Consider the following 46,176-nt stretch of genomic DNA (forward strand, 5'->3'; position numbering starts at 1 on the left):
ATGGCAGCGCCCGTGCCGCACCCCGTCCGCCAGGCGAAGCACCGCGCCGACCGCCAGCGCGTCCTCGCCGCTCAGCGTGAGGCCGACCTCCAGTCCGGCGCCGCCTGATCGCGGCCCGCGCCGCCTCCTCCTCCCGCCTCGAAAGGACCACCATGCCCTCGCCTCGCGCTGCCATCTTCGACCTCGACGGCGTCATCGTCGACACCGCGCCACTGCACTTCGACGCCTGGCGGCAGACCGCGCGCGAGCTCGGGTTCGACCTCGATGAGTCGCACGAGGCCTCCCTGCGCGGCGTCGGTCGCCTGGACGCGCTGCACCTCGTGCTCGAGGCCGGCGGCATCGATCCGTCGAGCGTCGACACCGAGGCTCTCGCGACCGCCAAGAACGCCCGCTACGTGGGATCGCTGACGTCGGTGTCGCCCGCCCACCTGCTTCCGGGGGCGAAGGACGAGCTGACGCGCCTGCGCGCCGCGGGCGTCCCGATCGCGCTGGGGTCCGCGAGCCGCAACGCCACCGGGCTGCTGGACCGCCTCGAGGTGCGCGAGCTGTTCGACGTCGTCGTGGACGGGAACGATCTCACGGCGTCGAAGCCGGACCCCCAGGTCTTCGCGCTCGCGGCGCAGCGCCTCGGCGTGCCCGCAGCCGAGTGCGTGGTCTTCGAGGACGCCCCCGCCGGAGTCCAGGCCGCGCGTGCGGCCGGAGCCCGGGTCGTCGGCATCGGCTCCGCCGCCGTGGTCGGCGGCGCCGATGCGGTGATCGGCTCGCTCGCCGAGGTGGGAGACCTCGCGGAGGACCTTCGACCGGGCTCGACGGTCGTGGCAGGCGTCGACCTCGCCGCCGCACCGTTCGGCCTCGACGCCGCTGCACGCGCCTGGGTCGCGACGACGCTCGCCTCGCTGAGCCCTGAGCGCAAGCTCGGTCAGCTGTTCTGCCTGCTCGCCGAGCCCGACACCGCCGAGCAGGCTGACGCCGACTTCGCGGTCGTGGAGCCCGGCGGCTACATGCGCCGCCCGTCCCTGTCGCACGACGTGGTGAGCTTCAACCGCTACGTCCAGGACAAGGCCGAGGTGCCGCTTCTCATCGCCGCCAACCTCGAGGCCGGCGCGAGCGGCGTCGCCTTCGACGCCACGAGCGTGGGCTCGCCGCTCCAGGCTGCGGCGACCGGCGACGCCGATGCCGCGCGCCGCATGGGAGAGGTATGCGCCGTCCAGGGACGCGCCATGGGCATCACGTGGGCCTTCTCCCCGATCGTCGACATCCAGCTCAACTGGCGCAACCCCATCGTCCTCACCCGCGGCTTCGGCGACGACACCTCCGTCGTCGCCGAGATGGGCGAGGCCTTCGTCCGGGGCCTCCAGGACCACGGCATGGCCGCCTCCGTCAAGCACTGGCCCGGCGATGGCGTCGACGACCGCGACCAGCACCTGCTCACCACCGTCAACTCGCTGAGCACCGAGGACTGGGACTCCACCTTCGGCACGGTGTACCGCCGGGCGATCGACGCGGGCGCGCTGACGATCATGGCGGCGCACATCGCGTTGCCGTCGTACTCGCGCGCCCTGCGCCCCGGCATCGCGGACGAGGACATCCTTCCGGCGAGCCTCGCACCCGAGATCACCACGGACCTGCTGCGCGATCGGCTGGGCTTCAACGGCCTCGTGGTCACGGACGCCTCGCTCATGGCCGGCATGCAGATGTCGATGCCGCGCGCTCAGGCGGTGCCTGCCTCGGTCGCCGCCGGCTGCGACATGTTCCTCTTCACGGAGGACTACGCCGCTGACCTCGCCCACATGCGTGCGGGCGTCGCCGCCGGCACCATCACCCCGGCGCGCCTCGACGAGGCCGTCACCCGTGTGCTCGCGGTGAAGGCCGCGCTCGGCCTGCATGCCGCGACGCTCGACGGCCTCGTGCCCGACGCTCTCGGTGCCGTCGACCGGGGCACCCACGAAGGCTGGGCCCACGAGCAGGCGTCGCGCGCGGTCACCCTCGTCAAGGAGGAGGAAGGCCTCCTTCCGCTGCGACCCGAGGCGACGCCGCGGGTGCTCGTGTACTCGCTGCGCGGAGGCGCGCTCCCCTCGACCGATCCCGCGCAGGCGCTCGTCGACGACCTCTCGGCGCGAGGCTTCGCGGCGACCCTGCACGAGGACCTGCCGCGTGAGGCGACGCTCTTCCAGCCCGTCGGCCGTGCCGGCGCGGTGACGGGCGCCGAGCTGCTCGACGGCTACGACGCCGTGATCTACGTCGCGGACGTGCCGCCGGCGTCGAACTTCCCGACCGCACGGCTCGAGTGGACCTTCTGGACGGCCGCCAACCTGCCGCGCTACACGCACTCGATCCCCACGATCTTCGTGTCGCTCGGCAGCCCCTTCCACCTCCAGGACGTGCCACGCGTCAAGACGTTCGTCAATGCCTACGCCAACAACGGGGCGACGATCGCGGCCGTCGCACGGGCACTCACCGGCGAGCAGCCGTTCACCGGCGTGTCGCCCGTGGACCCGTACTGCGACTACTGGGACGCCCGCCTCTGAGCGACGACGGCACCGGCGACTGACCGCTTGGTAGAACAGTTGCCGCGCCGACCCTAGGCTGGTGGGCATGAGCGATCTGATCCACCTGCGTGACGCCGGCGTCTCCCTCGTCCTCGACACCCGTGGGGGCCGCCTGCCCCGCATCGTCCACTGGGGCGCGGACCTGGGCGAGACCATGCCCGCCGACCTCGAGCAGCTGGCCATCGCCGACGACGAGCCCCGCGTCGGCGGCGGAGAGCTCGACGACCGGTACGGCGTGGCGATCCTGCCCGAGCACTCGTGGGGTTGGTTCGGCACGCCCGGCCTCGAGGGCCACCGCGAGGGCCGCGATCACGCGACGCGCTTCACGGTCACCGAGGTCGCGCGGTCCGTCGAGGGGGACGGGGACGCCCGGGTCCAGCGCGTGAGCGTCCGGGCGGCCGATGCGCTCGCCGACCTCGCGCTCGATCTCACCATCGAGCTCCTGGGCTCGGGTCTCGTGCGCGCCCGGGGCGCGCTCACCTCCACGGGCCACGGCTCCTCCGACACCGAGGCGCCCTACGTCGTGGACGCGCTGAGCCTGCTCCTGCCCGCCGCGCCCGAGGCCACCGAGATCCTCGACTTCTCCGGCCGGTGGATCCGCGAGCGCACTCCCCAGCGCCACGCGTGGGTGCACGGCACCCATCTGCGCGAGGGCCGCCGCGGCAAGCCCGGCCACGACACCCCCTTCCTGGTCGCGGCCGGCACGGCGGGCTTCGGCTTCCGGTCCGGCGAGGTCTGGGCGACGCATGTGGCCTGGTCGGGCAACACCCGCTGGCTCGCCGAGCGCGGCATGCACGGCAAGGGCCTCCTGGGCGGCGGCGAGCTGCCGTTTGCGGGCGAGATCCGCCTCGCCCCCGGCGAGACCTACGAGGGACCGTGGACCTACTGGGCGCACGGCACCGCCGGGCTCGACTCGGTCGCCGAGCGCTTCCACCGTCACCTGCGCTCCCTGCCGTCGCACCCCAGCACGCCGCGCCCCGTGACGGTCAACACGTGGGAGGCCGTCTACTTCGACCACGACCACGCCAAGCTGTACGCGCTCGCCGACGCCGCCGCCGCCGTGGGCGCCGAGCGATTCGTGCTCGACGACGGCTGGTTCAACCACCGACGCGCCGACAACGCGGGCCTGGGCGACTGGTTCGTCGACGCCGGCGTCTACCCCGACGGCCTAGCCCCCCTCGCCGACTACGTGCGCGCGCAGGGGCTCGAGTTCGGCCTGTGGTTCGAGCCCGAGATGATCAACCCCGACTCCGACCTCGCCCGCGAGCACCCCGAGTGGATCGCCCAGCCCGAGCTCGCCTCGCGGCGCGCGGAGGTCGGCGGCGAGCCCCGGCTGCCGCTCGAGGCCCGCCAGCAGCAGGTGCTCGACCTCACGCACCCCGAGGCGTACGCGTACATCGAGGAGCGCCTCCACGCCCTCATCGCCGAGGTTCGCCCCGCGTACCTCAAGTGGGACCACAACCGCGACCTGCTCGAGGCGGGCTCGAGCGCCACGGGCCGGGCCATCGGCCACGAGCAGACGCTCGCCTTCTACCGGCTGCTCGACGGCATCCACGCGGCGTTCCCCGGCATCGAGATCGAGACCTGCGCCGGCGGCGGCGGCCGCGTGGACCTCGAGGTGCTGTCGCGCACCCAGCGGATCTGGGCCTCCGACTGCAACGACCCGCTCGAGCGCCAGCGCATCCAGCAGTGGACCAGCCTGGTGGTGCCCCCCGAGATGATGGGCGCGCACATCGGCCCGCCGGAGGCGCACTCCACCGGCCGTGCCGCCGGGCTCGACTTCCGCGGCGGGACGGCGCTGTGGGGGCACCTCGGCATCGAGTGGAACGTCGCGAGCGCCGATGCGTCCGTGCCCGCCGTCCGCGCGGCGCTGACCGCGTGGGTCGCCCTGCACAAGGAGCACCGGGACCTGCTCCACTCGGGCACCGTCGTGCACTCGGACCTGCCCGAGCCCGGCCGCGTCCTCCACGGCGTGGTCGCGACAGACCTCTCGGAGGCGCTCTACGGCTTCGCGTCCGTCGACTCCGTCCACACCAATCCCGTGGGCGCGTTGAGGCTGCCGGGCCTCGATCCCGCCGCGCGCTACCGCGTGGTCGGCACCGGACCGGCCGACCCCAGCACGGGGGCGACCGGAGCGGCGACGGCCTGGTGGACGGACGGTGTCGAGCTGACCGGGCGCGCGCTCGCCGTGCACGGCGTCCAGGCGCCGGGCATCATCCCCGAGCAGGTGATCCTCATCCGCGTCACCCGGGTGGGCTGAGCCGGACATGGCGAAGGCCCGGCCGGCGGCCGGGCCTTGCTGATCAGCTCAGGTCAGTTGCTGCTGCGGTAGACGTCGCCCGCGCCCCAGTAGCCGGACTCGTAGATGCCCATCGCATCGGTGCCGGGCAGGTACTCCCAGTGCCACGGCTCCCACTTCGAGGACTTGGCCCAGCCGGGGTTGACCCAGCCCCACGTGCGGCCGTTCTCCTCGAGCCACGCCTTGGCGGCGCCGCGTGCGTCGGTGCGGCACAGGTCGATCGCGAGGCCCCAGCCGTGCACGGACTTGCCCGGCGTCGCGGCGAGCCAGCCCTGGCTCGCCTTGGTCGCGTACTGGCCGGACAGGGTGCGGTAGGTGTCGGACAGGCAGATGTCGCGCCCGAACTCCTCCTTGAAGCGGGCGTTGAGCTCCGCGAAGGCGACGGCGGCGTCGTTGCGCAGCTGCTCGCCTCCGCCGATCGAGCACAGCGAGTCCTTGGTGAGGCGGCCGTTGCGGCCCTCCCACCCGAGCGACGGGTCGCAGTCGGGGAGGTTGGCGCTGACGGTGAAGGTCTGCGCGGCGGCGAGCACGGCCGATGCGGAGTCTGGGTCGGGCAGCGGCAGCTCCGACTCGAGCAGCTGGGGGCCGTCGCCCAGCAGCGCGCGGGCGGTCGAGGGGGCCTCCGCCGAAGCGGTGCCGGTGACCTGCTCGACGGCGCCGGCGTACGGCGCGATGGTGCCCATGATCGGGTAGACCACCATCGCGAGGGCGAAGCCCGCGAGGACGCCGCTGCGGGTGAGGACCTTGCGGCGGCGGTGGGTCGAGCGGATCTGGATCTCTTGGGTCTTCTGCTGGCGGCGATGCTTGCGCGAGCGGTGCGCCTGAGCGGGCGCGAGCGCGTCAGCATCCGTGCTCACAGGGAGCCTCCAAGACCAATTCGATTGCCATCGTCATCGGGACCTCGGTCCCGACGTTGGGTGCGATTGTAACCAAATGGTAACGGTGGCCTCAACCCCGGCAGCGACGAGGTGTGTCGAACACCACAAAGCCGCGTGGGACCGGTCTCACTCGCGCGCCATCTCGTCGCGCACCTCTCCCACGAGCTCCTCGAGGATGTCCTCGAGGAACACGAGGCCCAGCGTGACGCCGTCGCGCTCGACGCCGGCGAGGTGCGCACCCGAGCCGCGCATGAGCGCGAGGACCGTCTCGATCTCCTCGTCCGGCCCGATCACGGGAAGGTCGCGCACCCGCCAGTCCTGAATGGGCTCCTCGCGCTCGCCGGGGCGGGCGAACAGCGCATCCTTGATGTGGAGGTAGCCCACGTAGCGGTCGCCTTGGCCCACCGGCAGCCGCGAGAAGCCCGAGGTCACGACCGCGCGCTCGAAGTCGTCGACGCTGATGCCGGACGGCACGCCGACGACCTCGGCGACAGGAACCATGACGTCTGCTGCCGTGTGGTCGGAGAACTCGATCGCGCCCGTCAGCAGCCCGGTCGGGTCGGACAGCGTGCCCTCCTCGCTCGAGCGCTCGACGATGGAGTGGACCTCGTCCGCCGTGAACGCGCTCGTGACCTCGTCGCGCGGCTCGATGCCCACGAGCCGCAGCAGCCCGTTCGCGATCCAGTTCAGCGCGCCGATGATGGGGCGCAGCACCCGCGCGATCCACACCAGCGGGGGCCCGAACACGAGGGCCGCCCGGTCCGGGCTCGACACGGCGGCGTTCTTGGGCACCATCTCGCCCACCACGACGTGGAGGCCGACGACGATGATCAGCGCGATCGCGACCGCCACCGCGTGCGAGGCGCCTTCCGGCAGCCCGAGCTCGTGCAGCGGACCCTCGAGCGCGTGCGCGATCGCAGGCTCGGCGACCACACCGAGCGACACCGAGCACACGGTGATGCCCAGCTGGGCGCAGGCGAGCATCAGCGACACGTTCTCCATCGCCCACAGCACCGTCGTGGCGGCGCGCGATCCCGCCTCCGCACGCGGCTCTATCGAGCTGCGGCGCGCGGAGATGACGGCGAACTCAGCGCCCACGAAGAAGGCGTTCGCGAGCAGCAGGCCCACGACCGCGAACACCATGCCCGCGCTCATCGCTCGGCCCCCTCGTCGTCGGGCAGCGGGGTGAGGCGCACCCGGTCGATGCGCCTGCCGTCCATGCGCTCGACCCTGATGACCGCATCGGCGCACGCGACCTCGTCGCCGACGCGGGCGACGCGGCCGAGCTGAGCCATGACGAACCCAGCGACCGTCTCGTAGGCGGGCGACTCCGGGATGGTCAGCCCGGCCACCTCGTCCACCTCGTCCGGACGCAGGTCTCCGGGCACCACCCAGGCCCCGCCCGGCGTGCGGTGGACACCTGCGCGGCGGCGGTCGTGCTCGTCGGCGACCTCGCCCACGAGCTCCTCCACGACGTCCTCGAGCGTGACGAGCCCCGCGGTGCCGCCGTACTCGTCGAGGACGATGGCGCACTGGGGACCCAGGGCGCGCAGCTCGACCAGCAGCGGGCGCATCTGCATCGTCTCGGGGATGCGCGGTGCCTCGACCATCAGCTCGGACACCGGGGTGGTCTCCCGCTCGTGGAACGGCACCGCCACCGCAGCGCGCAGGTGCACGATGCCCACCACGTCGTCGACGCCGTCGCCGAGGACGGGGAAGCGGGAGTGACCCGACGCCCGGGCGATCGCCAGGACGTCCGTCGCGACCGCGCCGCGCGCGAGCGTCTGCATGCGGGTGCGATCGGTCATGACGTCGATGGCGGTGAGCGCGTCGAGCTCGATCGTGTTCTTGAGCAGCAGCGCGGTCGAGGGCGCGAGGGTCCCGGCCTCGGCGCTGCGGCGGACCAGCGCGGCGAGCTCCTGGGGTGAGCGCCCGCCGGCGAGCTCCTCGCGCGGCTCGATGCCCATCACGCGCAGGATGCCGTTCGCGCTGCGGTTGAGGCCCGCGATGAGGGGCCGCAGCGCCGTCGTGAAGCTCAGCATCCACGGCGTCACGAGCCGCGCGGTGCGCTCGGGGTCCGCGAGCGCCGCGTTCTTGGGCACCAGCTCGCCGATGATCATCGAGAACGCGTTGACGAGCACGAGCGAGAGCGCTCCCGCGACGCCGGCCACCGCGCCGCGCGCGAGCGGCGTGCTCGACAGCGGGATCTCGAGCAGCTCGACCAGCGCCGGCTGCGCGGTGTAGCCCAGCAGGATGGTCGTGAGCGTGATCCCGACCTGGGCGCCCGACAGCTGCGTCGACAGGCGGCTCAGTGCGCGGCGCACGCGGCGGCCCTTGCGGTCGGAGTCGTCGACGTGGGCCGGGTCGAGCGCGACGAGGGAGAACTCGGCGGCGACGAAGACCGCGGTGCCCACGGTGAGGAGCACTCCGAGGCCTACCAGCAGCCACGCGGTGGTCATGACGTATGACTGTCAGAGTCCATGGTGTGGCCAGCATACCCAGCGCTGGATAGGGTCGCGGGGAGCGCACAGCGCCGCAGTCGACCAGCAGCAACGGAGGATCATGGAGCGTCGAGCGATCGAGGTCGCGTCCCTCACCAAGACCTACGGGACGGTGACCGCCGTCGACGACCTGTCGTTCTCGGCCGCGCCCGGCCGAGTGACCGGATTCCTCGGGCCCAACGGCGCAGGAAAGTCCACCACGCTGCGCATCCTCGTGGGGCTCGTCGCCGCCACGGCGGGCTCCGCGACCATCGGCGGCGCCGCGTACGCGCGCCACCCGCGGCCCGGAGCGGTGGTGGGCGCGCACTTCGAGGGCGCGTTCCACCCGGGCCGCACCGCGCGCGAGCACCTGCGGTCCTACGCCCCGCTCGTCGGCGTCGACGACGCCCGCTGCGACACCGTCCTCGCCGCGGTCGGCATGACCGACGCCGCGCACCGCCGCGTGGGCGGCTACTCGCTGGGCATGCGCCAGCGCCTCGGCCTCGCGACGGCGCTGCTGGGCGACCCGAGCGTGCTGGTCCTCGACGAGTCGGCCAACGGCCTCGACCCGGCCGGCATCAAGTGGCTGCGCTCGTTCCTGCGGTCGTTCGCCGACGACGGCGGCACGGTGCTGCTCAGCTCGCACCTGCTGAGCGAGGTCGAGCAGACGGTCGACGACGTGGTGGTCATCGCGAAGGGCGCGTTGCGCCATCAGTCCTCGCTCGACGAGCTGCGGGCGCTGGCCCAGCCGGCGGTCACCCTGCGCAGCCCGAACGTCGACGGGCTCGCGAGCTTCCTGCGCGACCGCTTCCCCCACAGCCACACCGCCACGCGGGTGGGCGAGGCCTCCATCTCCGGCGCGAGCGCCGCGCAGGTGGGCGCCGCGGCGTTCGCTGACGGCCTCGAGGTGCACGGCCTGGCGGACGGGGGCGAGACGCTCGAGTCCGTCTTCCTGCGCCTCACCGGCGAGGAGGTCGCGGCATGAGCGCGGCGGTGCTGTCCGAGGTCCGCAAGCTCACCTCGACCCGGCTGTGGTGGATCCTGCTCCTGTGCATGGCCGCGGGCGTGGCCTTCATGACCGGCTCGATCGCGTTCGCCGTCGCGTTCGCCGACGAGCTGGGTGGGGCCGATGCGCAGGCCGCCTCCCCCGACCCGCTCACCACGGTGCGCACCATCTACGGACTTCCGGTCTCGTTCGGCTACGTGTTCCCCGTGATCCTGGGAGCGCTCATGGTGACGAGCGAGTTCCGTCACCGCACCATCGACACCACGCTGCTGCTCGAGCCCCAGCGCGCCAAGGTCATCGGCGCGAAGTTCCTCGCCGTGCTGCCCTTCGCCGCGATCTACGCCGTGACCGGGATGGCCGTCGGCATCGGCGTCGGTGCGGGAGCGCTGGCGCTCGCTGGGGAGCCCACGCTGCTCGACTCGGGCGACGTGTGGGGCTCGATCGCGATGGGCACGCTCGCGCTGGTGGTGTGGGCGCTCGTCGGCGTCGGCTTCGGCTCGGCGATCACCAACCAGGTGGTCGTCATCGTCGCGCTGCTGTGCTGGACCCAGCTGGTCGAGCCGATCCTGCGCTTCGCCCTGTCCTTCGTCGAGCCGCTGCAGGGGGTCGCGAGGTTCCTCCCGGGAGCCGCTGGCGACGCGATGGCGGGCGGCAGCTTCTACACGACCACCGGCGGCGGTGACCTGCTCGCGCCGTGGGCCGGCCTGCTCGTGCTGCTCGGCTACGCCGCCGTCGCCGCCGCGATCGGCTGGCTCGTGACGTTCCGACGCGATATCTCATAACGATTTCCCCAAGTCGGGGGCACGAGGTACCGGACTCAGACGTTTAGGCTGGACAATGCCTAGCAGTACACCGTTGTCCCCCGACGCCATGAGCGCCAAGAAAGCGAGCGGCCCCAACGTGTCCACCGACACCAGCGCGCCAGACACTGACCGCACCACCGTCTCCAAGAGCGCCGGGGCCCCCTCCGTCGCCTCCCTCATCCTCGGCAACGGAGCCGCGGACTCCGCTCCCACGTCGGCGACACCCGCCGCCGCGAGCGCACCCGCGCCCGAGCCGAGCGCTGCCACCCCGGCCGCGAGCGCATCGGCGCCCAGCAGTGCCGCATCGCCCGCCCAGCCTGCCGCGCCTGCTCAGCCAGCGAGCACCCAGGCAGCGTCCGCGCAGGCCGCCTCGGCGCCCGCCGCGCCCACGCCGACCCCTGTCGCCGAGAGCCAGCCCGCCGCCTCCCAGCCGTCCGCGCCGGCGATGCCCGCCGCGACCGCATCGGCCCCCACCCCGCCCGTCGAGCCCGAGGCCGACGGCGAGTCCACGGCCACCCAGCCCATCGCGACCGCCCAGGCGCCCACCGCGGCGTACCTGCAGAGCCACGACCACCAGATGCTGTCCGCCAAGGACGTCAAGCATGGCGTCGAGCGCCTGCGCGGACCTGCGGCGCGCGTGGTCACCAACATGGAGGCCAGCCTCGCCGTCCCGACCGCGACGTCGGTCCGCACCATCCCCGCGAAGCTGCTCATGGACAACCGCACGGTGGTCAACAACCACCTCGCTCGCACCCGCGGCGGCAAGGTCAGCTTCACGCACCTCATCGGCTACGCGATCGTCGAGTCCCTCACCGAGCTGCCCGCGATGAACGTCGCGTACACGCAGGACGAGGGCAAGCCCGCGATCGTCACCCCGGAGCACGTCAACTTCGGCCTCGCGATCGACCTCGACAAGGGTGACGGCGTCCGCCAGCTGCTCGTGCCCAACGTCAAGGACGCGGACCGCATGGACTTCGCGAAGTTCTGGGCGGCCTACGAGGACATCGTCCGCAAGGCGCGCACCGGTGCGCTCCAGGCGGGCGACTTCCAGGGCACCACCATCACGCTGACCAACCCGGGCACCATCGGCACCGTGCACTCCGTGCCGCGCCTGATGGAGGGCCAGGGCGCGATCATCGGCGTCGGCTCGATGGACTACCCCGCCGAGTACCAGGGCGCCTCCGAGGAGACCGTGGCCCGGCTCGGCATCTCCAAGGTCATGACGCTCACCTCGACGTACGACCACCGCGTCATCCAGGGCGCCCAGTCGGGCGAGTTCCTCGCGCTCGTGCACAAGAAGCTGCTGGGCCTCGACGGATTCTGGGACCGCGTGTTCGTGGCCCTGCGCGTGCCCTACGAGCCCGTCCGATGGGTCCAGGACTCCGCCACCAACGAGGAGGCCGAGGCCGCGAAGCCCGCTCGCATCGCCGAGCTCATCCACGCCTACCGCTCGCGCGGCCACCTCATGGCCGACGTCGACCCGCTGTCGACCCGCCTGCGCAAGCACCCCGACCTCGACGTGCAGACCCACGGGCTGACCCTGTGGGACCTCGACCGTCACTACGCCACCGGCGGGTTCGGCGGCCAGGACCGCTGGAAGATGCGCGAGGTGCTCGGCCGCCTGCGTGACGCGTACTGCCGCACCGTGGGCGTCGAGTACATGCACATCGCGGACCGCGCCCAGCGCGCGTGGCTCCAGGAGCGGCTCGAGAAGGGCTACACCAAGCCCACCCGCGACGAGCACCTGCGCGTGCTGCGCCGCCTCAACGCCGCCGAGGCCTTCGAGGCGTTCCTGCAGACCAAGTACGTGGGCCAGAAGCGCTTCTCGCTCGAGGGCGGCGAGTCGCTGATCCCGCTCATGGACGCGATGATGGGCGCCGCCGCCGTGGCCGGCATCCAGGAGGTCTGCATCGGCATGGCCCACCGCGGCCGCCTCAACGTGCTCGCGAACCTCGCCGGCAAGTCCTACTCGCAGATCTTCTCCGAGTTCGACGGCACCGCCGTGCCCGGCTCCGTCCAGGGCTCCGGCGACGTGAAGTACCACCTCGGCACCGAGGGCACCTTCACCGCGGAGACCGGCGAGACCACCAACGTCTACCTCGCCGCGAACCCGTCGCACCTCGAGGCCGTCAACCCGGTGCTCGAGGGCATCGTGCGCGCCAAGCTCGACCAGCTGGGCGCGGACCCCGCGACCGACGGCTTCCCCGTGCTGCCCGTGCTCATCCACGGCGACGCCGCCTTCGCGGGCCAGGGCGTCGTCATGGAGACGCTCAACCTCGCCGGCCTGCGCGGCTACGCGACCGGCGGCACCGTGCACGTCATCATCAACAACCAGGTGGGCTTCACCACCGGCCCCGGCGACTCGCGCTCCACGCGCTACTGCACCGACCTCGCCAAGGGCTACCAGATCCCGATCTTCCACGTGAACGGCGACGACCCGGAGGCCTGCGTGCGCGCCGCGCGCCTGGCCTTCGAGTACCGCGAGGCCTTCGGACGCGACGTGATCGTCGACATGGTCTGCTACCGCCGCCGCGGGCACAACGAGGGCGACGACCCGTCGATGACGCAGCCGCGCATGTACGACCTCATCGAGGCCAAGCGCTCGGTCCGCCACCTGTACACCGAGGCGCTGATCCGCCGCGGCGACATCACCGAGGACGAGGCCGAGGCCGTCTCGCAGGACTACCTCGCCCAGCTCGAGCGCGTGTTCATCGAGACCCGCGAGGGCTTCACCGGCACCGACACCGAGTCGATCTCGGGCCTCGAGCTGCCGTCCTCGCAGTCCTCCGACGCCGGCGTCATGGTGGGCTGGCAGACGGCCGCCACCCCGGCGCACGTCGAGCGGGTGGGCCGCGCCCACACGCGCCCGCCGCAGGGCTTCGCCGTCCACCCCAAGCTCGAGAAGCTGCTCGAGCGGCGCGACGCGATGACGCGCGACGGCGGCATCGACTGGGGCTACGGCGAGGTGCTCGCGTTCGGCACCCTGCTCCAGGAGGGCGTGCCGATCCGCATGTCCGGCCAGGACTCGCGCCGCGGCACGTTCGTGCAGCGCCACGCGGTGTTCCACGACCGCGCCACCGGCGCCGAGTGGGCGCCGCTGCGCTACCTCAGCGCTGACCAGGCTCCCCTGCACATCTACGACTCCTCGCTGTCGGAGTACGCGGTGCTGGGCTTCGAGTACGGCTACTCGGTCGAGCGCCCCGACGCGCTGACCCTGTGGGAGGCGCAGTTCGGCGACTTCGTCAACGGCGCGCAGACCATCATCGACGAGTTCATCTCGTCGGCCGAGCAGAAGTGGGGCCAGTCCTCCTCCGTCGTGCTGCTGCTGCCGCACGGCTTCGAGGGTCAGGGCCCCGACCACTCGTCGGCACGCGTCGAGCGCTTCCTCCAGCTGTGCGCCGAGGACAACATGATCGCGGCCATGCCGTCGACCCCGGCCAGCTACTTCCACCTGCTGCGCCGCCAGGCCTACGACCGCCCGCGCCGCCCGCTCATCGTGTTCACGCCCAAGTCGATGCTGCGCCTGCGCGCGGCGCAGTCGGACGTGGAGGACTTCACGACCGGGACCTTCCGTCCCGCGATCGGCGACGCCTCCGTGGACCCGGCTGGCGTCGAGCGCGTGCTGCTGTGCGCGGGCAAGGTCTACTACGACCTCGCCGCCGCCCGCGACAAGTCGGGCGACACGTCGACGGCCATCGTGCGCCTCGAGCAGCTGTACCCGCTGGACCACGAGGCGATCAACGAGGCCCTCGCGCCGTACGGCGACGTGCCGCTCACGTGGGTGCAGGAGGAGCCGCGCAACCAGGGCGCGTGGACCTACCTCGCGCACGCGCTGCCGCGGGTCGTCGGCCGCGACGTCGTGGGCGTCACGCGCACCGCATCGGCCTCGCCGGCCTCCGGCCTGTCCTCGCGTCACAAGGACGAGCAGGAGGACCTGGTGACGAGGGCGTTCTCGCGATGAGGAACGTGTTCTTTGTGGGCGACGAGCTCGTCGCCGGCCACGGAGACCCCAAGGCGCTGGGCTGGGCCGGCCGCGTGGTCGCCCGCACCCTGCCCGTGGGACCGGACCTGCGCTTCCACACCCTCGCCGTGCCCGGCGAGAGCACCGGCGAGCTCGCGAGCCGCTGGGACGACGAGGCGCTGCGCCGCCGCGGATCGTCCGAGGAGGCGACCGGCCCCGATCACGTCGTGTTCGCGATCGGCCGGCACGACGTCGCCCGCAAGGTGTCCCCCACGATGACCCGGCTGCACCTGGCCAACACGCTCGACCGCGCCTCGGCGCTCGGGATGAAGGCCATGGTCGTCGGACCCCCGCCCGTCGCGGTCGAGGACCGCCGGGCACTCGGTGAGTACGCGGCGCTGTGCGAGGAGGCCGCCGCCCGCCGCGACGTCCCCTACGTCGACATGTACGGGCCGCTGGTGCGTCACGACCAGTGGGCCACGGACATGGACACCGGCGGCGGCGCGCTGCCGCTCCAGGCCGGCTACGGCCTCATGGCGTGGCTCGTGCTGCACTCGCAGTGGCACTCCTGGCTCGGGTTGCCCGAGCAGGACTGACCGCTTCGCCGGCGGCCTGAAGGAGCGCGCGCTGCGCGTCTCGCCGTCGGCGCACGTCACCGCACGGCACGCGTGCCGTGCGGCAGGACCGCGGCGAGCGGGCTAGACGATGACGCCCGCGTTGCGCAGGCTCACGAGCAGGTCGTGCGGGCGCGACGCGATCGCGACCGCGTCGTCGACCGACACCGTCTCCGCCTGCACCAGCTGGAAGAGGTGCTGGTCGAACGTCTGCATCTTGTAGTACTCGCCCTCGGCGATCAGGTCGAGGATCGGAGGCTGGCTCGCAGGGTCGACGATCGCCTCCGCGATGCGGCCGTGGTTGACCATGATCTCCGCCGCGAGGGTACGACCGGAGCCGTCGCCACGACGCACGAGACGCTGCGACACGATGCCGCGCAGAGTCTGCGACAGCGTCGCGCGGACCTGGCTCTGCTCGTGCGGGGTGAAGAAGTCGATGATGCGGTTGATCGTGTCCTGCGCGTCCACGGTGTGCAGGGTCGCGAGCACGAGGTGGCCGGTCTCGGCGGCGGACAGCGCGGCGCGCACCGTCTCGATGTCGCGCATCTCGCCGACCATGATGACGTCGGGGTCCTGACGCATCGCGCCGCGCAGCGCGTTGGTGAAGTCGAGCGTGTCCGAGCGCACCTCGCGCTGCGAGATGATCGCCTTCTTGTCCGCGTGGAGGACCTCGATGGGGTCCTCGATGGTGATGATGTTGACCTCGCGGTAGGTGTTGATCAGGTCGATCATCGACGCGAGGGTCGTGGTCTTTCCCGAACCCGTCGGGCCCGTGACGAGCACGAGGCCGCGGGGCTCGAGAGCGAGGTCCGCGATGACGGGCGGCAGGCCCAGCTCCTCCATGGGCGTCGCTCCGACGGCGACGCGGCGGAACACCAGGCAGTCGGTGCCACGCGCGACGTACGCGTTGACGCGGAAGCGGCCCACGCCGGACAGCGAGAACGCGAAGTCCGCCTCGTGGGTGTCGCGGAACTGCGCGACCAGGTCCTCGGGCAGGACCTGCGCGACCATGTTGCGCGTGTCCGCCGGGGTCAGCGGCGGCACCTGCAGCTTGCGCAGGCGCCCGTCGACGCGGATGCGGGGCGCGGAGCCCACCTTGCAGTGAAGGTCGGAGCCGCCCGTGCTCGCAAGCGCGTGCAGGAACGGGATGACGGAAACAGGCTGGTCGCTCACGGAACCTCCATCGGCACAGAACAGGTCGATCTTGAGGGAGCGTAATGCCCGTGGCGACCAGGTGGAGAGGGAGTGTGGGAAGATAGACAGTCGTCTGTCGCAGCACCCGCGTGAGAAAGGGGGATCCCGATGAGCAAGCGAGGCCGCAAGCGCAAGGCGCGTGCCAAGGGCGGAGCCAACCACGGCAAGCGTCCCAACGCCTGAGTGCGCATACGTCGAGGCCGCATCGGATCAGTTCCGATGCGGCCTTCGTCGTCTCCGGGGTCGTCCCGGTCAGGGGTCGCGAGCGACCACCGGGTGATCCGGTCTCCCGCGTCTCACCGCGGGCACCCTGAAGAGCTCAGACGCCTTCGCGCGCCGAGCGGATCGAGGCGAGGATCCGTTCACGAAGCTCCTCGGGCGCGGTGTCGCCACCGGTGCGCGCCGTGAGGTTCTTGATCTTCTCCTTGATCTTGTGCTCCGCCTCGCACGGCGGACACGTCTTCAGGTGATCGCCGATGCGTCGAAGCTCGTCCTGCGGCAGCTCATCGTCGATGTATTCGAACAGTCGATCGAGGGCCTCCTCACACTCCCTTCCGGGCATGGCACACCTCCCCACTGTCCTTCGGTGCGGTCGGGCGCTTGTCGTAGACGCCGCGCTCGGCCGCATACTCTCTCAGCTTCTCGCGAAGCAGCTTGCGTCCCCGGTGCAGTCGTGACATGACGGTCCCCACCGGGGTGTCCATGATCTCGGCGATCTCCTTGTAGGCGAATCCCTCGACGTCGGACAGGTAGACCGCCATGCGGAAGTCGTCGGGCAGCTCGGCGAGGGCCTGCTTGACCTCGTCGTCCCCGATGGTGTCGAGCGCCTCCTGCTCGGCCGATGCGAGGCCGGAGCTGGTGTGCTCGGCGGCCGCCGCGATCTGCCAGTCCTCGACCTGCTCGGCGTCGGACAGCTTGGGCTGGCGCTGCTTCTTGCGGTACGTGTTGATGAACGCGTTGGTCTGGATCCGGTACAGCCAAGCCTTGAGGTTGGTTCCCGGCTTGAACTTGTCCTGCGCGGCGAACGCCTTGGCGTACGTCTCCTGGACCAGGTCCTCGGCGTCCGAGCGGTGGCGCGTCATCCTCAGCGCTGCCGCGAAGAGCTGGTCCATGTAGGACAGCGCCTCGGTCTCGAAGTCCAGCTGAGCGTCGGTCATGACGGGCGAGCCTACTCCAGCATCGGCTCCTGCCCCAGGGGCGGAGGCGCTCGTCGGGCGCGTCGCAGTCGCGGTCATGCCGCGAACAACGCCGTCGCCGCGGCCAGCATTCCCAGATCCGGACAGGCGCGTCCGGAGATTCTCGTCCTCCAGGACGATCGAGCTCGCCGTTGTGCGAAGAAGACCTTCCTCCAGGCGGCACGAGGATGGCGCAGGGTGGCGCAGGGTGGCGCAGGAGGACGCACAGGGCCGATGCGCTCTCCCCTGTGCCAGGCGTGCGCAAGTTGATAGCGTAGGAGGCATGTTCCGACACCTCGCCAGGCCCCTGCTCGCCACGTGGTTCGTCTACGGCGGAGTCCAGTCCGTCCTCGAGCCCGAGAAGCGCGCCGAGCGCGCCGCTCCCGTCGTGGAGCCGCTGCTCAAGGAGGCGGGACTCGAGGACGTGAAGACGACGGACCTGGTCAAGGCGCACGGCGTCGCCACGGTCGCCGCCGCCACCGTCCTGGCTCTGTCGCGCACGCCGCGCACTGCGGGCCTGGTGCTCGCCGGCCTCACGGCCGCCACGGTCGCGGCCGGGCGCCCGTTCTGGCTCGAGCAGGACGAGGAGAAGCGGGAGCAGCAGATGGAGCTGTTCCTCAAGAATGTCTCGCTGCTGGGCGGCACACTGCTCGCGGCGACCGCCGGGCACAGTCCTCGCCGCAAGGCACGCGCCAAGGCTGTCAAGGCCAAGGAGCAGGCCAAGGCCGAGGCGAAGAAGGGCGCGGCCGTCGTGAAGTCCGAGGCCCGTCACGCCAAGCGCGCCGTGAAGAAGCGCGCTTGAGCGTCGCCGCGACGCACCCGATCGGCACCGGCCCAGGAGAGGTCTGGCCCGCACCGCTCGCGTCCGGCTCCCTCGACGCGACCGTCGAGGTCCCCGGCTCGAAGTCGCTCACCAATCGCTTCCTGGTGCTCGCGGCGTTGGCCGACGCGCCCGTCACCATCCGTGGAGGCCTGCGCTCTCGCGACAGCGCCCTGATGATGGCGGCGCTGCGCGGCATGAGCGTGGAGATCGACGATGCGGGCGCGGCCTGGCAGGTGACGCCCGCCTCCGTGCGCGGCGGCACCCACGTCGACTGCGGGCTTGCCGGCACCGTCATGCGCTTCGTGCCCCCGCTCGTGCTGCTCGCCGACGGTCCGGTCACGTTCGACGGAGACGAGGGCGCACGCGTGCGTCCCATGGGGCCGCTGCTCGACGCGTTGCGCGCGCTCGGCGCGACGGTCGACGACGAGGGCCGCGGGACGCTGCCCTTCACCGTCACCCCTCCGGCCGCCGTCCCCGCCGAGGTCGACGTCGACTCCTCGGCGAGCTCGCAGTTCGTCACCGGGCTGCTGCTGGTCGCGCCGCGTCTGCCGCACGGGCTCACCATCCGCCACACGGGTGAGACGCTGCCGAGCCTGCCGCACATCGACATGACCTGCGAGACGCTGCGCGAGGCCGGAGTCCGGGTCGACCAGCCCGACGAGCGGACGTGGGTGGTGCACCCCGGTTCCATCGCGCTGGGAGACGTGCGCGTCGAGCCCGACCTGTCGAACGCGGGCCCGTTCATCGCGGCGCCCCTCGTCGCGGGAGGCACCGTGCGCATCCCCGGGTGGCCGGCGAGCACGACGCAGCCGGGCGCGCTGTTCCCCGAGATCCTCGAGCGCATGGGCGCGACCTGCGCGCTCGACGGAGACGTGCTCAGCGTGACCGCTCCTGGCCTCGCCGACGGCGGCATCGATGCGATCGACGCGGACCTGTCGCCCGCCGGAGAGATCACCCCCACCATCGCGGCGCTGTGCGCGCTGGCGACCGGGGCGAGCAGCCTCACCGGCATCGGCCACCTGCGCGGACACGAGACCGATCGTCTCGCCGCGATCACCGCCGAGGTCGAGCGCGTGGGCGGCGCCTGCGAGGCGGCCGACGAGTCGCTGACGTTCGGCGGCCTTCCCGAAGGCGGGCTGAACGCCGCGGTCATGGAGACCTATCACGATCACCGGATGGCGACCTTCGCGGCGATCATCGGCCTGGCCGTGCCGGGCGTCGAGATCCTCGACGTGGGCACCACCTCGAAGACCATGCCGGACTTCCCTGCCATGTGGAAGGCGATGCTCGGCGCGTGAGGCGCGAGTACGACGAGTCCGACGCGCGGGTGCGACCCAACCGGCGCGGCTCCCGGCCGCGCTCCAAGCGCCGTCCCGCGCACGAGGACGCGGTGCCCGGCACCATCGTCGGCGTGGACCGCGGCAGGCTCACCGTGCACCTGGAAGCCGACGGCACCGAGGTGATCGCGGTCAAGGCGCGCGAGCTCGGCAGGCGCGGCCTCGTCGTCGGCGACCGCGTCGCGCTGGTGGGCGACGTGACGGGCGCCGAGGGCTCGCTCGCGCGCATCGTGCGCCGCGAGGAGCGCGCGACCGAGCTGCGCCGCACCGCCGACGACGCCGACCCCACCGAGCGCGTGGTCGTCGCGAACGCGCACCAGCTCGGCATCGTCACGGCGCTCGCCGACCCCGAGCCCAACCCGCGGATGATCGATCGGTGCCTGGTGGCGGCCTTCGACGCCGGCATGGACGCCCTGCTTGTGCTCACCAAGGCGGACCTCGCAAGCGCCGATGCGCTGGCGGCGGCGTACGCACCCTTGGGTGTGGAGGTGGTCGCCACCACGATGCGACGGGAGGGCGACGAGCGCACGATCGAGGGCCTCGAGGCGGTGCGCGAGCGGCTCGCCGACCGCACGACCGTGCTCGTCGGCTACTCGGGCGTGGGCAAGTCGACTCTCGTCAACGCGCTCGTGCCTGATGCCGGCCGCGCGACCGGGGTCGTCAACGACGTGACCGGCCGCGGGCGCCACACCTCGACCTCCGCGGTCGCGCTCGAGTTGCCGTTCGGCGGGCGCATCATCGACACCCCTGGTGTCCGGTCATTCGGCCTCGCACACGTCGACCCCGAGCACTTCATCGCGGCGTTCCCCGACGTGGCCGAGGCTGCGGCCGAGCGGTGCCCACGTGGGTGCACCCACGAGTCCGCCGAGGCCGGCTGCGAGCTCGACGCGTGGGCTTCGACGCCCGACCAGCGCGCGCGGGTGGACTCGATCCGGCGGCTGCTCGCGAGCCGCGCGCAGGCCGACACGTACTGAGCCCAGCCCGCGCATGAGCACGCGCCCCGCGTACCGCTCAACACACGGCCGGGACGCCTGGGGCAGATGGTGACTATGTGCCGTCACACCGGTCTCAGGAGTCGCACCTGCACCGGGTGTGTGTTGAGCGGTACGCGCCGGCCGCGCTGTGGGAGGCCCACCCGGCCCGCGCATCGGCGCTCTCCCGGCCGTATCGTCGCCACCCACACTTCGCGGGCCCGTCAGTCGCGACGTCACCCATGAGACGTCCGGACTGACGCTCGACCGTGCGCCAGTCCGGACGACACGCGCCGGTCGCGCTGTGGGAGGCCCGGCCATCTCGGGCCTCCCACAGCGCGCGCCTGGTGCCGCTCAGGCGCAGGCGCCCTGCGACTCCCACGGACCCCAGACCGAGTCGCCGGGCTCCTGCGAGCGGGTCCACCACAGCGCGCGGTGGTTCGCGCCGTCGTGAGAGACCACGTCGCCGTGGCGGTAGACGGTGCCCGCACTCCACGGCGCAGCGCACTCGGCGGTGGCAGGCCCGGCCGGCGCCTCGCCGAGCTCGGTCCACGGGCCCCACGGGGAGTCCGAGGGCGCCCAGCCGCGGGTCCACCACCGCGCCTCGTAGACGAGACCGTCGTGCTGGACCACGTCGCCGCGCTGGTAGATGGCCGTCGCCAGCCACGCCTGAGGCCCGGCAGGCTCCGGCAGCACCTCGATGACGTTCGGATCCTCGACCGCCTGGAGACGACCGCCGACATCGGCCGGCGCGACGCCAGTCAGCTCGTAGAGGCCGTGCATCTCGACGGAGCCGTCCGCCGCGATCTCCGGGGTGATCGAGGCGAAGTCCGTCGTGACGAACCACTCCGCGGTCACCTCGACCGGCCGACCGTCAGCGGGGTTGGACGTGGCGCCGTCGAAGTAGTTCGTCGGCGACGCCAGCAGCGAGGTGTCGGCCTGCTTGAGGCCGAGCGCATCGCTGTCGGGGTTGCGCCACGACAGGACTCCGCTGGCCTCGTAGTCCGTCGCGGGCGCGTTGGACTCGAGCCGCACGCCGCGGCCGTTGTCGACCGTGGTGACGCCGTCGAGCCGCACGTCGGGGCCCGAGTTGGACGTCACGCCCGTGGCGAGGTTGCCGTACGAGATCGAGTCCTTGAGCAGGTGATCGCCGGGCTGCGACTCGCCGCCCAGCTTGAACCCGTTGCCCTCGCCGGTGCGTGACGGGTCCTCGCTGAGGAAGCCGTTCTCGTACGCGACCGAGCTCTCGATCACCACCGTGCCGATCGGGCCGGTCGTGGACCTCGCGTACAGGTCCCAGCCGTCGTCGATGTTGTGGTGAGCGATGTTGTGGCGGAACACGTTGCCCTCGCCGACGGTGAGCTTGGCGGCGAAGCCGTCCGCGTCGTTGCCGCTCGGGTCCGCGTTGTGGTGCGACTCCGAGGACACGACGAGATTGTGCGACGGCCACATCGACGGCGGCTCCGTGGACGCACCCGAGATCTGGATGCCGGTGTCCTGGTTGTGATGGGACTCGACGCGCTCGACGACGTTGTGGTGCCCCTGCACGAGCATCGGCTTGGACACCGGCTGGGCGCCGGTGATCTCCAGGTTGTACACGTGCCACCAGTCTCCGCGGAGGTGGATGCCACCACCCTCGGAGTCGGTCAGGTCGAGCACCGCACGGGCGCCGGGCTCGGACATGAGCGTGATGGGCGCATCCTCGGTGCCGTCGTGGCCGCGCCCGACCACGATGGCGCGGTCCGGCGTGTAGGTGCCGTCCACGAGCACGATCTGCTGGCCGGGCTGCGCGTACGCCACCCCGGTGTGCAGGTCGAGCGGGTTGCCGCGGGTGCCGTCGCCGTCGGGGGTGCCGTCGGGCGCGACCCAGAGCGACTGCCCCGGCGCGCCGAACGAGTCCACGGTGATGACGACCTCGACGTCGACCGGATCCAGCGACTCGAGCTCCTCGAACTCGCCCAGCTGCGGCTGGTCGGGCCCCGGGGTCGCGCGGGCGATGAAGGTGTTGGCTCCCGGCGCGAGGGCGACCGTGCCCTCGGCGGACTGACCCGGCGTGAGCGCGAGGCCGTCGACCAGCACGTCGCCCGCGGAGGACAGGATCTGGCCCGTGCCGTGGAAGTCGGCCACCAGCGGAATCGCGATCTCGCTCGCCGACGACGTCGACGTGACGTCCACCGCGAGGGACGTGGGCACGTACTCCGTGGGCGGGTCCTGCGCCTCCTCGTCGTCATCCGGATGGATGGTGGTGAACTCCCAGTCCGTCACCGTCACGGCGATCTTGCGCGCGACGGCGAGACCCACGTAGAACGCATCCTCGTTCTGCACCAGCAGCATGTCGGGGTTGTACTCGATCACCTCGATGTCGTCCGATCCCTCGCGGTGCCAGATGGCGTGGAAGCCGGTGTTCGACCGGCGCAGCGAGAAGTCGTAGACGTCGCCCTGCACGAACTTGCGAGACGAGCCGGCCTCCGTGCGGAAGGTCGAGTCGAACTCCTCGGACGCGCTGTCGTCGCGCACGCCGTCGGGGGCGTTGGTGCTGCCGCTGTAGCCGGTCACGAAGCGCGCGCCCGGGGTGCCGTTCACCACCTCGGGGGTGGCGTCGTAGTACCGGGTCACGACCGCGCCCGCGGAGTTGAAGTAGCGGTGCGGCGAGGACGCGGTGACCACGTCGTCGATCGCGATGACGCCGAAGCCGGACTGGTTGTCCGCCGCGGAGTCGTCGGTGACCTCGAACGTCGCGCGCAGCGTGAAGTTCTCGTTCTCCGGGTCGACCTCGGTGAAGAAGTAGAGGAAGCCGTCCTCGGAGGTCGCGATCTTGGTGCTGGAGCCCGTCGCGTCGAACGCGATGGTGCCGTCGTCGCCGACGGTGATGCGCTCCTCGCCGAGCCCCGAGGCGTTGGAGCCGACCTCGGCGACCTGCCATCGCTCGACGGCGGTGGCGACCTCGACGACGGTCGCGGGTCCAGCGGTGGAGTCCGCTCCGCGGTGCGCGACGACGCGCACCTGGTAGGTCGCGCCGGGGGTGAGGCCCGTCAGGTCCGCCGCGGTGCCTGCCACATCGGCGACGGCCGGCTCGAAGGGGGCGCCACCCTGGATGGTCTCGACCGAGTAGGTCTCCGCCTCGGCGACCGCGCCCCACTCGAGGGTCACGGTCGCGCTGCCGTTCGCGACGGCGGTCGTGAGGGCTCCGGTGACCTCGGGCGCGCCGAGCGGCAACGCGAAGCCACTGAGCGCGGCGGGCTCGGAGGTGAGCGCGGCGGCCTCCCCGGACCGAGTGAGCGACACCTCGACCGTGTAGTCACCCGAGGCCGGAGGCGTGAGGCCGATGGTGCCGGTGGCGCCGTCGGTCGCGGTGAACGCGCGGTCGGCGATCGCACCGTCGGCATCGCGGAGCACGGCCGCGGCGATGTCGCCGCCGTCGTCCCCGAGCAGGCCGTCGTACTGGACGAGGACCCGGCTCGGGTCCGTCGGGTCGACGGCGACGCCGGTGATCTCCGGCGCGGCGACGGAGTCCCACGCCGCGCGGTCGACCGGCTCATCGAGGCCGAGCTGGAGGTAGAAGACGTTGACGCCGCTGCTGGGCGAGGCGATCCAGTAGTCGCCCGCGGCCGGGACGTCGAGGATCTCGGTCGCGACGGGCACGCCCGAGTCGTCGGCGAGGGCCGGCACGCGTGCGATCTCACCGCTCGCATCGAAGAGGGCGAGCGCGCGGTCGGCGCTGCTCGAGCCGCTGCGCGCGTGGACCAGCACCTGCGTGGGTCCGTCCGCGGTGAACGCGATCGAGCGGTTGGACTGCGTTCCTGAGCCGTTCAGCTCTAGGCGCTGCGCGTAGACGTCGCCGCGGTCGGAGGTGCGGTCGGTGCCGCGCACGTCCACCTCCTTGCCCGCCTCGGCGTTGATCGTGAAGTCGCCCACCTGCACGTTCTCCACGTAGACGTCCCCCAACGGCAGCTCGTTGGCGTCGAGCGCGCCCGCGGGCCCTACCGCGCCGGCCGGCACCGCTCCCGCGGCGACGAGGGCGGCCGCCGTGAGCGCGGCCAAGGATGTGCGAAGCCTGGTGGCTGTCAGTCTCATGAATCTCCCCGTTGAGATGCGAAAACTGAGCGCCCTCCCCATCGAGAACGCCGAGAAACCGGTTTCTCACCGGCTCTCGTCCACGGTAAGCGCATTCCAAGGTGCCCGTCAAGTGAAGGTTGCGAACCTTGTGCCATGCCTCGCGGCGGTTCAATCCCGCCTGACGCCTGCCGCCTCCGTCCGTCGCAAGCGCCCCTCCCCAGGCTCCCAACGGACATCCCGCCCGGCGGTCAGTCGCGACGACACCGCACAGGAGCACAAGGCACAGGCGCACCCGGCCGGGCACGCGCATCGGCCCGCTAGCCTGAGTGCCATGCAGCCCACCGGACCGTACGCCGAGGACCTCGCGCTCGCGATGACGATCGCCGACCAGGCCGACGCGCTCACCCTGGCCAACTTCGCCTCCGACGACCTCACCGTCGAGCTCAAGGCGGACGACACCCCCGTGACCGCGGTCGACCGCGAGACCGAGCTGCTGATCCGACGCCTCCTCGACGAGCACCGCCCCGCGGACGCGTTCCACGGCGAGGAGTTCGCCGACAAGTCCGGCGGCTCGCGCCAATGGGTGGTCGACCCCATCGACGGCACCAAGAACTACATCCGCGGCGTTCCGGTGTGGGCGACGCTCATCGCGCTCGTCGACGACGGCCGCCCCGTCGTGGGCGTCGTGAGCGCGCCCGCGCTCGGCCAGCGCTGGTTCGCCGCCGCCGGGGACGGCGCCTGGAAGGGCTTCAGCACGGCCGATGCGCGTGCCGTCTCGGTCTCGGACGTCGCCGAGGTGGGCGGAGCGAGCCTGTCGTACTCGTCGCTCACGGGCTGGGAGGAGCGCGGACTGCTCGACGCCTTCCTCGACCTCAGCCGTACGGTGTGGCGCACCCGGGCGTACGGGGACTTCTGGAGCTACGTGCTCGTGGCCGAGGGCGTCGTCGACGCAGCCTGCGAGCCGGAGCTGGAGCTCTACGATATGGCGGCGCTCGTGCCCGTCGTCGAGGAGGCTGGCGGCACGTTCACGTCGCTCGCGGGCGAGCCGGGACCTTTCGGCGGAGACGCGCTCGCCACGAATGGCCGGCTGCACCCGGCACTGCTGGAGGCGCTCCGCGCCCGCTGACGCGAGGGCCTACAGGTCCAGCGCGGCGAGCTCCGACGCGTCGTACCAGAGCAGGTCGCTCTCCTCGAGGCGTGCCAGCGCCTCGGCGTCGCCCTTCGCCGCAAGTGCGGCGTCTTCTCCCCCGTCGGCCTCGTCGACGAAGGCGCACGCGACGGAACCGGGATCAACCCGCCCCTCGAGCGTGACGGCGGCGGGGTGCGCTCCCGTCACCGGCGTGACGTCCTGCCGCGGATAGTCGACGACTACAACCGCGCGCCGCGAGGCGCCGAGCTCGAGGACCGCGTCCGCGGCGGCAGCGTCGCGGACCTGCTCGACGAGTTCCTCCTCGTCCTCGACGGCGGTGATGTCGAGCAGCCTGGCGGTGAGCGCATAGCCGGAGGCGGGCTCCCACTGGCCGGTGACGGCCGCGGCGAGGTCGGACGGGTGGACGGGCACGTAGACGCGCATGCGCTCAGTGTCCCACCGCGCTCGGCGCGACGGCGGCACGACGCGGCGGCGCCTGCGCTTCCACTGCGGCGCATGCGACGACGGCGACTGCGGCGATCGCGCGCCGCGCCTTCGACCGCGGCGCGCACTCGGCGAGAACCTGCCCCGCGAGCGCGGCCGCGTCGAGCGCCGACGGGTCGAAGGGCACCGGGAACACGCTGCCGACGCCCGCGAAGCGCGCCAGGACATCCGCGACCGTCTCCTCCGGCCGCGCACCGGCGACCGCGGACCTCACGCGGTTCACCACGACGAGCGGATCGGTGACACCCCGCTCGGCAAGGCTGCTCAGGCCGTGGATGAGCCGCTGCATCGCGAGCGGTTCGGCGCTGCCCACCGCCACCACCCGGTCAGCAGCGCCGAGCGCCGCCAGGGTCGCGCCGTTGCGCTGCGGCGCTCGCGTGTCGTACTGCAGGTGCTCGTCAACCTCGAGGCTGAAGCCGCAGTCGACCACGACGACGTCGTAGGCGGACCGGGCCGCCGCGAGCGCCGCCTCGACGGCCGAGCCCGGCAGCTCGCTCCAGCGCTGCGGCCGCGTGATCCCCGTCAGCACCGCGAGCCGCTCATCGATCGCGAGGCTGTGGCGGCGCACCGCAGTCGCATCGACAGGCCCGCGCTGCGCGAGCCGCACGACGCCGGCAAGGCCGGGCGCCTCGTCGGTGAGACCGACGGCCTGCGCCACCGCCCCGCCGTAGGTGTCCGCGTCGACCAGCAGCGTGCCGGCGCCGGCGCGGGCCGCCTCCGCCGCGATGTTCAGCGCGATCGTCGTGCGACCCGGAGCGCCCGTCGGCCCCCAGACTGCGACGACTGTGCCCACGGTCGGGGCGCGCTCGCTGGCGTCGTCATCGGACGGCGGCGCAGGAGGCGGCTCGGGGTGGACACGCAGAGACGGGTCGACGAGCTCCGCGGCGATGCGCGCGGCGAGGTCGGCGGGGTCCGCGCCGGGGCCGAGGACGATGGGCACTCCGAGCGATCGGAGGGTCTCCGCGGCATCGGGCTCGTCGGCGACGGCGACGACCACCGGAATCGTGCGGCGCAGGATCTCGACGGCGCCGCGCGTGAGGCGCGGGTCGTCCGACACCACGATGGCGCCGCCGGCTCCCCCGTCTGCGGCGGCCATGGCCTCGGCGAGGTCCGCGCATCGCCGCGCGACCGTCAGGCCAGGGTGGGCATCGATCGCGGCCGCGTAGGCACCCTCGGAGCGGCCCGCGACGGCCAGGATCACCCCGACGCTGGCCATCAGCGTCCGCCGTGGCCCACGACGGAGATGTCGCCGCCCGAGGCAGCCGCGTCCAGCACCGCAGAGACCGCGTCGCGGGGCACCGCGAGGTAGACGGTCTCGCCGCCCGCGACGGCGAACGCACCGTCCGCGCGGGCCACGTCGGCCACGACGAGGCCCTCGGCGACCATCGCCGCCACCGGTTCCTCGCCGACCGCGAGCCAGAGGTCGACAGCGGCTCCAGAGTCGATGTCCGGAGCGAGCGGCGTGCTGGAGACGACGCCGATGACCCGACCGTCGTAGCCGTCAGCGGCCGCGAGCGCGCGAACCGGCACGATCTCGCCGGCGCTCACGGTGCGGGTGACGACCTGACCCCACGGAGCGTCGGCATCCACCGCCAGGTAGGTGCCGCCATCGACCTTCACCCGGGCGACCTCAAGGTCGCCTTCTGCGAGCACGGTGCCCGGCACGAGCGTCGACGATGCCACGTAGTAGGGGTCAGTCTGATCCGCGGCGCGCAAGGCGAGGGTCACGCCCACGATGGCGACGCAGATGAGCGCGAGGCCTGCCAGCAAGCGGGGATCGCGCCAGCTCGGCCGGCGCAGCCGACCGGCCACGGATCCGTCGTCCATCGCTGCCCCCCTCGACAGTGCACTCGACACGATGCACGCGTCGCCTTCGCGGCGACGATGCCCGTGGCGCCTATCCTGCCGACTCAGCGCCGTCGTGCCAAGACCCTGTGGACAGCGGCAAGGGACAGGCGCCACCGTGCCACAATGACCGCATGAGTCCGCGGTTCCTCACGCTCGAGGATGTGCAAGAGGTCCTCAACATCTCCTCGCAGCAGGCCTACGCGCTGGTGCGCAGCGGCGACCTGCCCGCGATCCAGGTCGGGGGCCGCGGCATCTGGCGGGTCGAGGCGAGCGAGCTCGAGGACTACATCGCCCGGCAGTACGAGGCGTCGCGGCAGCGAGCCTCGCAGGCGCGGCCCTAGCCGGAGGCCACCTCGAGCAGGCCCGACAACGGCACCGTCGTGACGGAGCCTTGCGGCTCGGCGGCGAGGTCGAGGTGATCGGCGCCCACTCGCTCGATCATGCCCACGAGATCGACGCCGCACCGCACCTGAACGCGCGCGCGATCGCGGCTCAGCGCTCGCAGCGCCGAGGCGATGGTGAGCCGCTCCTCGACCGCCGAGAGCTGCTCGGCGCGCGCTGGTAGCCCCACGATGCCGGCGATCGCCGCGGCGGGGACGAGCCGCTCGCGGCCGGAGTCGTCGAGGAGGAGCCACTCGCCACCCGAGTCCGTCAGGACACCGCGCGCCCTGCTGCCGTCGCGTAGCGAGAGCGACAGCTCGCGTCCGCGTGCCGCCGCCACGCGCGCCGCGAGCTCGATCGACGCGCGTTCGCCGCGTGTCCGCTGGGCGACCTCCGCCCGCCAGTCGCTGGCCTCGAGCTCGACGGCCTGCGCCTCGAGGTCACGGAAGAGGGCATCCCATCGCATGCGCCCACGCTACGGCCGGGCCCGTCCACAGCCAAGGCTCTGCGGTGGACGCACACACATCGCCGATGTATATCTAGTGTCATCAAACAGCATCAAACGCTATCTAAGGAGATGAAGAGTGACCTACCGCACCGCGCCTTACGTCCTCGGGCGAATCGCCGCGCTCGTCGCGCTCGCGACCGCACCGCTGCTCGCCGCCGCGCTTGTTGCGAGCGCATGGACCGCCGCGAGCGACCTGGGCCTCCCGTCTGCGACGCTGTCGGACGCCATCGTCACGGGTGCCGCTGCGCTCGGAGCGATCGCGTGCGCCGTGCTGACGGGCTCGACCGTGCTCGCTGTGGCGGCGCCGACCGGATCGCGGGTCCGCGCTGCTGCGCTCCGGGCGATGCCGCACGCTTGGCGGCGGCTGGTCGCCGCGGCGCTCGGCGGCGCCGTCGCCGCCGGGCTCACGATTCCGGCCGTGGCGGCGCCGGGCGCCGGGTGGCTCGACCCCGCCGCGGAGTCGACCGGAGCCACGGGCTCGACGACGATCGCCCCGGCGGCATGGACCCGCGCCGCGTCCGAGGGCGACCCTGGAACGTCGCCTGCGCGAGTGCCCGAGGCGTCTCTCGACGCACCGCCGGGCACGACGCCGGACGACCGTCTCCCACCACCGCACGACCCTCGCCTCGCAGGTGACGGCGCCGGGTGGCTGCCGGCGGCGGCCGCAGCTCCAACAGCGGAAGCGGCCACGACAACAGATCCACCGGCGGACCCATCGGCCATCACCGTCGAGACCGGCGACTCCCTGTGGTCCATCACCGCGCGCGAGCGCGGCGGGAGCGCCGCCGACGTCGCCCGCGCGTGGCCGGACCTCTACGCGCTCAACCGGGAGGTGGTGGGCGCCGACCCCGATCTCATCCATGCGGGCCAGCGGCTCGCGCTCCCCGAGGAGTGGTCACGATGAGCGCCCAGCCCGTCGCCACGACCGCGTCGCTGCCGGGGCTGCGTCCACGAGTCCGGCGCGCGCTGGGCGACCCGACGCCGCTCGCGTGCACGGTCGCGAAGGCCGCGATGGAGGCGGTGCTCGGCGGCCCGGCGATCGACCCCTACGTGCGCTGGCTCGACGAGGCCACGTTCGCCCACGTCGCCCGCCAGCGTTCGCTCGCCATCCGCGCCGGGCGCACCCTGACCGGACCGGTGGGGGTGCGCCGCGCTCGGGCCTCCCGCGTCTCGCGCACCGCGGCAGAGGTGTCCGTCGTGATCGAGCACGCCGGCCGCTGTCGCGCCGCCGCCCTGCGCCTCGAGGAGGTCGCAGGGCGGTGGCAGGTCACCGAGCTGCTGCTCGGGTGAGCGTCAGTCCTCGTTCTTGCCGTGGCAGAGCTTGTACTTCTTGCCCGAGCCGCACGGGCACTGCGCGTTCTTGGCGGTGCCCGGGAACGTCACGCCGTCGTCGGAGGGCTTCTCGCCCGCCTTCGGACCTGACTTCTTCACCTCTCCCGAGCCGTCGTCCGACGGACCCGAGTAGGTGAGCGCACCCATGGACGCCTGCATCATCGTGCCGGGAGTGGCCGAGGTGTTGCTCATCACCCGACGGGGCTGACCGGCGCCGGCCACGGTGCCGCCAGGCGCGGCTGCCGCGGTCGCTGCCGCCGAGGCCTCGGTCAGGCCGGGCGCCTGAGGCTCCTTGGCCTTCTTCTCGACGCGGTACAGGACCTGGAGCGACTGCTCCTTGATCGAGTCCGTCATCGCCTCGAAGAGCTGGAAGCCCTCGCGCTGGTACTCGATGAGGGGGTCGCGCTGGCCCATGGCCCGCAGTCCGATGCCCTCCTTGAGGTAGTCCATCTCGTAGAGGTGCTCGCGCCACTTGGCGTCGAGGACCTGCATGACGACCTGACGCTCGACGGTCCGCAGCAGGTCGGAGCCGAGGCGCTCCTCGACGGCGTCGTACTGCACGCGCGCATCGGCGACGAGCTCGCGGGTCAGGAACGCCGTCGTGACGCGGTCCAGACCGCCGGCCTCCTCGATGAGCTCGTCCTCGGTCAGCGACACCGGGTAGATGGTGCGCAGGTCCTTGAACATCGCCTCGAGGTCCCAGTCCTCGGGCGAGCCGACGATGGTCGCCGCCTTCACGTACGCGGTGACGACCTCGTCGATGAACTGCTCGACCTGCTCGCGGAACTCCTCGCCGTCGAGGACGCGGCGGCGCTCGCCGTAGATGACCGAGCGCTGCGAGCTCATCACGTCGTCGTACTTGAGGATGTTCTTGCGGATCTCCGCGTTGCGGCCCTCGATCTGCGCCTGCGCCGAGCGCACGCCGCGCGTCAGCACCTTGGACTCGATCGGCACGTCGTCCGGCAGCGCGCCGGAGTTCATCATGGTCGCGGCGAGCCCCGACTGGAACATGCGCATGAGGTCGTCCTCGAGGCTCAGGTAGAACCGGGACTCGCCCGGGTCGCCCTGACGGCCCGAGCGGCCGCGTAGCTGGTTGTCGATGCGGCGGGACTCGTGGCGCTCGGTGCCGAGGACGTACAGTCCACCGGCGGCCAAGACCTCGTCGTGCTCCGTCGCGACGGCAGCCTTGGCGGCGTCGAAGACGCCGTCCCAGACCTTCTCGTACTCCTCCGGGCTCTCGTGCGGGTCGAGCCCTCGAGAGGCCATCTCCTGCACGGCGCGGAACTCCGGGTTGCCGCCGAGCATGATGTCGGTGCCTCGGCCAGCCATGTTGGTGGCGACGGTGACGGCGCCCTTGCGGCCCGCCTCCGCGACGATCGACGCCTCCTTCTCGTGCTGCTTGGCGTTGAGCACCTCGTGCTTGATGCCGTGCTTGCGCAGCTCCTTCGACAGGCGCTCCGACTTCTCGACGGACACCGTGCCGACGAGGACGGGCTGGCCGTTCTTGTTGCGCTCGAGGATGTCCTCGATGACCGCGGAGAACTTGGCGGCCTCCGACTTGTACAGGAGGTCGGACTGGTCCTGACGGATCATGGGCTTGTTCGTGGGGATCGGCACCACGCCCATGCCGTAGGTCGCGTTGAGCTCGGCGGCCTCGGTCTGGGCCGTGCCGGTCATGCCGGAGAGCTTGTCGTACTGGCGGAAGTAGTTCTGCAGCGTGATCGAGGCGTACGTCTGGTTCTCCGCCTTGATCTGCACGCCCTCCTTGGCCTCGATCGCCTGGTGCAGGCCCTCGGAGTAGCGGCGGCCCTTGAGCAGGCGGCCGGTGTGCTCGTCGACGATGTCGACCTCGCCGCCCTGGACCACGTAGTCGCGGTCGCGCTTGAAGAGCTCCTTGGCCTTCACGGCGTTGTTGAGGAAGCCGATGAGCGGAGTGTTGGCGGGGTCGTACAGGTTCTCGATACCGAGCGCCTTCTCGACCTTGTCGATGCCGGGCTCGAGCATGCCGACGGCGCGCTTCTTCTCCTCGACCTCGTAGTCCTCGTCGATGGTGAGGGACTTCGCGATCCGCGAGAACTCCTGGTACCACTTGCCGTGGTCGGCCTGGGCCGGGCCCGAGATGATGAGCGGCGTGCGCGCCTCGTCGATGAGGATCGAGTCCACCTCGTCGACGATCGCGAAGTGGTAGCCGCGGTGCACCAGCTGCTTGGGGTCGAGCGCCATGTTGTCGCGCAGGTGGTCGAACCCGAACTCGTTGTTGGTGCCGTAGGTGATGTCAGCCGCGTACTGCTCGCGGCGCAGCTCGGCCGGCATGCCGGACAGGATGCAGCCGGTCTCCATCCCGAGGAAGCGGAAAACGCGACCCATGAGGTCGGACTGGTAGCTCGCGAGGTAGTCGTTGACCGTGACGACGTGCACGCCGCGGCCGGTGAGCGCGTTGAGGTACGCCGGCAGGGTCGCGACGAGGGTCTTGCCCTCACCGGTCTTCATCTCCGCGATGTCGCCGCCGTGCAGCGCCGCGCCGCCCATGATCTGCACGTCGAAGTGGCGCATGCCGAGGGTGCGTCGGGAGGCCTCGCGCACCGCCGCGAACGCCTCGGGCATCAGCGAGTCGAGCGACTCGCCGCCCTCGTACCGCTCCTTGAACTCGTCGGTGAGGGCCTTGAGCTCGTCGTCGCTCAGCTCCTCGTACACGCTCTCCATGGCGTTGGTGAGGGCGACGACCCTGTTCAGTCGGCGCAGCACGCGCCCTTCGCCCATGCGGATGACGCGGTCGAGAACAGACACGAATGACTCCTAGAGGTGTGGATATCCACCAGCCATCGTAGGCGCTCAGGCCGGGTCGACCTGCGCGTCTCGCTGTGGGCGCAACAGCACCACCGCCGCCGCGAGCGCGGCCCCGCCGGCCACGCCCCACCAGCCCAGCCGCTCGCCCAGCACGATCGCTCCGAGCACCGCCGCCACGAGCGGCTCGAGCAGCGACACGACGGTCGCGACGAAGGGCGGCACGGTGACGAGGCCCGCGAGGTACGCCACGTACGCCAAGCCCGTCGAGAACAGCCCCATGACCAGCGCCACAGTCCAGCCGTCGACGCCGGCCGGCACGCCCCAGCCCGTGAGCGCCGCCACCGGCAGCACCACCAGCCCGCCGATGCCGAAGGACAGCGCGACCAGCCGCACCGATCCGAGTCCCGGGACAGGTGCGCGGTTGACGACCGTGATCCCCGCGAAGGCGGCGCCTGTGACGAGCGCGACGGCGACCCCGGCCAGCGCATCGGCTCCGGCGTGGAGGGACGATGCGCTGAGCGCCACCAGCCCCACGAGGGCGAGGCCGAGCGCCCCGAGGGAGCGCGGCGGCGGCACGCGCCGCAGCGCGACCGCGTCCCACAGCGCGACCCACACGGGAGCCGAGCCGATGGTGACGAGCGTCGCGAGCCCGACGCCGGCCAGCGCGATGCCCGTGAAGTACAGGACCTCGAAGATCGCGGTGAGCGTGGCGGTGACGAGCACGCGCCGCCATCCGGCGGCGCCGATGCCGCCGAAGCCACCGCGCGCGCCGCCTCGGAGCGCGACCCACGCGGACAGGGCGACGCCGGCGATGAGCATGCGCCACATCGCGACCGAGGCGGGCGGGACGTCCGAGCCCTCCGCGAGCACGGCGCCCAGCAGTCCGCCGGTGCCCCACAGGCAGGCGGCGGTGACGACGAGGAAGAAGTCGCGGGTGCGCACGCGCCGATGCTAGCGCCGGCACATGTCGCGCAGGTCACGCGCAAGCGGCGCAGGGGATCGCTCCCCTGCGCCGCTCGATCGCGCGAAGGTCAGGCGCTCTCGCGGTCCGCCTCGGCGTCCTCCTCGACGCGGATCACGCCGTAGGTCCAGCCCCGGCGGCGGTACACCGCGGACGGCAGAGATGTGTCGGCGTCGATGAACAGGTAGAAGTCGTGGCCGACGAGCTCCATCTGGTCGATGGCCTCCGACACGGTCATGGGCGAGGCCTTGTGCGTCTTGGAGCGGATGCTGATGGGGGTGCCGTCGACCGGCACCTCGACCGTCGCGCCCTCGGGCGCTCCCTCCCAGGCCTCGACGCTCTGGACCGCGTCGTCGGCCGGCTCCGGCGTCGGGTCCGGCGCGGATGACGCGGCCATCTCCTGCGCCACGACGGCGTGCAGCGATGGCTTGTTCTTGTGGCGGTTCGCGCGCCGCTCGTGCTGACGGCGCAGCTGCTCGACGATGCGCGCGCTCGCGCGCTCGAAGGCGACGTGGCGGTCGTCGGCCGTCGCCTCCGCTCGGATCACGCCGTGCGCGTGCACGGTGATCTCCACCCGTTCGCGATCGGAGGACAGCCTCGGGTTGCGCTCGTGAACCACGTTGACCTCGGCGCGCGTGGCACGCGGGGCAAGGGATTCGACCTTCTCCATCTTGTCGAAGATCTGCTGACGCATGTCCTCGGAGACCTTGGTGTGGCGTCCGACGATCGCGATGTCCATGGTGAAGCTCCTTCTTCAGGTGGGGTGGCCAGGCGGCCAGGACTTCAGGTGGTGGCGGCGCGTTCGTCGCGCCAGCGGCATCACCTCCCAGCCCATCGAAGGTGACGACAGTCGTCGTCTTGCTCCTCAGCGTAGACCCGGCGGGGCGACGGCGCGACCAGTGTCGACGAACACGGCGGCGAGCGCCCCGACCACCGCTCCACCGGCGCCCTCGAGGGCCCGGCAGCAGGCGGCGAGGGTCGCGCCGGTCGTCAACACGTCATCGACGAGGAGCACGGGAGACGTCGGCCTGCGGACGCAGCGGACGGCGCGCTGCGCGTCCCGCCACCGACCCCGCGCGGAGGACCCCCGCGACTCCCCGGCGCCGATCCTGAGCGCCGGCTCGAGGTCGCCGTGGACGCCCTCCGCAGCGAGACCTCTGGCCACGCCGCGTGCGAGCAGCAGCGGCAGGTCCGCGCCGCGGCGTCGCGTGCTCGCGCGTCGCGCGGGCGCGGGGACGACGGCGACGCGGATGAGACCATCGTCGAGCAGCGCGGGCGCGATCGCGACGGCCGCGCGTGTCATGGCCGCCGCCACCCAGCGGTCGAGGTCGCGTCGGTGCCCGTCCTTCCACGCGGCCACCGTGCCGCCCACCGCGCCGACGAGGGGCGCGACCGCCCACACCGGCAACGTGCCCTGCCCGTCCACCAGGAGGCGCGGGGCGCACGTCTCGACGCGCATCGGCTCCTCCCACCACGGCGCGGCGCAGTCCTGGCACAGCCGCGCGTCGGCGAGCCCGCAGCCCGGGCACGACACCGGTACCGCGAGCCTGGCGAGCTCCGTCGCGAGCCGTCGGACCGCGTCCGGCACGCCGACGGCTCGCGGCCTCCCCGCAGAGTCCAGCGCGTCGAGCAGGACGCCGTCGAGCGGTGCGTGTCCGGGCATGCGCACGATGGTTCCCGCGCCGCGGCGCCCGCGCAGCGCCGATGCGCTCGTCTGGGGACCGCTCGCCCGCCCGCCCGCCCTGGGGACGGCTCAGCCCGAGTAGGCGATCTCGGACACCCCGGTGAGGACCGGGACCCACGACGACCCCGAGCGCTCCTCACCGTGGCCGTCGCCGGCGATGACCAGGAGCGACGTCTCGCCCGAGCGCACGGCGACGTCGACCGCGTCCCGGATGGTCGCGACGACGGTGGTCGCCCCGCCCACCTCGACCAGCCACAGCGGCGTGGGCGAGCCGTCGACCACCTGGCCGAGGACGCCCACCGTGGTGTCGTCGACCCACACCACCTCGACGCCGGTGCCCACACCGGCGCCGATCGCCAGCGGCTCGCCGACGCTGAGCGGCACGCCTCCGGGATCGCGCACGAGCGCCGCGACCTCCACCACCGGCTGGCCCCCCGCGCGCGACACGACCACGATGCGCGCGCCGTCGCGCGACACCGCGATGGCGATCACCGAACGGGTCTGCAGCCACTCGACCGGGAGCGCCGTCTCCTCACCGGAGGACGCGATGGCCACGAGGCCCTCGTCGCCCGAGGTCTCGGCGGTCCACACGTACCCGTAGCGGTCGAAGGACGGCGCGACCAGGTCCTCGCCGGAGTGAAGCAGGGTGGTGTCGACGGGACCCGGCGGATCACCCAGGTCGCCCGTCGGCTCGACGAGCACCGTGCCCTCCTCGCCCAGCAGGGGCGTGGTCACGACCTCGGAGCCGCCCTGGAGGTAGGCGACGGCGCCGCCGGGATACGCGCGAGCCAGGCCCGAGGCGTCGTCGCCGACGCCACCCGCGGTCAGCGGGGTGGTCCACAGCTGCTCGCCGTCCCACACGCCGAGCCGGCCATCGACGAAGGCGGCGGCCTCGCCGTCCGGCACCGGGGCGGCGGCGAGCTCCGCGTCGCCTGACACGGCGAGCGGTAGGCCGCCGATGCGCACCTCGACGTCCGTCACGGAGGGCAGCCCCGTGAGCGACAGGCGCATCTGCTCGAGGGCGAGCGCGCTGTCCTCGGGGTCGCTCGCGGACTGCGTCGACAGGTCCACGGTCGCGAGGCCGTCCTCGACCACGACCGACTGCACCGCGAGCGAGGCGGACGCCGGGAAGCCCGTGACGACCGCATCGGCGAGCCACGGCGACGGCCCCTCGATGAGCTCGCGCGAGACGGCCGTCGCGATGTTGTTGTCGGGCAGCCACCGCACCTCGGGCACGACGGTGGTGCGGTCGGTGGTCGCGAACACCAAGTCCACCGCACGGAAGAAGCGCGTGAAGTCCGCCTCGGAGATCACGACGCCGTCGTCCAGCTCCGAGATGCGCCACTGGCCCTGCGCGTCCTGGGCGAGGGTGAACTCGATGGGCGCGACCGCGTCGTCCGCGGCGTCGATCCGCCGTCCTGATTCGTCGATCGCGGCGGACAGCGGCACTCCGTAGTTGACGGTGCGGGTGGCCTCGTTCCACTCCGGTGTCACCGCGCCCGAGTCGTACACCAGGGTGTGCGCTCCGGGGTCCCAGCTCGCCGCGGCGTCGGGCGTGAGGAACTCACGCGCCACCGTGAAGTCCGTTGCGACTCCGGAAGCAGACGCGGTGAGGAAGCCGGTGACGATCGCCGCCGGGTCGTCGCTGGGGTCGGGACCCTCCTGGATGGGCACCAGGGGGTCGACCGGCGAGATGTCCGCGTTGCCCTCCTCGACAGGGCCCGATGTGGGGATCGAGGCGCAGCCCGCGAGGCCGAGCGCGGCCGCGAGCACGAGAGCCGTCGCGCGCCTCATGCCTTCACCCCCGCGTCGCGGTCGTCGCCGAAGGCGTGCAGCCCCTGCTGCAGCGTCACCTGCGGGCCGACCTTCTCGAACTCCCTCTCGCGCAGCACGAGCGCGAGCGGCGCGTTGCGGCCGAGGCCCTCGGAGGTGCGCGGCAGCAGCAGCCGGAAGCTCGCGCCCTGCCCGGGCGAGCCCCACACCTCGAGCGTGCCGTCGTGCAGCACGGCGTCCTCGCGCGCGATCGACAGGCCCAGGCCGGTGCCACCCATGGTGCGGGCGCGCGCCGAGTCCGCGCGCCAGAACCGGTCGAAGACGCGGTCGACCTGGTGCGGGGTCAGCCCGAGGCCGTAGTCACGGACGACGACCGCGGTGCCGCGCCGGTTGGACCGCACCGCGATGTCCACGGGCGTGCCCTGGCAGTGCTCGATCGCGTTCGACAGCAGGTTGCGGATGATGCGGCCCACCCGCGGACGGTCGAACGACGCCGTGTGCGGACCGGGGGCGACGTACAGCCTCAGCTGGACGCCCATGTCCTGGGCGATCGGCGCGACGGCCTCGACCTCGTCGCGCACGACGTCGGCCAGGTCGTTCTCCTCGAACTCGAGCTGCGCCGCGCCCGCGTCGATGCGCGAGATCTCGAGCAGGTCGCTCAGCAGCGCCTCGAACCGGTCGAGCTGGGTGCTCAGCAGCTCGGCCGAGCGGGCCACGTGCGGCGCGAAGTCGCCGCGCGCGTCGTGCAGCACGTCCGAGGCCATGCGGATGGTCGTGAGCGGGGTGCGCAGCTCGTGCGACACGTCGGACACGAACCGGCGCTGCAGCCGCGAGAGGTGCTCCATGCGCGTGATCTGACGCTGCAGGGACTCGGCCATCTCGTTGAAGGTCTGGGCGAGCGTGGCCATCTCGTCGTGGCCGCGCACCGTCATGCGCTCCGACAGCCGCCCCTCGGCGAGGCGCGACGCGACGCGCGCGGCGTGGCGCACGGGGCGCACGGCCTGCGCGGTGACGAACCATGTCATCGCGACGACGAGCCCGACGAGCACCACGGCACCGATCGCGAGGACGCGCTGGATCAGCGCGAGCGTGGCCGCCTCGTCGGACAGCGGGTACACGAAGTACAGCTCGTAGGGGCCCGCGACCGGGATGTTGAGCTGGCTGCCCACCACCACGCCGGGGTCCCCAGACGTCGGCAGCTCGACGAACTGCCAGGGCTGCGGGACGCCATCGCGCACGGCCTCGCGCATGTCCGTCGTGATGACCGTGCGCAGGCCCGTGGTCGACTCGCCGACGGTGAGCGGGACGGTCGACGTGTTGTCGGGGCTGCGGACCATGACCAGGCCGCGGCTCTCGCCGCCGAGCCCGCTCAGCTCGGTGATGAGGTCGTAGACGAAGCGCTGAAGGTCTGCGGGGTTCGCCGCCGTGGTGGTGTCGGCGCGCTCCTGCGCCGTCGCGGCGTCGCGCGCGCTCTCCGCGAGCACGCTCTCCACGCGCTCGTCAACCAGTCCGTCGCGCACCGCGGTCGACACGTAGGCGCCGAGCAGCGCCACGGTGCCGATGCCGACGACGAGCGTCGACACGACGACGCGCAGCGACATCGACCGAGTCCACCGTCGCAGTCCTCGCTGCAGCGGCGCGAGCAGGACGGCGCCGACGGAGCGCGCCGTGGGTCTCACGTCTGGTGCGCGCCTGCCTTGTAGCCGACGCCGCGCACCGTCTGGATGATCTCGGGGCTCTCGGGGTCCTTCTCGATCTTCGCGCGCAGGCGCTGGATGTGGACGTTGACGAGGCGGGTGTCGGCGGCGTGGCGGTAGCCCCAGACGTCCTCGAGGAGCACCTCGCGGGTGAAGACCTGTCCCGGCGCGCGCGCCAGCGTCACGAGCACGTCGAACTCGAGCGGCGTGAGCGGGATCATCTCGCCGTCGCGCATGACGCGGTGTCCGGTCACATCGATCTCGAGGTCGCCGATTCGCACCACCGCGGGCACCGCGTTGTCGTTGCGGCGCAGGCGCGCCCGCACCCTCGCGATGAGCTCGCGCGGCTTGAACGGCTTGGGGATGTAGTCGTCCGCCCCCGATTCGAGGCCCAGCACCACGTCGACGGTGTCCGACTTCGCGGTGAGCATGATGATGGGCACGCCGGACTCCGCGCGGATCTCGCGGCAGATGTCGATGCCGCTCTTGCCGGGGAGCATGAGGTCGAGGAGGATCACGTCGGGCGCCTGCTCGCGGAACACCTCGAGCGCCCGATCGCCGTGGTCGCAGAAGACCGGCTCGAAGCCGTCCCCTCGCAGGACGATTCCGGTCATCTCCGCCACCGCAGGATCGTCGTCGACCACCAGGATGCGTGCCGTCATGCGCCCATCTTGCCACGCGGGTGTGCGCGAGCCCCGCGAGGACCCTCGGCGGCGTCGCCCCCGCATGGCAGGATGGGCCACACCGACGAGGAGGTGCAGTGAGCGAGAGCGCGCCAGGCGGCGCTGGCACGGGCTGGACGCCCGGGACCACGCCCCCACCGCCCCACGGCGGCACGCCCGAGGAATCGCACGGCGAGCAGCCCCCGACCAGCGAGGCCGCACCCACGGCGTGGGCCGCACCGGGCTCGACGCCGCCGGCGACGGGCGCGACGCCCGCACCGCCCGCATCGGCGCCCCCCGGCTTCTCGCAGGCACCGGCGCCGCACACGCCCGGTGCGTATGCGCCAGCGCCCCAGGGAACGCCCGCACCTGCACCCGCGTCCGCCTACCCGCCACCGGCAGGCCCCGCCTACGGCGCGGCTCCCCTGCGCCCGGCGGCCGTCAACGCGGCGCCCACGTACCGCTCGTGGCAGCCGGGGATCATCCCGCTGCGCCCGCTGTCCTTTGGCGACTTCCTGTCCGTGCCGTTCAAGGCGATGCGCTTCAACCGCGCGGTGGTGCTGGGCGGCCCGCTGCTGTTCACCCTCATCACCGCGGCGCTGACCATGACCGCGATGTGGCTGGTCTTCACCGATGCGCGGCTCGGGCTGCTCGACGCGACCCCGTCTCTCGACGGGATCAACGTGCAGACGGTGGTGCTGCTCGTGCTCGCCGTCGTGTCGCTGTTCCTCACCGACGTGCTGTGCAGCTCGATCGTCGCCCCGGGGGTCGCCCGTGCCGTCATGGGCGAGCGCATCTCTCTGGCCGTGGCGTGGCGACAGATGCGACGCAAGCTCGGCGCCCTGCTGCTGATCTACGTCGCGACCGGAGTGGTCTATGGGGTGCTGGTGTTCGTCGTGTTCATCCCTGCGCTGGTCAGCGGTCTCACGTCCGACGACTCGGTGGGCGCCGTCCTGCTGACCGTCGCCCTCGCGCTGCTCGTGCTGGTGCCGGCGGGCATGGTGGTGACGGTCCTGCAGGGCATCGTGCGGGCGATGGTGGTGCTCGAGGGCATCGGCGCCGTCGCCGCCGTCAAGCGCGTGTTCCCCCTCATCCGCCGGCGCTTCTGGTGGTCGATCCTCATCGTGTTCGTCACGGGCCTGCTCATCAACGTCGTCGCGTCGACGCTGCAGTACGTCGGACAGTTCGCCGCGCTCATCGCGACAGTCATCGCGCCCGAGAACGTCGCGGTGCTCGCCATCTCCTTCTTCGCGGTCTACGGGCTGGCGCTGGTGATCTCGCTCGTCGCGACCTACGCCTACATGGGCAGCGTCTTCTCGCTGCTCTACATCGACCTGCGGATGCGTCACGAGGGCTTCGACCTCGACCTCGCGCGCGCCGCGGAGGCGCGCGCGGCCGCCCAGGCGGGTCGCTGACACCGTGCTGATGCCGCTCGCGAGCACACCCCTGCTGCGCGTCGACGTGCCCGTCGACCCGGACGCCGACACGGCGCGCGAGTGGGCGGTCGACGAGCTCGCGAAGCCCGAGTACCGCGAGGGCTCAGGGCTGTCGCTCGACAGGTTCTGGGAGTGGATCGGCGAGCTGCTCAGCCGCATCGGCGGTGTGGGCGACAGCGTCGGCATCCCCGGCGCCGTGCTCGTCGGGCTCATCGCCGCGGCCGCGATCGGGCTCGTCACCTGGCTCATCCTCGGCCCGCTGCGCCGCTCCCGGCGGGCGAGCGGCTCCGGCGGCATCTTCGACGACGACGGTCGGTCGTGGGCGCAGATCCGCGACGCCGCCCGGGCCGCACAGTCCGCTGGCGACTGGGACCTCGCCGTCATGGAATGGTTCCGTGCGTCGGTCAGGCTCGAGCAGACACGCGAGGCCATCCTCGACTCCCCCGGCGTCACGGCACACGAGGCGGCGGCGCGCATCGGGGCCATCGCTCCCGGCGCGCGGGACGCCATCGGCGCGGATGCTGCCGCCTTCGACACCGCCCGGTACGGCGACGGCGGTCTGACGGCGGACGACGCCCGGCACGCCGAGGCGACGTTGGCGGCCGTCGAGTCGCGCTCGACCAGCAAGGCTCCGGCATGACCGCGACCGACCAGCTCCACCGCGCTCCGCGAACGGACGGGGCGCTCACCCGCGCGCGCAGGCGTCCGCTGGGGCCCATCGCGATCCTTCTGTTCGTGGTGTTCATCGGCGTGCTCATCTGGACGGCCCGCCCCGAGGACTACACGACCCTGTCGATCGACAACGCGACCGAGGACGGCACGCGCGCCGTCGCGCAGATCCTGCGCGGTCAGGGCGTCGACGTCCGCCAGACCGCCACGCTCTCCGGCGCGCGCATCGCCGACCCTGCCTCCACGACGCTCGTCATCGCCGACGGCGAGATGCTGGTCGACTACCAGATCGAGGCCATCGCGGACTACCCCGGCGACCTCGTCCTGATCCGTCCCGGCCAGGCGTTGCTGGACGGCTTGGACACGGATCTCTCGGTGCGCGCCTCGCTCGACGCCGGGGCGCAGGCCGCCCGCTGCGACGACCCCGACGCGACCGCCGCGGAGTCCGTCGCGACCCTCGACTCCGTGCTCGTGGGCGGCGAACGGTCCGGCGCGGTCGTGTGCTTCCCGAACGCGGACGGCGGGGGCGCGTTCGCCGTGCTCGACGGCGAGCGACGCGTGAGCGTGCTGGCCTCGTGGCCGATCGTCACCAACGAGCACCTCGACGCGTACGGGCACGCGGCGCTCAGCCTGCGCACGCTCGGCCGTCACGAGAGCGTGGTCTGGTACGTCGGCGACGTGTTCGACGCGTCGACCCTGACGTGGGAGGGCTCGGGCGGCGACGGGGAGACGCCCCCGTCCGAGGTCGAGGCCAACCCCGACTTCCTGCCGCCGGGGACCGGCCCGGTGCTGTTCGTGCTCGGGCTCACCGTCGCCGTCGCGGCGCTGTGGCGCGCGCGGCGGTTCGGTCGCCTCGTGCGCGAGCCGCTTCCCGTCGAGGTTCGCGCCTCCGAGGCGACGCGCGGTCGCGCGCGCCTCTACCGCCGAGCGCGGGCCAGCGGGCGTGCCGCGGCCGCCATGCGTGCACGCGCCGCCCTGCGCATGGGCCGACGCCTGGGGCTGCCGCGCACCTCCGACCGCGCGGCGACCGTCGCGGCGATCGCGCACGCCGCGCGACGCGACCCCCGCGACGTCGACCGCATCCTGTACGGCGAGCCGCCCACGTCGGACGGCCAGCTCATGTCCATCATCGACGAGCTCGACACCCTGGAGAGAGAGGTTCAGCGACCGTGACCGAGACACCCGAGAGCCCCCGGGAGCCGCACGCGCCCGAGTCCGCTGACGCGCAGGCACCGCTGCCGGACCACGACGGTGGTGTCGCTCCATCCGACGGTAGCGAGGCGGCCGTGCCGGACGCCGCGCCCGCGCCCGCGGATGGCGCGGAGCCCGAAGCCGCTGCGGGCGCCCCCGCCGACGGCGCGACGCCCCCTGCCGCCGCGGACGTGCCCTCTGAGGACGTGCCCGCGCAGCACGTGCCCACCCCGAGCGCATCGGCGCCTCCCGCCGCCGAGCCACAGGCCGCATCGGCGCCCCCGGCACCTCCTGCGCACGAGCCGCCTAGCAGCGACGACGCTGCGGGAGCCCGCGCATCTCTCGCCGCGCTGCGCACCGAGGTCGGCAAGGCCGTCGTCGGCCAGGACGCCATCGTCACCGGGCTCGTGATCGCGCTGCTGTGCCGCGGCCACGTGCTGCTCGAGGGCGTCCCTGGCGTCGCGAAGACCCTGCTGGTGCGCACCCTGTCGCACACGGTGGGCCTGGACTTCAAGCGCGTGCAGTTCACCCCTGACCTCATGCCAGGCGACGTCACCGGCTCCCTGGTCTACGACGCCCGCACCGCGGCCTTCTCGTTCCGCGAGGGGCCCGTGTTCACCAACCTGCTGCTCGCCGACGAGATCAACCGCACCCCTCCGAAGACCCAGTCCTCGCTCCTCGAGGCGATGGAGGAGCGTCAGGTGACGGTCGACGGCGAGGCGCGGAAGCTGCCCGAGCCGTTCATGGTGATCGCCACCCAGAACCCCGTCGAGTACGAGGGCACCTATCCCCTCCCCGAGGCGCAGCTCGACCGCTTCCTCATGAAGCTCCCGGTGCCGCTCCCGGCGCGCGACGCCGAGGTCGACGTCGTGCTCCGTCATGCCGCCGGCTTCAGCCCGCGCGACCTCGACGCCGCCGGTGTGCGCACCGTCGCGGCCGTGGCCGACCTCGACGCTGGGCGTGACGCCGTCGCGCGCGTCAGCGTGTCGCGAGAGGTCGCCCAGTACGTCGTGGACCTGTGCCGCGCGACGCGCGAGGCCCCGTCGGTCTCGCTCGGCGTGTCGCCGCGCGGCGCCACCGCGCTGCTCAGCACCGCGCGCGCCTGGGCGTGGATGCGCGGCGGCACGTTCGTGACGCCCGACGACGTCAAGGCCCTCGCCGAGTGGACCCTGGGCCACCGCATCCAGATGCGCGCCGAGGCCGAGCTCGAAGGCGTCACGAGCGCCGCCGTCCTGCAGTCCGTCCTCGCCTCCGTTCCCGTCCCGCGCTGATCGCATGTACATCACCGGGTGGACCGTCCTGCTGGCCGCGCTGGGCGCGGTGCCGGCGGCGGTCATCCACGAGCGCTCGTTCGCGTGGCTGTGGGTGCTCGGCGTGCTCGTGCTTGCGTGCCTCGATGCGCTGATCGCGCCCAGCGCACGCGCGGTCGGCGTCCGCCGCACTCCCCCAGGCTCGGTCCGCCTCACCGAGTCCACGGCCGTCGTCCTCGAGGTCGTGAACCTCGGCTCGCGCCGGGTGCGGGGAGCGGTGCGTGACGCGTGGCAGCCGTCGACGGGCGCAGTGGCCGACCGTCACCGCCTGCGGCTGCGCGGCGGCGAGACGGCGCGCTTGCGCACCGTGATGGTGCCGACACGTCGCGGCGACCTCCACGCGGACCTCGTCACCGTGCGCTCCGAGGGGCCGCTCCGACTCGCCGGGTGCCAGCGGTCCATCGAGGCGCCCGCGACGCTGCGCGTGCTGCCGGAGTTCGCCTCGCGCAAGCACCTGCCGTCCCGCCTCGCCCGCCTGCGGGAGATCGATGGCCAGACGGCGGTCCAGCTCAAGGGCGCCGGCTCGGAGTTCGACTCGCTGCGCGACTACGTCATCGGCGACGACGTGCGCTCGATCGACTGGCGCGCCACCGCGCGGCGCGCCGAGGTCATGGTCAAGACCTACCGACCCGAGCGCGACCGGCGGGTGATGATCGTCCTCGACACCTCGCGGCTGTCCGCCGCTCGCGTCGGCGACGCGCCGCGGCTCGACGCGTCGATCGAGGGGACGCTGCTGCTGACGGCGCTCGCCACGAAGGCCGGCGACCGCGTCCAGGTCACCGCCTTCGACCGCGTCGAGCGGGCCCGCGCCATCGGCGCGACCGGCCCGGCGGTCATGCCCCAGCTCGCGGACGCGCTCGCGACGGCGACGCCCGCGCTCGTCGAGCCCGACTGGCCTGCCGTCGCCCGGCTCGTCCAGAGCAGGCTGTCCCAGCGCGCTCTCGTGGTCCTGCTCACGACCCTCGACCCCTCAGCGGTGGACGGCGGCCTGCTGGACACCGTCGCGGCGATCACCTCCAAGCACGCCGTGCTGGTCGCGTCCGTCGACGACCCGGAGCTCGCCGAGCTCGAGGCCGCGCGCGGCGATGCCCACGACCACTACGCCGCGGCCGCCGCCGCGCGCACCGCCATCGAGCAGGACGCGATCGCGGCCCGTGTGCGCGAGCTCGGCGCCGAGGTGCTCACGGCCCTACCGGACCACCTCGCTCCCGCCGTCGCCGACCGCTACCTCGCGCTCAAGGCGTCCGGCAGGCTGTAGCCAGCCCGCGCATCGGCCCTGCGCGGCCTCGCCGCGGTCGTTCTGCACTCCCCACCCCCTCCCCACGATGAAAGTGACGCTTCTATGTTCGTCAAGTGGGCATGGTGGCGGTGGCGTGGGTGAGGGTGCGGTGGATGTGTCGGGCGATGTAGCGCTTGAGGATGCGGCGGATTTCCTTGAGGGTGAGTCCTTCGGTTTGGCGGCGGGCAATGTAGTCGCGGGTGGCTTGATCGATCCGCATGCGGGTCAGGGTGATGGTGTGCAGGGCGGCGTTGAGGCGTCTGTCGCCGCCGCGGTTGAGTCGATGGCGGGTGGTGTTGCCTGACGATGCGGGCAGGGGGCTGACTCCTGCTAGTGCAGCGAAGGCGCCCTCGGAGCGGAGTCGGCCTGCGTGGGACCACGACACATAGATCGCGGCTGCGGTGATCGGTCCGATGCCGGTCTCGGTCAGGAGAGCCGCTGCGGGGGTGGCGGGCAACAGGCTGGTGATGTGTGCCTGATTCGCTTTGAGGTCGGCGTCGGTGGCCAGGATGGTTTTGGCCAGGCGGGCTGCTTCGGCGCGGGCGATCGCGGTCGCGACAGGTTCGGTGCGTGTTCTCCAGGCGGCGATGGTGCGGATCAGGGTCGTGGTGATAGACGCGCGAGCATCGAGTTCGATGCCTAGTGCCGTGGTGCGGATCAGCGCGGTGAGCATGTTGATCGTGGTGGTGCGGTGTCCGGTGAGCTGGTCGCGAGCGGCCAGCAAGATCCGCAGTGCTGCCCGTTCGCCCTGATCGGTGCGGGGTTGGCGCAGGCGGGACGTGTCGACGCCAAGCACGGAGCGGGCGATCAGCTCGGCATCGATGGGGTCGGACTTGCCGCGGCCAGCACGCAACCCTTTCGGGGTGGGGTGAGGTTCGA

39 protein-coding genes (1 of these 39 cut by a window edge) are annotated in these 46,176 nt (G+C 72.4%); 20 read left to right on the top strand and 19 right to left on the bottom strand.

Features of this window, described 5'->3' with window-relative positions:
• The 3 genes from B7K25_RS09700 to B7K25_RS09710 all read left to right on the top strand — a co-directional run.
• Window positions 1-108, top strand: the final stretch of a protein-coding gene (locus tag B7K25_RS09700; protein ID WP_084105821.1) for an ATP-binding cassette domain-containing protein. The gene continues 753 nt to the left of window position 1, outside the view; the window shows 108 of its 861 coding nt (coding positions 754-861); its start codon lies beyond the left edge, outside the window; the stop codon is at window positions 106-108.
• Window positions 109-152: 44 nt separating this feature from the next.
• Window positions 153-2,528: a beta-phosphoglucomutase gene (gene pgmB / locus B7K25_RS09705; RefSeq protein ID WP_084105823.1), complete on the top strand. Its 2,376-nt coding sequence runs from the start codon at window positions 153-155 to the stop codon at window positions 2,526-2,528.
• Window positions 2,529-2,595: 67 nt separating this feature from the next.
• On the top strand, window positions 2,596-4,809 hold the full coding sequence (locus tag B7K25_RS09710; protein ID WP_084105825.1) for an alpha-galactosidase: 2,214 nt from the start codon (window positions 2,596-2,598) through the stop codon (window positions 4,807-4,809).
• Window positions 4,810-4,862: 53 nt separating this feature from the next.
• Here B7K25_RS09710 and B7K25_RS09715 read toward each other — a convergent pair whose 3' ends face one another.
• From B7K25_RS09715 to B7K25_RS09725, 3 genes are all read right to left on the bottom strand, one after another.
• On the bottom strand, window positions 4,863-5,705 hold the full coding sequence (locus B7K25_RS09715) for a D-alanyl-D-alanine carboxypeptidase family protein (protein ID WP_084105827.1): 843 nt from the start codon (window positions 5,703-5,705) through the stop codon (window positions 4,863-4,865).
• 147 nt (window positions 5,706-5,852) lie between these two features.
• The gene (locus tag B7K25_RS09720; protein WP_084105829.1) at window positions 5,853-6,881 is read right to left on the bottom strand and encodes a hemolysin family protein; all 1,029 of its coding nucleotides are present in this window, start codon (window positions 6,879-6,881) and stop codon (window positions 5,853-5,855) included.
• A complete protein-coding gene (locus B7K25_RS09725; RefSeq protein WP_084105830.1) occupies window positions 6,878-8,185 on the bottom strand; it encodes a hemolysin family protein in 1,308 nt (435 codons plus the stop codon). Before B7K25_RS09725 ends, B7K25_RS09720 begins: the two co-directional genes overlap by 4 nt.
• A gap of 103 nt (window positions 8,186-8,288) precedes the next feature.
• Here B7K25_RS09725 and B7K25_RS09730 point away from each other — a divergent pair, with 103 nt between their 5' ends.
• From B7K25_RS09730 to B7K25_RS09745, 4 genes are all read left to right on the top strand, one after another.
• Complete coding sequence (locus tag B7K25_RS09730; RefSeq protein WP_084105832.1) at window positions 8,289-9,191, top strand: ATP-binding cassette domain-containing protein; 903 nt, start codon at window positions 8,289-8,291, stop codon at window positions 9,189-9,191.
• Complete coding sequence (locus B7K25_RS09735) at window positions 9,188-9,994, top strand: ABC transporter permease (protein WP_084105834.1); 807 nt, start codon at window positions 9,188-9,190, stop codon at window positions 9,992-9,994. The genes B7K25_RS09730 and B7K25_RS09735 overlap by 4 nt, the downstream gene beginning before the upstream one ends.
• Window positions 9,995-10,082: 88 nt before the next feature.
• On the top strand, window positions 10,083-13,976 hold the full coding sequence (locus tag B7K25_RS09740; protein WP_084105836.1) for a multifunctional oxoglutarate decarboxylase/oxoglutarate dehydrogenase thiamine pyrophosphate-binding subunit/dihydrolipoyllysine-residue succinyltransferase subunit: 3,894 nt from the start codon (window positions 10,083-10,085) through the stop codon (window positions 13,974-13,976).
• Entirely contained in the window at window positions 13,973-14,572 is a 600-nt protein-coding gene (locus tag B7K25_RS09745) for a GDSL-type esterase/lipase family protein (RefSeq protein WP_084105838.1), read from the top strand. The genes B7K25_RS09740 and B7K25_RS09745 overlap by 4 nt, the downstream gene beginning before the upstream one ends.
• 102 nt (window positions 14,573-14,674) lie before the next feature.
• Here the strand turns inward: B7K25_RS09745 and B7K25_RS09750 are convergent, their stop codons facing one another.
• Window positions 14,675-15,763 carry a type IV pilus twitching motility protein PilT gene (locus B7K25_RS09750; RefSeq protein WP_084105840.1) on the bottom strand — a complete coding sequence of 363 codons (1,089 nt, stop codon included), beginning with the start codon at window positions 15,761-15,763 and terminating at the stop codon, window positions 14,675-14,677.
• Window positions 15,764-15,892: 129 nt separating this feature from the next.
• On the opposite strand from B7K25_RS09750, the gene B7K25_RS14035 reads away from it, so the two are divergent.
• A complete protein-coding gene (locus B7K25_RS14035; RefSeq protein WP_371327667.1) occupies window positions 15,893-15,967 on the top strand; it encodes a 50S ribosomal protein bL37 in 75 nt (24 codons plus the stop codon).
• Between the two features lie 136 nt (window positions 15,968-16,103).
• On the opposite strand, the gene rsrA is transcribed toward B7K25_RS14035, so the two are convergent.
• Together rsrA and B7K25_RS09760 are read right to left on the bottom strand one after the other, a co-directional pair.
• Window positions 16,104-16,346, bottom strand: a complete 243-nt coding sequence (gene rsrA, locus B7K25_RS09755; RefSeq protein ID WP_159450179.1) for a mycothiol system anti-sigma-R factor — start codon at window positions 16,344-16,346, stop codon at window positions 16,104-16,106.
• Window positions 16,327-16,941, bottom strand: a complete 615-nt coding sequence (locus tag B7K25_RS09760) for a sigma-70 family RNA polymerase sigma factor (RefSeq protein WP_234988165.1) — start codon at window positions 16,939-16,941, stop codon at window positions 16,327-16,329. Before B7K25_RS09760 ends, rsrA begins: the two co-directional genes overlap by 20 nt.
• Window positions 16,942-17,242: 301 nt before the next feature.
• On the opposite strand from B7K25_RS09760, the gene B7K25_RS09765 reads away from it, so the two are divergent.
• The 3 genes from B7K25_RS09765 to rsgA are packed head-to-tail and all read left to right on the top strand — an operon-like array spanning window position 17,243 to window position 20,093.
• Window positions 17,243-17,761: a hypothetical protein gene (locus B7K25_RS09765; RefSeq protein ID WP_084105846.1), complete on the top strand. Its 519-nt coding sequence runs from the start codon at window positions 17,243-17,245 to the stop codon at window positions 17,759-17,761.
• Window positions 17,758-19,080, top strand: coding sequence for a 3-phosphoshikimate 1-carboxyvinyltransferase (aroA, locus tag B7K25_RS09770; RefSeq protein WP_234988166.1), 1,323 nt, complete (start codon window positions 17,758-17,760; stop codon window positions 19,078-19,080). Before B7K25_RS09765 ends, aroA begins: the two co-directional genes overlap by 4 nt.
• Window positions 19,077-20,093, top strand: a complete 1,017-nt coding sequence (gene rsgA, locus B7K25_RS09775; protein WP_084105847.1) for a ribosome small subunit-dependent GTPase A — start codon at window positions 19,077-19,079, stop codon at window positions 20,091-20,093. The genes aroA and rsgA overlap by 4 nt, the downstream gene beginning before the upstream one ends.
• Window positions 20,094-20,444: 351 nt before the next feature.
• Here rsgA and B7K25_RS09780 read toward each other — a convergent pair whose 3' ends face one another.
• Window positions 20,445-24,164, bottom strand: a complete 3,720-nt coding sequence (locus tag B7K25_RS09780; RefSeq protein WP_144018951.1) for a carbohydrate-binding protein — start codon at window positions 24,162-24,164, stop codon at window positions 20,445-20,447.
• A gap of 313 nt (window positions 24,165-24,477) precedes the next feature.
• Between B7K25_RS09780 and hisN the strand changes: the two genes are divergently transcribed.
• Complete coding sequence (gene hisN / locus B7K25_RS09785) at window positions 24,478-25,272, top strand: histidinol-phosphatase (protein ID WP_084105849.1); 795 nt, start codon at window positions 24,478-24,480, stop codon at window positions 25,270-25,272.
• Window positions 25,273-25,281: 9 nt separating this feature from the next.
• Here hisN and B7K25_RS09790 read toward each other — a convergent pair whose 3' ends face one another.
• The 3 genes from B7K25_RS09790 to B7K25_RS09800 are packed head-to-tail and all read right to left on the bottom strand — an operon-like array spanning window position 25,282 to window position 27,606.
• Complete coding sequence (locus B7K25_RS09790; RefSeq protein WP_144018952.1) at window positions 25,282-25,719, bottom strand: hypothetical protein; 438 nt, start codon at window positions 25,717-25,719, stop codon at window positions 25,282-25,284.
• A gap of 4 nt (window positions 25,720-25,723) precedes the next feature.
• The gene (locus B7K25_RS09795) at window positions 25,724-26,995 is read right to left on the bottom strand and encodes a hypothetical protein (RefSeq protein WP_084105851.1); all 1,272 of its coding nucleotides are present in this window, start codon (window positions 26,993-26,995) and stop codon (window positions 25,724-25,726) included.
• A complete protein-coding gene (locus tag B7K25_RS09800) occupies window positions 26,995-27,606 on the bottom strand; it encodes an SAF domain-containing protein (RefSeq protein ID WP_084105852.1) in 612 nt (203 codons plus the stop codon). The genes B7K25_RS09795 and B7K25_RS09800 overlap by 1 nt, the downstream gene beginning before the upstream one ends.
• Window positions 27,607-27,758: 152 nt before the next feature.
• Here B7K25_RS09800 and B7K25_RS09805 point away from each other — a divergent pair, with 152 nt between their 5' ends.
• Complete coding sequence (locus B7K25_RS09805; protein ID WP_084105853.1) at window positions 27,759-27,968, top strand: helix-turn-helix domain-containing protein; 210 nt, start codon at window positions 27,759-27,761, stop codon at window positions 27,966-27,968.
• Here B7K25_RS09805 and B7K25_RS09810 read toward each other — a convergent pair.
• Complete coding sequence (locus B7K25_RS09810; RefSeq protein ID WP_084105854.1) at window positions 27,965-28,474, bottom strand: hypothetical protein; 510 nt, start codon at window positions 28,472-28,474, stop codon at window positions 27,965-27,967. The two genes, B7K25_RS09805 and B7K25_RS09810, sit on opposite strands and share 4 nt — an antisense overlap.
• Before the next feature lie 118 nt (window positions 28,475-28,592).
• Between B7K25_RS09810 and B7K25_RS09815 the strand changes: the two genes are divergently transcribed.
• Window positions 28,593-29,420, top strand: coding sequence for a LysM peptidoglycan-binding domain-containing protein (locus B7K25_RS09815; RefSeq protein WP_084105855.1), 828 nt, complete (start codon window positions 28,593-28,595; stop codon window positions 29,418-29,420).
• A complete protein-coding gene (locus B7K25_RS09820; RefSeq protein WP_084105856.1) occupies window positions 29,417-29,806 on the top strand; it encodes an Rv3235 family protein in 390 nt (129 codons plus the stop codon). The genes B7K25_RS09815 and B7K25_RS09820 overlap by 4 nt, the downstream gene beginning before the upstream one ends.
• Window positions 29,807-29,809: 3 nt before the next feature.
• On the opposite strand, the gene secA is transcribed toward B7K25_RS09820, so the two are convergent.
• The 7 genes from secA to mtrA all read right to left on the bottom strand — a co-directional run bounded on the left by secA (window position 29,810) and on the right by mtrA (window position 39,412).
• A complete protein-coding gene (gene secA, locus B7K25_RS09825) occupies window positions 29,810-32,608 on the bottom strand; it encodes a preprotein translocase subunit SecA (protein ID WP_234988171.1) in 2,799 nt (932 codons plus the stop codon).
• Window positions 32,609-32,680: 72 nt separating this feature from the next.
• Window positions 32,681-33,577 carry a DMT family transporter gene (locus tag B7K25_RS09830; RefSeq protein WP_084105858.1) on the bottom strand — a complete coding sequence of 299 codons (897 nt, stop codon included), beginning with the start codon at window positions 33,575-33,577 and terminating at the stop codon, window positions 32,681-32,683.
• Between the two features lie 89 nt (window positions 33,578-33,666).
• The gene (gene hpf / locus B7K25_RS09835) at window positions 33,667-34,335 is read right to left on the bottom strand and encodes a ribosome hibernation-promoting factor, HPF/YfiA family (protein ID WP_084105859.1); all 669 of its coding nucleotides are present in this window, start codon (window positions 34,333-34,335) and stop codon (window positions 33,667-33,669) included.
• Between the two features lie 126 nt (window positions 34,336-34,461).
• Window positions 34,462-35,259: a ComF family protein gene (locus B7K25_RS09840; RefSeq protein WP_234988167.1), complete on the bottom strand. Its 798-nt coding sequence runs from the start codon at window positions 35,257-35,259 to the stop codon at window positions 34,462-34,464.
• A 90-nt stretch (window positions 35,260-35,349) separates the two neighbouring features.
• Window positions 35,350-37,074, bottom strand: a complete 1,725-nt coding sequence (locus B7K25_RS09845) for an LpqB family beta-propeller domain-containing protein (RefSeq protein ID WP_084105861.1) — start codon at window positions 37,072-37,074, stop codon at window positions 35,350-35,352.
• Window positions 37,071-38,732 carry an MtrAB system histidine kinase MtrB gene (gene mtrB, locus B7K25_RS09850; protein ID WP_144018953.1) on the bottom strand — a complete coding sequence of 554 codons (1,662 nt, stop codon included), beginning with the start codon at window positions 38,730-38,732 and terminating at the stop codon, window positions 37,071-37,073. The genes B7K25_RS09845 and mtrB overlap by 4 nt, the downstream gene beginning before the upstream one ends.
• Window positions 38,729-39,412 (bottom strand): MtrAB system response regulator MtrA, encoded by a 684-nt coding sequence (gene mtrA, locus B7K25_RS09855; RefSeq protein ID WP_084105863.1) that lies wholly within the window; start codon window positions 39,410-39,412, stop codon window positions 38,729-38,731. Before mtrA ends, mtrB begins: the two co-directional genes overlap by 4 nt.
• A 98-nt stretch (window positions 39,413-39,510) precedes the next feature.
• Here mtrA and B7K25_RS09860 point away from each other — a divergent pair, with 98 nt between their 5' ends.
• The 5 genes from B7K25_RS09860 to B7K25_RS09880 all read left to right on the top strand — a co-directional run bounded on the left by B7K25_RS09860 (window position 39,511) and on the right by B7K25_RS09880 (window position 45,276).
• A complete protein-coding gene (locus tag B7K25_RS09860; protein ID WP_084105864.1) occupies window positions 39,511-40,827 on the top strand; it encodes a hypothetical protein in 1,317 nt (438 codons plus the stop codon).
• 10 nt (window positions 40,828-40,837) lie between these two features.
• Window positions 40,838-41,488, top strand: coding sequence for a DUF4129 domain-containing protein (locus tag B7K25_RS09865; protein WP_144018954.1), 651 nt, complete (start codon window positions 40,838-40,840; stop codon window positions 41,486-41,488).
• Entirely contained in the window at window positions 41,485-42,690 is a 1,206-nt protein-coding gene (locus B7K25_RS09870) for a DUF4350 domain-containing protein (protein WP_084105866.1), read from the top strand. Before B7K25_RS09865 ends, B7K25_RS09870 begins: the two co-directional genes overlap by 4 nt.
• Window positions 42,691-42,899: 209 nt before the next feature.
• The gene (locus B7K25_RS09875) at window positions 42,900-43,979 is read left to right on the top strand and encodes an AAA family ATPase (protein WP_371328299.1); all 1,080 of its coding nucleotides are present in this window, start codon (window positions 42,900-42,902) and stop codon (window positions 43,977-43,979) included.
• A 4-nt stretch (window positions 43,980-43,983) separates the two neighbouring features.
• Entirely contained in the window at window positions 43,984-45,276 is a 1,293-nt protein-coding gene (locus B7K25_RS09880) for a DUF58 domain-containing protein (RefSeq protein ID WP_084105867.1), read from the top strand.
• 91 nt (window positions 45,277-45,367) lie between these two features.
• Here the strand turns inward: B7K25_RS09880 and B7K25_RS09885 are convergent.
• Window positions 45,368-46,176 (bottom strand): transposase (locus B7K25_RS09885; RefSeq protein ID WP_144018955.1); only part of this gene is annotated, 809 nt, incomplete at its 5' end.

Origin of the sequence: Demequina sp. NBRC 110056, from assembly GCF_002090155.1 — a bacterium.
Classification (GTDB): domain Bacteria; phylum Actinomycetota; class Actinomycetes; order Actinomycetales; family Demequinaceae; genus Demequina.

What these genes read in the sequence shown, in the direction of transcription:
- B7K25_RS09820 (WP_084105856.1), top strand. Translation starts at nt 29,417, where the DNA reads ATGAGCGCCCAGCCCGTCGCCACGACCGCGTCGCTGCCGGGGCTGCGT.
- B7K25_RS09870 (WP_084105866.1), top strand. Translation starts at nt 41,485, where the DNA reads ATGACCGCGACCGACCAGCTCCACCGCGCTCCGCGAACGGACGGGGCG.
- rsrA (WP_159450179.1), bottom strand. Translation starts at nt 16,346, where the DNA reads ATGCCCGGAAGGGAGTGTGAGGAGGCCCTCGATCGACTGTTCGAATAC.
- B7K25_RS09800 (WP_084105852.1), bottom strand. Translation starts at nt 27,606, where the DNA reads ATGGACGACGGATCCGTGGCCGGTCGGCTGCGCCGGCCGAGCTGGCGC.
- hisN (WP_084105849.1), top strand. Translation starts at nt 24,478, where the DNA reads ATGCAGCCCACCGGACCGTACGCCGAGGACCTCGCGCTCGCGATGACG.
- B7K25_RS09790 (WP_144018952.1), bottom strand. Translation starts at nt 25,719, where the DNA reads ATGCGCGTCTACGTGCCCGTCCACCCGTCCGACCTCGCCGCGGCCGTC.
- B7K25_RS09725 (WP_084105830.1), bottom strand. Translation starts at nt 8,185, where the DNA reads ATGACCACCGCGTGGCTGCTGGTAGGCCTCGGAGTGCTCCTCACCGTG.
- B7K25_RS09805 (WP_084105853.1), top strand. Translation starts at nt 27,759, where the DNA reads ATGAGTCCGCGGTTCCTCACGCTCGAGGATGTGCAAGAGGTCCTCAAC.
- B7K25_RS09765 (WP_084105846.1), top strand. Translation starts at nt 17,243, where the DNA reads ATGTTCCGACACCTCGCCAGGCCCCTGCTCGCCACGTGGTTCGTCTAC.
- B7K25_RS09810 (WP_084105854.1), bottom strand. Translation starts at nt 28,474, where the DNA reads ATGCGATGGGATGCCCTCTTCCGTGACCTCGAGGCGCAGGCCGTCGAG.
- mtrA (WP_084105863.1), bottom strand. Translation starts at nt 39,412, where the DNA reads ATGACGGCACGCATCCTGGTGGTCGACGACGATCCTGCGGTGGCGGAG.
- B7K25_RS09730 (WP_084105832.1), top strand. Translation starts at nt 8,289, where the DNA reads ATGGAGCGTCGAGCGATCGAGGTCGCGTCCCTCACCAAGACCTACGGG.
- secA (WP_234988171.1), bottom strand. Translation starts at nt 32,608, where the DNA reads ATGGGCGAAGGGCGCGTGCTGCGCCGACTGAACAGGGTCGTCGCCCTC.
- B7K25_RS09795 (WP_084105851.1), bottom strand. Translation starts at nt 26,995, where the DNA reads ATGGCCAGCGTCGGGGTGATCCTGGCCGTCGCGGGCCGCTCCGAGGGT.
- pgmB (WP_084105823.1), top strand. Translation starts at nt 153, where the DNA reads ATGCCCTCGCCTCGCGCTGCCATCTTCGACCTCGACGGCGTCATCGTC.
- B7K25_RS09740 (WP_084105836.1), top strand. Translation starts at nt 10,083, where the DNA reads ATGAGCGCCAAGAAAGCGAGCGGCCCCAACGTGTCCACCGACACCAGC.
- B7K25_RS09720 (WP_084105829.1), bottom strand. Translation starts at nt 6,881, where the DNA reads ATGAGCGCGGGCATGGTGTTCGCGGTCGTGGGCCTGCTGCTCGCGAAC.
- B7K25_RS09880 (WP_084105867.1), top strand. Translation starts at nt 43,984, where the DNA reads ATGTACATCACCGGGTGGACCGTCCTGCTGGCCGCGCTGGGCGCGGTG.
- B7K25_RS09865 (WP_144018954.1), top strand. Translation starts at nt 40,838, where the DNA reads ATGCCGCTCGCGAGCACACCCCTGCTGCGCGTCGACGTGCCCGTCGAC.
- B7K25_RS09745 (WP_084105838.1), top strand. Translation starts at nt 13,973, where the DNA reads ATGAGGAACGTGTTCTTTGTGGGCGACGAGCTCGTCGCCGGCCACGGA.
- B7K25_RS09840 (WP_234988167.1), bottom strand. Translation starts at nt 35,259, where the DNA reads ATGCCCGGACACGCACCGCTCGACGGCGTCCTGCTCGACGCGCTGGAC.
- B7K25_RS09710 (WP_084105825.1), top strand. Translation starts at nt 2,596, where the DNA reads ATGAGCGATCTGATCCACCTGCGTGACGCCGGCGTCTCCCTCGTCCTC.
- B7K25_RS09760 (WP_234988165.1), bottom strand. Translation starts at nt 16,941, where the DNA reads ATGACCGACGCTCAGCTGGACTTCGAGACCGAGGCGCTGTCCTACATG.
- B7K25_RS09735 (WP_084105834.1), top strand. Translation starts at nt 9,188, where the DNA reads ATGAGCGCGGCGGTGCTGTCCGAGGTCCGCAAGCTCACCTCGACCCGG.
- B7K25_RS09780 (WP_144018951.1), bottom strand. Translation starts at nt 24,164, where the DNA reads ATGAGACTGACAGCCACCAGGCTTCGCACATCCTTGGCCGCGCTCACG.
- hpf (WP_084105859.1), bottom strand. Translation starts at nt 34,335, where the DNA reads ATGGACATCGCGATCGTCGGACGCCACACCAAGGTCTCCGAGGACATG.
- B7K25_RS09845 (WP_084105861.1), bottom strand. Translation starts at nt 37,074, where the DNA reads ATGAGGCGCGCGACGGCTCTCGTGCTCGCGGCCGCGCTCGGCCTCGCG.